54 protein-coding genes, 1 tRNA gene and 1 pseudogene (2 of these 56 only partly in view) are annotated in these 55,350 nt (G+C 73.3%); 29 read left to right on the top strand and 27 right to left on the bottom strand.

The genetic code is table 11. The features are described from left to right. The 3 genes from ACIQV3_RS18005 to ACIQV3_RS17995 all read left to right on the top strand — a co-directional run. On the top strand, positions 1-653 hold the 3' portion of the coding sequence (locus tag ACIQV3_RS18005) for a hypothetical protein (protein WP_403713432.1). Its footprint begins 163 nt before the window's first position; only the last 653 of its 816 coding nucleotides appear in the window; its start codon lies off the left edge, out of view; its stop codon occupies positions 651-653. A gap of 370 nt (positions 654-1,023) precedes the next feature. Further along, positions 1,024-2,469 (top strand): hypothetical protein, encoded by a 1,446-nt coding sequence (locus tag ACIQV3_RS18000; protein ID WP_403713431.1) that lies wholly within the window; start codon positions 1,024-1,026, stop codon positions 2,467-2,469. A 49-nt stretch (positions 2,470-2,518) separates the two neighbouring features. Beyond that, the gene (locus ACIQV3_RS17995) at positions 2,519-3,139 is read left to right on the top strand and encodes a TetR family transcriptional regulator (RefSeq protein ID WP_403713430.1); all 621 of its coding nucleotides are present in this window, start codon (positions 2,519-2,521) and stop codon (positions 3,137-3,139) included. A gap of 70 nt (positions 3,140-3,209) precedes the next feature. Here ACIQV3_RS17995 and ACIQV3_RS17990 read toward each other — a convergent pair whose 3' ends face one another. Next, complete coding sequence (locus tag ACIQV3_RS17990; protein WP_403713353.1) at positions 3,210-4,574, bottom strand: AMP-binding protein; 1,365 nt, start codon at positions 4,572-4,574, stop codon at positions 3,210-3,212. A 735-nt stretch (positions 4,575-5,309) separates the two neighbouring features. On the opposite strand from ACIQV3_RS17990, the gene ACIQV3_RS17985 reads away from it, so the two are divergent. After that, a complete protein-coding gene (locus ACIQV3_RS17985) occupies positions 5,310-7,589 on the top strand; it encodes a molybdopterin oxidoreductase family protein (protein WP_403713352.1) in 2,280 nt (759 codons plus the stop codon). 99 nt (positions 7,590-7,688) lie between these two features. Here ACIQV3_RS17985 and ACIQV3_RS17980 read toward each other — a convergent pair whose 3' ends face one another. After that, the gene (locus tag ACIQV3_RS17980) at positions 7,689-8,300 is read right to left on the bottom strand and encodes a MepB family protein (RefSeq protein WP_403713350.1); all 612 of its coding nucleotides are present in this window, start codon (positions 8,298-8,300) and stop codon (positions 7,689-7,691) included. A gap of 124 nt (positions 8,301-8,424) precedes the next feature. Here ACIQV3_RS17980 and ACIQV3_RS17975 point away from each other — a divergent pair, with 124 nt between their 5' ends. The 4 genes from ACIQV3_RS17975 to ACIQV3_RS17960 all read left to right on the top strand — a co-directional run bounded on the left by ACIQV3_RS17975 (position 8,425) and on the right by ACIQV3_RS17960 (position 13,473). Next, complete coding sequence (locus tag ACIQV3_RS17975; RefSeq protein WP_403713348.1) at positions 8,425-9,318, top strand: IS982 family transposase; 894 nt, start codon at positions 8,425-8,427, stop codon at positions 9,316-9,318. Between the two features lie 34 nt (positions 9,319-9,352). Next, positions 9,353-10,861: a CitMHS family transporter gene (locus ACIQV3_RS17970; RefSeq protein ID WP_403713346.1), complete on the top strand. Its 1,509-nt coding sequence runs from the start codon at positions 9,353-9,355 to the stop codon at positions 10,859-10,861. A gap of 90 nt (positions 10,862-10,951) precedes the next feature. Beyond that, positions 10,952-12,364 (top strand): aldehyde dehydrogenase family protein, encoded by a 1,413-nt coding sequence (locus ACIQV3_RS17965; protein ID WP_403713344.1) that lies wholly within the window; start codon positions 10,952-10,954, stop codon positions 12,362-12,364. Between the two features lie 29 nt (positions 12,365-12,393). Beyond that, complete coding sequence (locus tag ACIQV3_RS17960) at positions 12,394-13,473, top strand: zinc-binding dehydrogenase (protein WP_403713343.1); 1,080 nt, start codon at positions 12,394-12,396, stop codon at positions 13,471-13,473. Between the two features lie 85 nt (positions 13,474-13,558). Here the strand turns inward: ACIQV3_RS17960 and ACIQV3_RS17955 are convergent, their stop codons facing one another. After that, positions 13,559-14,209, bottom strand: a complete 651-nt coding sequence (locus ACIQV3_RS17955; RefSeq protein ID WP_403713342.1) for a TetR/AcrR family transcriptional regulator — start codon at positions 14,207-14,209, stop codon at positions 13,559-13,561. 232 nt (positions 14,210-14,441) lie between these two features. Between ACIQV3_RS17955 and ACIQV3_RS17950 the strand changes: the two genes are divergently transcribed. The 3 genes from ACIQV3_RS17950 to ACIQV3_RS17940 all read left to right on the top strand — a co-directional run bounded on the left by ACIQV3_RS17950 (position 14,442) and on the right by ACIQV3_RS17940 (position 16,691). Next, entirely contained in the window at positions 14,442-15,593 is a 1,152-nt protein-coding gene (locus ACIQV3_RS17950; protein ID WP_403713341.1) for an acyl-CoA dehydrogenase family protein, read from the top strand. An 81-nt stretch (positions 15,594-15,674) separates the two neighbouring features. Beyond that, positions 15,675-15,986 (top strand): YiaA/YiaB family inner membrane protein, encoded by a 312-nt coding sequence (locus ACIQV3_RS17945; protein ID WP_403713340.1) that lies wholly within the window; start codon positions 15,675-15,677, stop codon positions 15,984-15,986. Between the two features lie 63 nt (positions 15,987-16,049). Then, positions 16,050-16,691 (top strand): TetR/AcrR family transcriptional regulator, encoded by a 642-nt coding sequence (locus tag ACIQV3_RS17940; protein ID WP_403713339.1) that lies wholly within the window; start codon positions 16,050-16,052, stop codon positions 16,689-16,691. A gap of 71 nt (positions 16,692-16,762) precedes the next feature. On the opposite strand, the gene ACIQV3_RS17935 is transcribed toward ACIQV3_RS17940, so the two are convergent. Then, on the bottom strand, positions 16,763-17,224 hold the full coding sequence (locus ACIQV3_RS17935; RefSeq protein WP_327307527.1) for a MaoC family dehydratase: 462 nt from the start codon (positions 17,222-17,224) through the stop codon (positions 16,763-16,765). Between the two features lie 112 nt (positions 17,225-17,336). Between ACIQV3_RS17935 and soxR the strand changes: the two genes are divergently transcribed. Then, entirely contained in the window at positions 17,337-17,783 is a 447-nt protein-coding gene (soxR, locus tag ACIQV3_RS17930) for a redox-sensitive transcriptional activator SoxR (protein ID WP_389690891.1), read from the top strand. On the opposite strand, the gene ACIQV3_RS17925 is transcribed toward soxR, so the two are convergent. The 4 genes from ACIQV3_RS17925 to ACIQV3_RS17910 all read right to left on the bottom strand — a co-directional run bounded on the left by ACIQV3_RS17925 (position 17,761) and on the right by ACIQV3_RS17910 (position 22,327). Further along, entirely contained in the window at positions 17,761-18,630 is an 870-nt protein-coding gene (locus ACIQV3_RS17925) for a 3-keto-5-aminohexanoate cleavage protein (protein WP_403713338.1), read from the bottom strand. The two genes, soxR and ACIQV3_RS17925, sit on opposite strands and share 23 nt — an antisense overlap. Positions 18,631-18,677: 47 nt before the next feature. Further along, positions 18,678-19,367: a hypothetical protein gene (locus tag ACIQV3_RS17920; RefSeq protein WP_403713337.1), complete on the bottom strand. Its 690-nt coding sequence runs from the start codon at positions 19,365-19,367 to the stop codon at positions 18,678-18,680. 152 nt (positions 19,368-19,519) lie between these two features. Further along, the gene (locus tag ACIQV3_RS17915) at positions 19,520-20,983 is read right to left on the bottom strand and encodes a serine-threonine protein kinase (RefSeq protein WP_403713336.1); all 1,464 of its coding nucleotides are present in this window, start codon (positions 20,981-20,983) and stop codon (positions 19,520-19,522) included. Positions 20,984-21,064: 81 nt separating this feature from the next. Beyond that, positions 21,065-22,327, bottom strand: coding sequence for an exo-beta-N-acetylmuramidase NamZ domain-containing protein (locus ACIQV3_RS17910; protein WP_403713335.1), 1,263 nt, complete (start codon positions 22,325-22,327; stop codon positions 21,065-21,067). A gap of 131 nt (positions 22,328-22,458) precedes the next feature. On the opposite strand from ACIQV3_RS17910, the gene ACIQV3_RS17905 reads away from it, so the two are divergent. The 3 genes from ACIQV3_RS17905 to ACIQV3_RS17895 all read left to right on the top strand — a co-directional run bounded on the left by ACIQV3_RS17905 (position 22,459) and on the right by ACIQV3_RS17895 (position 25,729). Continuing rightward, the gene (locus tag ACIQV3_RS17905) at positions 22,459-23,259 is read left to right on the top strand and encodes an SDR family oxidoreductase (RefSeq protein WP_403713334.1); all 801 of its coding nucleotides are present in this window, start codon (positions 22,459-22,461) and stop codon (positions 23,257-23,259) included. Between the two features lie 170 nt (positions 23,260-23,429). Then, positions 23,430-25,058 carry a class I adenylate-forming enzyme family protein gene (locus ACIQV3_RS17900; protein ID WP_403713429.1) on the top strand — a complete coding sequence of 543 codons (1,629 nt, stop codon included), beginning with the start codon at positions 23,430-23,432 and terminating at the stop codon, positions 25,056-25,058. Between the two features lie 62 nt (positions 25,059-25,120). Then, positions 25,121-25,729, top strand: a complete 609-nt coding sequence (locus tag ACIQV3_RS17895; protein ID WP_266876698.1) for a TetR/AcrR family transcriptional regulator — start codon at positions 25,121-25,123, stop codon at positions 25,727-25,729. Here the strand turns inward: ACIQV3_RS17895 and ACIQV3_RS17890 are convergent. Then, positions 25,668-26,582 (bottom strand): alkene reductase, encoded by a 915-nt coding sequence (locus ACIQV3_RS17890; RefSeq protein ID WP_403713333.1) that lies wholly within the window; start codon positions 26,580-26,582, stop codon positions 25,668-25,670. The genes ACIQV3_RS17895 and ACIQV3_RS17890 overlap by 62 nt on opposite strands. 121 nt (positions 26,583-26,703) lie before the next feature. On the opposite strand from ACIQV3_RS17890, the pseudogene ACIQV3_RS17885 reads away from it, so the two are divergent. Then, positions 26,704-27,033, top strand: a pseudogene (locus ACIQV3_RS17885) (MerR family transcriptional regulator); the annotation flags it as partial. On the opposite strand, the gene ACIQV3_RS17880 reads toward ACIQV3_RS17885, so the two are convergent. From ACIQV3_RS17880 to ACIQV3_RS17845, 8 genes are all read right to left on the bottom strand, one after another. Then, complete coding sequence (locus ACIQV3_RS17880) at positions 27,030-27,653, bottom strand: acetate uptake transporter (protein ID WP_403713332.1); 624 nt, start codon at positions 27,651-27,653, stop codon at positions 27,030-27,032. The pseudogene ACIQV3_RS17885 and the gene ACIQV3_RS17880 sit on opposite strands and share 4 nt — an antisense overlap. Positions 27,654-27,800: 147 nt before the next feature. Beyond that, positions 27,801-29,039 carry an acyl-CoA dehydrogenase family protein gene (locus ACIQV3_RS17875; protein ID WP_403713331.1) on the bottom strand — a complete coding sequence of 413 codons (1,239 nt, stop codon included), beginning with the start codon at positions 29,037-29,039 and terminating at the stop codon, positions 27,801-27,803. Positions 29,040-29,048: 9 nt separating this feature from the next. Continuing rightward, a complete protein-coding gene (locus ACIQV3_RS17870; protein ID WP_403713330.1) occupies positions 29,049-30,122 on the bottom strand; it encodes a phosphotransferase family protein in 1,074 nt (357 codons plus the stop codon). A 137-nt stretch (positions 30,123-30,259) separates the two neighbouring features. Then, entirely contained in the window at positions 30,260-31,171 is a 912-nt protein-coding gene (locus ACIQV3_RS17865) for an MBL fold metallo-hydrolase (protein WP_403713329.1), read from the bottom strand. Positions 31,172-31,270: 99 nt separating this feature from the next. Then, positions 31,271-31,567 carry a hypothetical protein gene (locus ACIQV3_RS17860; RefSeq protein ID WP_403713328.1) on the bottom strand — a complete coding sequence of 99 codons (297 nt, stop codon included), beginning with the start codon at positions 31,565-31,567 and terminating at the stop codon, positions 31,271-31,273. Positions 31,568-31,712: 145 nt separating this feature from the next. Beyond that, on the bottom strand, positions 31,713-32,054 hold the full coding sequence (locus ACIQV3_RS17855) for a DUF202 domain-containing protein (protein ID WP_403713327.1): 342 nt from the start codon (positions 32,052-32,054) through the stop codon (positions 31,713-31,715). Between the two features lie 7 nt (positions 32,055-32,061). After that, on the bottom strand, positions 32,062-32,460 hold the full coding sequence (locus tag ACIQV3_RS17850) for a YidH family protein (RefSeq protein ID WP_266959025.1): 399 nt from the start codon (positions 32,458-32,460) through the stop codon (positions 32,062-32,064). A gap of 9 nt (positions 32,461-32,469) precedes the next feature. After that, complete coding sequence (locus ACIQV3_RS17845; RefSeq protein WP_403713326.1) at positions 32,470-33,033, bottom strand: NUDIX hydrolase; 564 nt, start codon at positions 33,031-33,033, stop codon at positions 32,470-32,472. An 81-nt stretch (positions 33,034-33,114) separates the two neighbouring features. On the opposite strand from ACIQV3_RS17845, the gene ACIQV3_RS17840 reads away from it, so the two are divergent. Together ACIQV3_RS17840 and ACIQV3_RS17835 are read left to right on the top strand one after the other, a co-directional pair. After that, the gene (locus ACIQV3_RS17840) at positions 33,115-34,770 is read left to right on the top strand and encodes an FAD-binding dehydrogenase (RefSeq protein WP_403713325.1); all 1,656 of its coding nucleotides are present in this window, start codon (positions 33,115-33,117) and stop codon (positions 34,768-34,770) included. Positions 34,771-34,925: 155 nt separating this feature from the next. Next, on the top strand, positions 34,926-35,153 hold the full coding sequence (locus ACIQV3_RS17835) for a DUF6243 family protein (protein ID WP_403713324.1): 228 nt from the start codon (positions 34,926-34,928) through the stop codon (positions 35,151-35,153). Between the two features lie 115 nt (positions 35,154-35,268). Here ACIQV3_RS17835 and ACIQV3_RS17830 read toward each other — a convergent pair whose 3' ends face one another. Continuing rightward, complete coding sequence (locus ACIQV3_RS17830; RefSeq protein WP_403713323.1) at positions 35,269-35,694, bottom strand: ASCH domain-containing protein; 426 nt, start codon at positions 35,692-35,694, stop codon at positions 35,269-35,271. A 228-nt stretch (positions 35,695-35,922) separates the two neighbouring features. Here ACIQV3_RS17830 and ACIQV3_RS17825 point away from each other — a divergent pair, with 228 nt between their 5' ends. Both ACIQV3_RS17825 and ACIQV3_RS17820 read left to right on the top strand, forming a co-directional pair. Further along, the gene (locus ACIQV3_RS17825; RefSeq protein ID WP_403713322.1) at positions 35,923-36,870 is read left to right on the top strand and encodes a hypothetical protein; all 948 of its coding nucleotides are present in this window, start codon (positions 35,923-35,925) and stop codon (positions 36,868-36,870) included. Between the two features lie 110 nt (positions 36,871-36,980). Next, positions 36,981-38,552 carry an APC family permease gene (locus ACIQV3_RS17820; protein ID WP_403713321.1) on the top strand — a complete coding sequence of 524 codons (1,572 nt, stop codon included), beginning with the start codon at positions 36,981-36,983 and terminating at the stop codon, positions 38,550-38,552. An 82-nt stretch (positions 38,553-38,634) separates the two neighbouring features. Here ACIQV3_RS17820 and ACIQV3_RS17815 read toward each other — a convergent pair whose 3' ends face one another. Continuing rightward, positions 38,635-38,994, bottom strand: a complete 360-nt coding sequence (locus ACIQV3_RS17815) for a zinc ribbon domain-containing protein YjdM (RefSeq protein WP_403713320.1) — start codon at positions 38,992-38,994, stop codon at positions 38,635-38,637. 92 nt (positions 38,995-39,086) lie between these two features. Continuing rightward, positions 39,087-39,174, bottom strand: a tRNA-Leu gene (locus ACIQV3_RS17810). A gap of 168 nt (positions 39,175-39,342) precedes the next feature. Between ACIQV3_RS17810 and ACIQV3_RS17805 the strand changes: the two genes are divergently transcribed. Beyond that, complete coding sequence (locus ACIQV3_RS17805; protein WP_403713319.1) at positions 39,343-40,668, top strand: M20/M25/M40 family metallo-hydrolase; 1,326 nt, start codon at positions 39,343-39,345, stop codon at positions 40,666-40,668. A gap of 169 nt (positions 40,669-40,837) precedes the next feature. Next, entirely contained in the window at positions 40,838-41,071 is a 234-nt protein-coding gene (gene chpH, locus ACIQV3_RS17800; RefSeq protein WP_243333973.1) for a chaplin ChpH, read from the top strand. 80 nt (positions 41,072-41,151) lie between these two features. Here the strand turns inward: chpH and ACIQV3_RS17795 are convergent, their stop codons facing one another. Continuing rightward, positions 41,152-41,340 (bottom strand): DUF5703 family protein, encoded by a 189-nt coding sequence (locus tag ACIQV3_RS17795; protein ID WP_243333977.1) that lies wholly within the window; start codon positions 41,338-41,340, stop codon positions 41,152-41,154. A 47-nt stretch (positions 41,341-41,387) separates the two neighbouring features. Here ACIQV3_RS17795 and ACIQV3_RS17790 point away from each other — a divergent pair, with 47 nt between their 5' ends. Next, a complete protein-coding gene (locus ACIQV3_RS17790) occupies positions 41,388-42,056 on the top strand; it encodes a hypothetical protein (protein WP_403713318.1) in 669 nt (222 codons plus the stop codon). A 130-nt stretch (positions 42,057-42,186) separates the two neighbouring features. On the opposite strand, the gene ACIQV3_RS17785 is transcribed toward ACIQV3_RS17790, so the two are convergent. Together ACIQV3_RS17785 and ACIQV3_RS17780 are read right to left on the bottom strand one after the other, a co-directional pair. After that, a complete protein-coding gene (locus ACIQV3_RS17785; protein ID WP_403713317.1) occupies positions 42,187-44,670 on the bottom strand; it encodes a helix-hairpin-helix domain-containing protein in 2,484 nt (827 codons plus the stop codon). Further along, positions 44,667-45,659: an aldo/keto reductase gene (locus tag ACIQV3_RS17780; RefSeq protein ID WP_403713316.1), complete on the bottom strand. Its 993-nt coding sequence runs from the start codon at positions 45,657-45,659 to the stop codon at positions 44,667-44,669. Before ACIQV3_RS17780 ends, ACIQV3_RS17785 begins: the two co-directional genes overlap by 4 nt. Positions 45,660-45,759: 100 nt before the next feature. Between ACIQV3_RS17780 and ACIQV3_RS17775 the strand changes: the two genes are divergently transcribed. Together ACIQV3_RS17775 and ACIQV3_RS17770 are read left to right on the top strand one after the other, a co-directional pair. Beyond that, on the top strand, positions 45,760-46,809 hold the full coding sequence (locus ACIQV3_RS17775) for an LLM class F420-dependent oxidoreductase (protein ID WP_403713315.1): 1,050 nt from the start codon (positions 45,760-45,762) through the stop codon (positions 46,807-46,809). A gap of 224 nt (positions 46,810-47,033) precedes the next feature. Continuing rightward, positions 47,034-47,822 carry a ferritin-like domain-containing protein gene (locus tag ACIQV3_RS17770; RefSeq protein WP_403713314.1) on the top strand — a complete coding sequence of 263 codons (789 nt, stop codon included), beginning with the start codon at positions 47,034-47,036 and terminating at the stop codon, positions 47,820-47,822. A gap of 71 nt (positions 47,823-47,893) precedes the next feature. Here ACIQV3_RS17770 and ACIQV3_RS17765 read toward each other — a convergent pair whose 3' ends face one another. Then, positions 47,894-48,778, bottom strand: coding sequence for a magnesium and cobalt transport protein CorA (locus tag ACIQV3_RS17765; RefSeq protein WP_403713313.1), 885 nt, complete (start codon positions 48,776-48,778; stop codon positions 47,894-47,896). A 62-nt stretch (positions 48,779-48,840) separates the two neighbouring features. Between ACIQV3_RS17765 and ACIQV3_RS17760 the strand changes: the two genes are divergently transcribed. The 4 genes from ACIQV3_RS17760 to mshC all read left to right on the top strand — a co-directional run bounded on the left by ACIQV3_RS17760 (position 48,841) and on the right by mshC (position 52,429). Then, entirely contained in the window at positions 48,841-49,563 is a 723-nt protein-coding gene (locus tag ACIQV3_RS17760; RefSeq protein ID WP_403713312.1) for a histidine phosphatase family protein, read from the top strand. Positions 49,564-49,667: 104 nt separating this feature from the next. Beyond that, positions 49,668-50,258 (top strand): DUF3090 domain-containing protein, encoded by a 591-nt coding sequence (locus tag ACIQV3_RS17755; RefSeq protein WP_243333987.1) that lies wholly within the window; start codon positions 49,668-49,670, stop codon positions 50,256-50,258. Next, entirely contained in the window at positions 50,222-51,058 is an 837-nt protein-coding gene (locus tag ACIQV3_RS17750) for an SCO1664 family protein (protein WP_403713428.1), read from the top strand. Before ACIQV3_RS17755 ends, ACIQV3_RS17750 begins: the two co-directional genes overlap by 37 nt. A 141-nt stretch (positions 51,059-51,199) precedes the next feature. Next, entirely contained in the window at positions 51,200-52,429 is a 1,230-nt protein-coding gene (gene mshC, locus ACIQV3_RS17745; protein WP_403713311.1) for a cysteine--1-D-myo-inosityl 2-amino-2-deoxy-alpha-D-glucopyranoside ligase, read from the top strand. Between the two features lie 99 nt (positions 52,430-52,528). Here mshC and ACIQV3_RS17740 read toward each other — a convergent pair whose 3' ends face one another. From ACIQV3_RS17740 to glpK, 3 genes are all read right to left on the bottom strand, one after another. Then, entirely contained in the window at positions 52,529-53,548 is a 1,020-nt protein-coding gene (locus ACIQV3_RS17740; protein ID WP_403713310.1) for a PAC2 family protein, read from the bottom strand. Positions 53,549-53,675: 127 nt separating this feature from the next. Continuing rightward, complete coding sequence (locus tag ACIQV3_RS17735) at positions 53,676-55,283, bottom strand: FAD-dependent oxidoreductase (protein ID WP_403713309.1); 1,608 nt, start codon at positions 55,281-55,283, stop codon at positions 53,676-53,678. A 49-nt stretch (positions 55,284-55,332) separates the two neighbouring features. Continuing rightward, positions 55,333-55,350, bottom strand: the end of a protein-coding gene (gene glpK / locus ACIQV3_RS17730) for a glycerol kinase GlpK (RefSeq protein ID WP_403713308.1). 1,524 nt of this gene lie beyond the right edge of the window; the window shows 18 of its 1,542 coding nt (coding positions 1,525-1,542); its start codon lies beyond the right edge, outside the window; the stop codon is at positions 55,333-55,335.

Below are 55,350 nucleotides of genomic sequence, written 5' to 3'. Positions count from 1 at the left end.
ACGGCGCGGGCCACCGGCTCCGGGAGGTCCCGGCCGAGGGCGCGCCGGAGGTCCGGCTCACCGCCCGGCCGGACTCCGAGGACGGCTGGAACCTCCAACTGGCGGTGAAGAACTTCCACTTCACCCCCGACAGCACCGGCGGCGCCGCCCTCCCGGGTGCCGGTCACGCGCACCTGGAGCTGGACGGCCGCAAACTGGCGCGCCTGTACGGCCCGTGGTTCCACCTGCCCGCCGCGCAGGTGCCGGAGGGCACGCACACCCTGACCGTCCGCCTCTACGCGGACGACCACACGGCCTGGGCGGTGGCGGGCAAGCCGATCGAAGCGGACCTCCAACTCGTCGCCGGATCAGCCCAGTCCACCCACGACCACACCCCGGAGGCGGAGCGGGCCGACCGCACGGTGACCCTCACCGTGCGGGACGGCAAGGTCAGCCCGGCCCCGGGCCGGGTGGAGGTGACCCGCGGCGAACGCGTGGCCCTGCGGGTCACCAGCGACCGCACGGACACCCTGCACGTCCACGGCTTCGACAAGGAACTCACCCTGCCGGCAGGCCAGGAGGCCACCCTGATCCTGACGGCCGACCGCACGGGCCTCTTCGAGGTCGAGACCCACGAGTCCGACCTCGTCCTGACCCAGCTCCTCGTCCGATGACCCCGCCACCTCCCCTCACCAACCCGACCCCCACCCCGTCCGAGCCCGCGGCTCCGACCGGGCCCGTGGCTCCGACCGAGACCCCGATTCCGGTCGGGACTCCGGCCCCGGCTGGGACCCCGACACCGGCCTCGGTCTCGGCTCCGGCCCCGGCTGGGACCCCGACACCGGCCTCGGTCTCGGCTCCGGCCCCGGCTGGGACCCCGACACCGGCCTCGGCCTCGGCTCCGGCCTCGGCTGGGACCTCGGCTCCGACCCCGGATCCGGCCCCGGATCGGCTCGCGATGTCCGCCCCGGGGGTCCGGCGGTGACCGGGTACGGGCCGCAGGCCCTCCCGTACGCGGTGTCCGGTGGCGGCTCCGGCCGGGGCGTGGTCTTTCACCCGGCCGACCCGCTCACCGTGCTCGCGCACGGCATCGGATCGCAGCACGATCTGCCGATCTCGCCGTTCTACGCCTTCGCCGGCGCCTTCACCGCGCTCTTCGTCTCCTTCCTCGCGCTGGGTCTCCTCTGGTCGGCCTCCCGCTTCCGCGGCGACCGCTCGGGCCTTGCCCTGCCCGCCGGGCTCCAGCGGGTGGCCGACGCGCCGGCCACCCGCACCGCCTTGCGCGGGCTCGGCCTCGCGGCCGCGCTCGCCGTCCTCCTGTACCTCCTCCTCGGCCCCGACGACCCCGCCCGCAACCCCGCACCGGGCGCCGTCTACGTCCTGCTCTGGGTCGGCTTGGTCCCCGCCTCCCTCCTGTTCGGTCCCGTCTGGCGCCTCCTCAACCCGCTCCGCACCCTGCACCGGCTGCTCGCCCGGCTGTCGGGGAGGCTGCGTGCGGGCCGTACGGGCCGTACGGCCACGGCCGCCGCCGCGCACTCCTCCCGGAGCCCGCGCCCCCCGTCACCGCACCTCGCCGTGGTGCCGGATCCCTCCGGCCCGGAGGCCCCGCGCCCGCCGTCCCCCGGCCCGGAGCCCCGACCGCACCGCCCGCTCCCCGCCCGGCTCGGGCAATGGCCGGCCGCCGCCGGCCTCTTCGCCTTCACCTGGCTCGAACTCGTCTCTCCCGATCCCGCGTCCACCACCACCCTCCTCATCGCCCTGACCGGCTACGCCGCCGTACAGCTCCTGCTCGCCGCCCGCTACGGCGAAGGCTGGTTCGCCGACGGAGACGCCTTCGAGGTGTACTCCGCCCTCCTCGCCCGGCTCTCCCCCCTCGGCCGTCGCAGCGACGGCCGCCTCGTTCTCCGTAACCCCTTCCACGGACTCGACGCGACGCCCGAGCGGCCCGGACTCGTCGCCACCGTCTGCGTCCTGCTCGGGTCCACCGCCTACGACGGCTTCTCCGACAACCCCTCGTGGATCAACGCGATCCAGACCTCCCCCCTCGGCCGCACCGCAGCGGCCACCCTCGGACTGCTCGGAGCCATCGCGCTCGTCGCTGCCCTCTACTGCCTCTGCGCGGCGGTCACCCGCCTCGTCTGCGGCCCGCACCCCGGCCCGCTGACCGCCTTCGCGCACTCACTCGTACCGATCGCCCTCGGCTATCTCGTCGCCCACTATTTCTCCCTCCTGGTCACCGAAGGACCACGCACAGTAATCATGGCAGTGGGCACTGACAACGCCCCAGAACCCTTGTCTCCCTTGGGTCCCGGCGGCCTCGCCGCCCTCCAGGTGATCGCCGTCGTGACCGGCCACGTACTCGGAGTGATCGCCGCGCACGACCGCTCCGTACGCCTCTTCCCGCCCGCGAAAGCCGTCGCCGGGCAACTGCCACTGCTCGCGCTGATGATCACGTACACGGTGGGCGGCCTCAGCCTGCTGCTGAACTGAGACGGCCGAACCGGTACCGCCGCCGACCCGTGCACCCAGGAGCGGCATGATGGACCCCGTGCCCCCAGCCCACCCCCTGCGCCGGACGCCGATCCAGCAGCGCAGCGCCGACCGCCTCGCCCGGATCCTCGACGCCTGCGCGGAACTCCTCGACGAGACCGGTTACGAGAACCTCAGCACCCGGGCCGTGGCCCTGCGGGCCGGCGTGCCGATCGGCTCGGTCTACCGGTTCTTCGGCAACAAGCGGGCCATGGCCATCGCCCTGGCCCACCGCAACCTCGACCGCTACGCCGACGGCATCGAGCAGCGGCTCGCGGACCTCCCGGACACCGACTGGCGCCCGGTCGTCGACGCGGTGCTGGACGAGTACCTGGTCATGAAGCGCAGCGTGCCCGGCTTCGCCCTCGTCGACTTCGGGGTGCCGGCGCCACCGTCCGAGGGGCCCGCGTCCGACCCCAACCACCTGGTCGCCGCCCGCCTCACCGAACTGCTCGGCGCCCATCTCGCCCTCACCCCGGACCCCACCCTGGAGCGGGCCGTCCTGGTCGCGGTCGAGGCCACCGACGCCCTGATCCAGCTCGCCTTCCGCAACGACCCGGCCGGCGACCCCGGCATCGTTGCCGAAACCCGCGCGATGATGCACGCCTACCTCGCACGCGTCCTGGACTGACCGGGCGGAGCGGGCGCTTCGGGCCGGGGCGGGCGGCGGCCTTCCGTGCCCGGGAGGCCGCCGTTTCAGCTCATCGTGCGGCGCTCCCGACGCGGCCGGTCACCACCAGGTTGCCGTCCGCCGTGCGCCGGGCGAGGACGCCGGTGCGCAGGTAGCCGTCGGAGGTGAAGGCGCGCGCGTTGAGGCCGGGCGAACGGTAGTAGCCGCGCGCGGTGTAGGGGCCGCGGGCCAGGAGTTCGCCCGGCTCCCCGTCCGGGACCTGCTCGCCGTCCGCGTCGACGACGCGGATCTGATCGTCGGGCGAGAGCGGGCGGCCCTGCGTCGTGAGCACGGTCTCGTCCGGATCGCCGGGCCGGGTGAGGGTGAGGAGCCCCTCATTCGTACCGAAGGTCTGCTGGAGGCGGCAGCCCCACTCGGCGACCACCCGTTCGGCGCTCGCGCGGTCCAGGGGCGGGGTGCTGCCGCCGATCTGTACGAGACGCAGGCTGCTCGTGTCCGCCTGGACCTCGGCACGTGCGCCGAGCCAGCTCCGGGCGGTGTCCGGGGTCAGCGCCGCGACGGTGACCCGCTCCCGCTCGACGGCCGCCAGGCGCGCGGCGGGCTCCGGGTCCTCGACCAGGACGACGGTGCCGCCGACGGTCAGCGTGCCGATGATGCCGGGGCCGCCGAAGGCGAGGTTCAGGTCGCCGGGCAGCGCGGCGAGGTACACGTCGTCCTGGGTGAGCGTCACCAGCTCGGCCGCGGCCCGCGCCTGGTAGGCGTAGTCGTTGTGGGTGCGCGGCACCAGCTCGGGCGCCTCACCGGCGCCGCCCGCGAGCAGGAAGAACGCCACCTGCCCGGCGCTGAGCGGGAGCGCCGGCTCGGGCGGCGAGTCGAGGGAGTGCAGCGGGAAGTAGTGGCAGCCCGCCGGGTCGGTCGTGAAACCGCCGTACGGGTCCGAGGCGCCCGGCGCCTCGAAGGTGAACACCCGGCGCAGGAAGGGTCCTCGGGCCGCGATGCCGGCGGCCATCGCCGTGTGGTCGAAGCCCCGGTACGTCGCGGGGCCGACGTAGCCGGTGGCCTCGGAGACCTGGACGACGCGGGACACCTCGGGCGCGCGGTGCGAGACCGGGCAGAGCACGGGGACCGCGCCGGCGCGCATCAGGGCGAACACGGTGACGACGAGCTCGGGGACATCGGGCAGCTGCACGACGACCCGCTGCCCGGGCCGCAGGCCGCGCAGCCGGAACCCGGCGGCCATCCGGCCCACCCGGCGGTTCAGGGCCGCGTACGTCATGCGGGTGCCGCCGTGGGCGAGTGCGGTCCGCGGTCCGAACTGTACGGCCCAGCCGCGCAGCAGGTTGTCCAGCGTGTTGCCCCGCCAGTGGCCGGACGCCCAGTAGTAGTCGGCGAATTCCTCGGGCCAGGGCGTACAGCCGTCGAGCATGGATGTCATTCGGCAATCCAATCCGGCCCCACCCCCCAGGGGCAATGTGCTGTCCCGACCAAGGCCGCTGGATTGCGTCAGCAGAAGGCCCAATGGGGGCGGCTGACCTGGGAGAACGGCCGGGATATGCGGTGGCGGGCGCGCATGCGCGAGGCGGCGGCGCGGGTATGGGCGGCCCGCTCGGCGGCTTGCGGAGTCGCCCAAGCGGAGGTGTTTCCTTGCCCATCGGCTCGAGCGGTTCTCCGGGCCGAATGGGCGTGGCCCCGAGGGGCTCCGGGCCGAATCGGCGTGACTCCGGGCGGCTCCGGGCCGAATCGACGTAGCTCCGGGCGGATACGGGCCCGACTGGCGGCTCCGGCTGACCCCGGCCGCTCCCGGCTGAGCCCGGCCGTTCCGGCTGACCCCTGCGGCCCCCCGGCTGACCCCGGCGAAGCCCGGCCGCTCCCGGCTGACCCCGGCCGCTCCCGGCCCTTCCGTCTGACCCCTGCGGCCCCCCGGCTGACCCGGCCCCCCCAGGCCGGCCAGGCCCCCCCCGGGTGGCCCCGCCCCCGGCCGGCCCCCGCGTCGCCCAACCCGGCCCCCGCGGCGCCCAACCCGGCCCTGCCCGCCCCGCCACCGCCCCGCTCCCGGATTCCGTCGGGCGCGGACCCTCCCCTCCGTGCCTACCGGTCGGTATGCTCGGTGCCGCTCGCGCGGGCACGGTGCCCGTGCCCCGTGCCGCAGCCCGCTGCCCCTGGAGGGCCCATGCCCCGCACCGCCCTGCGCATCTGCCCCCTCTGTGAAGCCACTTGCGGCCTCACGCTGACCATCGAAGGCACCACCGTCACCGGGGCCAGAGGGGACCGCGACGACGTGTTCAGCCGCGGTTTCATCTGCCCCAAGGGCGCCGCCTTCGGTGGCCTCGACGCTGACCCCGACCGGCTGCGGACCCCGCTCGTACGACGCGACGGCCGGCTCCGCGAAGCCACCTGGGAGGAGGCCTTCCAGGCCATCGCCGACGCGGTCCCCGCGCTCGTGAGGACGTACGGGCCCCAGTCCGTCGGCGTCGTCCTCGGCAACCCGAACGTCCACACCATGGCGGGCCAGCTCTACCCCCCGCTGCTCCTCAAAGCCCTCGGCACCCGCAACCTCTTCACCGCCAGCACCCTCGACCAGATGCCCAAACACGTCTCGAGCGGGCTGCTCTTCGGTGATCCCTTCGCCATCCCCGTCCCGGACCTCGACCGCACCGACTTCCTCCTGCTCCTCGGGGCGAACCCGGTCGAGTCCAACGGCTCCCTGTGCACCGCACCCGACTTCCCCGGGCGGCTCAAAGCGCTGCGCGCACGGGGCGGCACCCTCGTCGTCGTCGACCCGCGCCGCACCCGCACCGCCAAACTCGCCGACCGCCACCTCGCACCGCGCCCCGGCAGCGACGCGCTGCTGCTCGCGGCCCTGGCCCACACGCTGCTCGCCGAGGAGCTGGCCGATCCGGGCGTGCTCGCGGAACACACGCAGGGAATCGGGGAACTCGGCGAAGCGCTCGGTAGTTTCACTCCCGAGGCCGTCGCCCCCGCCTGCGACCTCACGGCCGAAGAGATCCGCGACCTCGCCCGCGACCTCGCGGCCGCGCCGACCGCCGCCGTCTACGGGCGGATCGGCAGCTGCACCGTGGAGTACGGCACGCTCTCCAGCTGGCTGGTCGACGTGCTGAACGTCCTGACCGGCAATCTCGACCGGCCGGGCGGGGCCCTGTTCCCGCTGTCCGCGACCGACCGCGCACCCCGGCCGGCCGGACCCGGCAAGGGGTTCGGCCTCGGCCGCTGGCACAGCCGGGTCAGCGGCCACCCCGAGGCCAAGGCCGAACTCCCGCTGTCCGCCCTGGCGGAGGAGATCGACACCCCCGGGGAGGGGCGGATCCGGGCCCTCGTCTCCATCGCGGCGAACCCCGTACTGTCCGCCCCCGACGGCCGGCGCCTCGACGCGGCCCTGGCCGGGCTCGACTTCATGGTCAGCGTCGACCCCTACCTCAACGAGACCTCGCGCCACGCCCACGTGGTGCTGCCCCCGCCGCCGCCCTCGCAGAGCGCCCACTTCGACTTCTCCTTCAACACCTTCGCCATCCGCAACCAGGTCCGCTATTCGCCGCCCGCCGTCCCGCTCGAAGACGGGCGCATGGACGAGTGCGAGATCCAGGCCCGTCTCGTGCTCGCCGTCTCCGGCATGCACGGAACCGATCCGGTCGCCGTGGACGACCTGGCCATCGGGGCCACCCTCGCCAGGGAGTGCGCCGACCCGGACTCTCCCCTGCGCGGCCAGGATCCGGCGCGCCTCGCCGGGCTGCTCGCGGGCGGCAGCGGCCCCGAGCGCCGCCTCGACCTGATGCTCCGGCTGGGCCCCTACGGAGACCGCTTCGCCGAGGCCGCGGACCTGCCCGGCGGCGTCGCTACGGGAACCCGCGCTGGCGCGCCCGCCGCCCCGGGCGGACTCGGGCTGGAGCGGCTGCGCGCGCACCCGCACGGAATCGACCTGGGCCCGCTGCGGCCCCGGCTCCCCGGCCTGCTCAGGACGCGCAGCGGCAGGATCGAGCTGCTGCCGGACCCGATCGCGGCCGAACTCCCCAGGCTGCGCGGGACGCTGGCCGAGCGCCCCGCCGCCCTGGTGCTCGTGGGCCGCCGCCACCTGCGGTCCAACAACAGCTGGATGCACAACGTCCCGGCCCTCGCCGGAGGTTCCAACCGCTGCACCCTCCAGGTCCACCCGGACGACGCCGCCCGGCTCGGCCTCACCGATGGGCGCCTGGCCCGGATCACCGCCGACGGGGGCAGCCTGGAGGTGCCGGTGGAGGTCACCGACACCCTCCGCACCGGGGTCGTGAGCCTCCCGCACGGCTGGGGCCACGACCGGCCCGGCACCCGCCTGTCCGTGGCCGCGGCCACGCCCGGAGTCAACGTCAACCAGCTCCTCGACGGCAGCCGACTCGACCCGCTCTCCGGCACCGCCGTGCTCAACGGCTTCCCCGTCGAACTGACACCCATCCCCTGAGCTGGGGTTTTGCTCGTATTGCTCACGTGCGGACGTCTTGTTGGCCCCCGGAGGAGGCACCTAGACGAGTCATTCCGAATGATCAGTGGTCGTAGGTGATCAGCGATCGCGTGCTGGGCTGGCCGGTCTTGTGGTTGTGCCAGCGCCATCCTGCAGGTGGTAGAGCTCTTGAGCGCGGGCCAGGTCGACAGGCCCGTCCTGGTGCAGGTGCAGGAAGAAGTCCAGCTGCCACGCCTGCGCACTGCTGGCCTGGCGGTTGGTGGTGGTCACCCAGGGCGGGTAGACGCGGAAGGCTCGTTTCCCACCGGAACCGCTTGCTGATACGACACCGTGTTGGCGGAGCGCGTCCATGGGAAGGACGAACTGGCCGAAGTGGTGATGGTCGCGGGTGCTGATGATAAAGAGGTCGACGGGGTCCGTGGCGTCGAAGGGCTGGATAGGCCCGGCCGGGGACCTCTTCCAGACGGTGACGAATTGGCCGACCTTGGTGGGGGTCGTCTTGGCTGCGCGGAACCGGATGGAGAGGCCGTTAAGGGTGAACTCGTGGGCGGCGTAAGCGGCGCCCTCGGCTTCGGGCACTGGCTGCGAGCAGGTGAACCCGCAGGGGTCGTAGACGAGCGCCTTCGCCGCAATGAGATCTCCGTGGGCCTGGTCGGTGTCCAACCACGGTTTGGGGTGGAGATCGGATGAGTACTCGCGGTTCGCCGTCATTCGTCCACTCTGTCACGGGTGCTTGGACGCAGTCGGCTCGACTTGGGGGACGTCGCTTTCGTCGAGGCAATCCGAATGCTGACGGTGTGTCCGGGAACGCAGACAGGGCGTCCAAGATCGTTGTGTGACGAACAACCTAGACGCCCTGCTGACAGCACTTTACGTGAAGATCGACGACGAGATCGGAGAGGCCCGATGGCTGGGCCGTCCACCACGGTTGACGGACTCCGAGCTGGTCACGCTTGCCGTTGCCCAGGCGATACTCGGTTTCACCTCGGAGTCGCGGTGGCTGCGGTTCGTGGACTCCCGCCTGGGTGCGATGTTCCCGTACGTGCCAAAGCAGCCGGGCTGGAACAAGCGGCTGAGGGCCGCGTTGCCGCTGGTCAAGAAGGCCATACGGCTGCTGGCCGTCGACACGGACTTCTGGTTCGACAACCACTGGATCGTCGACTCCACGCCGGTGGAATGCGGTCGCTCGCGCCCGACGGTGAAACGCTCGGACGTAGCCGGCTGGGCCGGATACGGATACTGCGCCAGCCACAGCCGGTTCTTCTGGGGCCTTCGCCTGTTCCTGGTATGCACCCCGACCGGAATGCCGATCCTGTGGGCCCTGGCAAACCCGAAGCTCGACGAGCGCGAAGTGCTGACCGCGATGCTCGACCGCGAACCGGAGACGGTCACCGACCGGCCGGGGCTGCTGGTGATCTCCGACAAAGGCTTCGCCTCCAAGGAGTTCGAGACCGATCTGACCCTGCGGGGCGCCGAGTTGCTGCGGCCGTCGTTTAAACGCGAGAAGAACCGCAAGGGCGAGAGCCTCCTGAAGTCGGTACGACAGCTGATCGAGTCGGTCAACGACACCCTCAAGGGCCAGCTCGACCTGGAACGACACGGAGGTCGGACCTTCGAAGGCGTCGCCGTCCGCGTCGCCCAGCGCATTCTCGCGATGGCCGCGGCGATCTGGCACAACCACAAGACCGGCCAGCCGGTCACACGATCCCTGATCGCCTACGACCACTAACGATCATTCGGAATGACTCGTCTAGGTTCCCCCCATGCTGACCTTCCTCGGCTTCGCCATGATCGCGACCTTCCTGGTCCTGATCATGCTGAAGAAAATGTCGCCCATCGCGGCGCTCGTCCTCATCCCCGCGCTGTTCTGCGTGTTCGCCGGTCAGGGCGCGCAGCTCGGCGACTACGTCATCGACGGGGTCGGCAAGCTCGCGCCGACCGCCGCCATGCTGATGTTCGCCATCGTCTACTTCGGCGTGATGATCGACGTCGGCCTCTTCGACCCGATCGTCCGCGGCATCCTGCGCTTCTGCAGGGCCGACCCGATGCGCGTCGTCGTCGGCACCGCCGTCCTCGCCGCCATCGTCTCGCTCGACGGAGACGGCTCGACCACCTTCATGATCACCGTCTCGGCGATGTACCCGCTGTACAAGCGCCTCGGGATGAGCCTGGTGGTCATGACCGGTGTCGCGGCCACCGCCAACGGCGTCATGAACACCCTGCCCTGGGGCGGCCCCACCGCCCGCGCCGCGACCGCGCTCAAGCTCGACGCCGGCGACATCTTCGTACCGATGATCCCCGCGCTCGCGGTGGGCCTGCTCTTCGTCTTCGTCCTGGCCTACGTCCTCGGCCTCAAGGAACGCCGCCGCCTCGGCCCGCTGACCCTCCCCGGCGACACCGAGCGGTCGGCCGAGCCGGCCGGGGAACTCCTGGTCGCGGCCGGTACGGGCCCGGCCGCCGCCGGGAGCACGGGTACCGCCTCCACCGGCTCCGGCTCCACCGGCTCCGCTTCCTCCGGCTCCGCCCCGCCCGGCCCCGCCGGGAGCGCCGCCCCCGCCGCCCCCGCCGCGGACCCCGCCCCCGCCGCGGACCCCGCCCCCGCCGCGGACCCCGCCCCCGCCGGCGACGGCTTCCAGGGCCTCGACCCGCACCGCCCGACCCTGCGTCCCCGCCTCTACTGGTTCAACGCGGGCCTCACCGTCGCCCTGCTCACCGCCATGATCATGGAACTGCTCCCGATCCCGGTGCTCTTCCTCCTCGGGGCCGCCCTCGCCCTCACCGTCAACTTCCCCCACATGCCGGACCAGAAGGCCCGGATCGCCGCCCACGCGGACAACGTCCTGAACGTCGCCGGAATGGTCTTCGCCGCCGCCGTATTCACCGGCGTCCTCACCGGCACCGGCATGGTCAAGCACATGGCCGACTGGCTCGTCGGCGCCATCCCCGAGGGCATGGGCCCGCACATGGCCCTGGTCACCGGCCTGCTCAGCCTCCCCCTCACCTACTTCATGTCCAATGACGGCTTCTACTTCGGCGTCCTGCCGGTCCTCGCCGAGGCCGGCGCCGCCCACGGGGTCTCCCCGCTCGAAATCGCCCGCGCCTCCCTGGTCGGGCAGGCCCTGCACATGTCGAGCCCGCTCGTTCCGGCCGTCTACGTCCTCGTGGGCATGGCCAAGGTCGAGTTCGGCGACCACACCCGGTTCACCGTGAAGTGGGCGGCCCTGACGTCCCTGGTGGTCCTGGCGGCAGGAATGCTTTTCGGCATCATCTGACCCCCGCCGCCCCTGGCGCACACAAAACTACCGACGCTAGTTTGTAGGGTGTTGGCGACGTCAGATTCGTGCGTGCTCGGGAGGATTGCCATGAAGGCCCATGACGGGATGTACATCGGCGGCGAGTGGCGGGCCGCCCTCGGCCAGGACCGCATCGAGGTCCTCAACCCGGCCGACGAGCGGCCGATCGCCTCGGTCCCGGCCGGTACGGCCGAGGACGTGGACGCGGCCGTACGAGCGGCCCGCGCGGCCTTCCCGGCCTGGGCGGCCACGGCTCCGGCCGAGCGGGCCGCCCTCATCGGGGCCCTGCGCGACGTACTGGTCGCCCGCAAGGGTGAGATAGCCGAGACGATCACCGCCGAGCTGGGCTCGCCGCTGGGGTTCTCGGAGATGGTCCACGTCGGGGCGCCGATCGCCGTGGCCTCCTCCTACGCCGAGCTCGGGGCCTCGTACGCCTTCGAGGAGCGGATCGGGAACTCGACCGTGCTGCTGGAGCCGGTCGGCGTCGTCGGGGCGATCACCCCCTGGAACTACCCGCTGCACCAGATCGTTGCCAAGGTGGCACCCGCTCTCGCCGCAGGCTGCACCCTCGTCCTCAAGCCCGCCGAGGACACCCCGCTGACCGCGCAGCTCTTCGCCGAAGCCGTGCACGAGGCGGGGATCCCCGCCGGGGTCTTCAACCTGGTGACCGGCACCGGCCCGGTCACCGGCCAGGCACTGGCCGCGCACGAGGGAGTCGACCTCGTCTCCTTCACCGGATCCACCGCCGTCGGCAAGCAGATCGGCGCCACGGCCGGCGCCGCCGTCAAGCGGGTCGCCCTGGAGCTGGGCGGCAAATCGGCCAATGTCATCCTGCCCGGCGCCGACCTCGCCAAGGCCGTCGCCTCCGGCGTGGGCCACGTCATGAACAATGCCGGCCAGAGCTGCAACGCGCTCACCCGCATGCTCGTCCACCGCGACGAGTACGAGGAGGCGGTCTCACTCGCGGCCGCCGCCGCGGCCAAGTACGCCTCCGGCGACCCCCTCGACCCGGGCACCCGCCTCGGGCCGGTCGTCAGCGCCAAGCAGCGCGACCGCGTCCGCGGGTTCATCACCCAGGGCGTGGAGGAGGGCGCGCGTCTCGTCGCGGGCGGGCCCGAGGCGCCGCACGAGCAGGGGTACTTCATCGCCCCGACCGTGTTCGCCGACGTCACGCCCGGGATGACCATCGCCCAGGAGGAGATCTTCGGCCCGGTCCTGTCGATCCTGTCCTACGAGGACCAGGACGAGGCCCTGGCCATCGCGAACGGCACCGACTACGGCCTGGGCGGGGCGGTCTGGGCGGCGGACGAGGAGACGGCCGTGGCCTTCGCGCGCCTGATGGACACCGGCCAGGTGGACATCAACGGGGGCCGCTTCAACCCGCTCGCGCCCTTCGGCGGGTACAAGAAGTCGGGCGTGGGACGCGAGCTGGGCCCGCACGGCCTCGCCGAGTACCTCCAGACCAAGTCCCTTCAGTTCTGACCGGCCTCGCATACACGGAGACGACGATCATGGTCCGCGCCGCCATCCTGCCCGCCGTCGGAGCCCCCCTGGAGATACGGGACATCGTGCTGCCCGAACCAGGCCCCGGCCAGGTCCGGGTGCGGCTCGCCGCCGCCGGGGTCTGCCACTCCGACCTCTCCCTCACCAACGGCACCATGCGGGTTCCCGTACCCGCCGTCCTCGGCCACGAGGGCGCGGGCACGGTCCTCGCCGTCGGCGAAGGGGTCACCCATGTCGCGCCCGGCGACGGGGTGGTGCTCAACTGGGCCCCGTCCTGCGGGCAGTGCCACCACTGCTCGATCGGCGAGGTCTGGCTCTGCGCCAAGGCGCTCACCGGGGTCGGGGCGGTGTACGCCCACGACGCCCTGGGCGCCGAGCTGCACCCCGGGCTGAACGTGGCCGCCTTCGCCGAGGAGACGGTCGTCGCGGCCAACTGCGTCCTGCCCGCCCCCGCCGGGATCCCGCTCGCCGAGGCCGCACTGCTCGGCTGCGCGGTCCTGACCGGCTACGGGGCCGTCCACCACAGCGCCCAGGTCCGCCCCGGGGAGTCGGTGGCCGTCTTCGGGGTCGGCGGCGTCGGTCTGGTCGCCCTCCAGGCGGCCCGGATCGCGATGGCGGGCCCGATCGTTGCCGTGGACGTCTCCCCGGACAAGGAGGAGCTGGCCCGGGCGGCCGGGGCCACGGAGTTCCTGCTCGCCTCCGAGACCACCGCCAAGGAGATCCGCGCACTCACCGGCGGCCACGGCGCGGACGTGGCCGTCGAGTGCGCCGGCCGGGCCGCGAGCATCAGGGCCGCCTGGGAGTCCACCCGGCGCGGCGGCCGCGCGACGGTGGTCGGCATCGGGGGCAAGGAGCAGCAGGTCACCTTCAACGCCCTGGAGATCTTCCACTTCGCCCGCACCCTCACCGGCTGCGTCTACGGCAACAGCGACCCCGCCCGCGACCTCCCGGTGATCGCCGCCCACGTCCGTGCGGGCCGCCTCGACCTCGGCGCGCTCGTCACCGACCGCATCACCCTCGACGGCATCCCGGCGGCCTTCGACGCGATGCTGGCGGGCAAGGGCGGCCGCTCGCTGGTGGTCTTCTAGCAGCCGGCCCGCCCGGGAGGCCCGCCCACCACGGGCCTCCCGCAGGGCGGTCTCCCAAGAGGCGCGCCAGCCGTCAGGCCGGCCGTCAGGCGGTGGTCTCCCGCAGCGCCGCGTACTGGAGGGCCAGGCCGTCCAGCAGCGCCGCCAAGCCCGTTTCGAAGGCGCCCTCGTCCACCTCCCGCTGGCGCTCCGCCAGCAGGTGGGCCTGGCCCAGGTGCGGATAGTCCGACGGGTCGTAGGCCGTCTCGTCGTCCACGAAACCCCGGGCGAAGGAACCCACCGCCGAGCCGAGGATGAAGTACCGCATCAGCGCCCCGATCCGGGTCGCCTGGGCCGGAGGCCAGCCGGCCGCGGTCATCGCCCCGAAGACGGCGTCCGCCACCCGCAGTCCGGCCGGCCTGCGACCCGGCCCGCGTGCCAGCACCGGGACGATGTTCGGATGGTCGGACAGGGCTGCCCGGTACGAGTGTGCCCAGTCGCGCAGCGCGACCTGCCATTCACGGCCGTCGCCGGCCTCGAACATCGACAGGTCGACCCGTGCGCTCACCGCGTCCGCGACCGCGTCCAGGATCTCGTCCTTCGTGCGGAAGTGGTTGTACAGCGAAGGCCCGCTGACGCCCAGCGCCGCCGCCAGCCGCCGCGTCGAGACGGCCTCCAGCCCCTCGCCGTCCACCAGTGCGCCCGCCGCCTCGACGATGCGGGATCTGCTGAGGAGGGGCTTGCGCGGTCTGGCCATGCGCCACATAGTAAGGCCTGCCGCATTTAAACTAGCGGTGGTAATTAACGGCCCGAGACCCACCGGTCCGGCACGTCCCCCTGCGGTCCGGCACGTCCCCCTGCGGTCCGGCACGTCCCCGTCCGGTCCGGCACGTCCCCGTGCGGTCCTGCCCGTTCCGGTCCGTCCCAGTCCGCCCCGCCCGTCCCCGCCCGTCCCCGCCCGATCCCGTCGTCCCACCCGGAGGTGCCCGGTGAACCTTGAGCTCAGCGAGGAGCAGTCCGCCGTCCGTGATCTCGCCCGCGCGTTCACCGAGCGCGAGATCGCCCCGTACGCGGCCGAGTGGGACCGCGCCGAGAGCGTGGACCGGGCCATCGTGAAGAAGCTCGGCTCCGTCGGCTTCCTCGGCCTGACCGTCCCCGAGGAGTACGGCGGCTCCGGCGGTGACCACCTCTCCTACGTCCTGGTCACCGAGGAACTCGGCCGCGGGGACTCCGCCGTCCGCGGCATCGTCTCCGTCTCCCTGGGGCTGGTCGCCAAGACCGTCGCCGCCTGGGGGAGCGAGGAGCAGAAGCGGGCCTGGCTGCCGCGCCTGTGCTCCGGCGAAGCCCTCGGCTGCTTCGGGCTCACCGAGCCCGGCACCGGCTCCGACGCCGCCGCCCTCACCACCCGCGCCCGGCGCGAGGGTGACGCGTACGTGATCAGCGGCAGCAAGATGTTCATCACCAACGGCACCTGGGCCGACGTGGTCCTGCTCTTCGCCCGTACGAACGAGGACCCCGGCCACCGCGGGATCTCCGCGTTCCTCGTGCCCGCCGACGCCCCCGGCCTGACCCGCCGCGAGATCCACGGCAAGCTGGGCCTGCGCGGCCAGGCCACCGCCGAACTCGTCCTCGACGGCGTGCGCGTGCCCGCCTCCGCGATGCTCGGCCCCGAGGGGAAGGGCTTCTCCGTCGCCATGTCGGCCCTCGCCAAGGGCCGGATGTCCGTCGCCGCGGGCTGTGTCGGCATCGCCCAGGCCGCACTGGACGCGGCCGTCTCCTACGCGGCCCAGCGCGAGCAGTTCGGCAAGCCGATCGCCCACCACCAGCTGGTCCAGGAGCTGATCGCCGACATCTCCGTCGACGTGGACGCGGCCCGGCTGCTGACCTGGCGGGTCGCCGATCTGATCGACCGGGGACTTCCCTTCGCCACCGAGTCCTCCACCGCCAAGCTCTTTGCCTCCGAGGCCGCCGTTCGCGCCGCGAGCAACGCCCTCCAGGTGCACGGCGGTTACGGCTACATCGACGAGTACCCGGCCGGCAAGCTGCTGCGCGACGCCCGCGTGATGACCCTCTACGAGGGCACCAGCCAGATCCAGAAGCTCCTCATCGGCCGTGCCCGCACGGGGGTTTCGGCCTTCTGAGGGCCTTCCGCCGGCTTTCTGAGTACGTACGTGAGTACGCGCGCGGATGTGCCGGTGCCCGGCCCGCCCGAAGCTGGACCCATGAACGAGACACAGGTCAAGCAGCAGAACACCGGGGCCTACTACGGCCAGGCCGTCGCCTCCTTCGGCATCGCCATCGGTGCGGTCTCCCTGGGGATCTACAACATGGAGGCCGACGGCTGGGTCCGCGCCTTCCTCGGCATCGCGGTCCTCTACCTGACCACCTCGGCCTTCACCCTCGCCAAGGTGATCCGCGACCGCCAGGAGGTCACCCAGATCGTCAGCCGGGTCGACCAGGCCCGGATGGAGAAGATCATGACGAGCTACGACCCCTTCGCCACCCCGAAGCAGCCCGCTCCGCAGGATCGCTAAGCGCTTGCTCACCCTCCGGTAAGGTGTTGTTCATTCCTACGGGCCGAAGAGGGTGGGCGAGCGATGGACAGCGTGGAGGAGATCGGCGGCTACCGGCCGTGGTCGGAGGTCACCCCCGACGCCGCCCGGCGCCTGCTCGTCGCCGCCGTGGAGGCCTTCGCGGAGCGCGGGTACCACGCCACCACCACGCGGGACATCGCGGGACGGGCCGGCATGAGCCCGGCCGCGCTCTACATCCACTACAAGACCAAGGAAGAGCTGCTCCACCGGATCAGCAGGATCGGCCACGACAAGGCCCTGGAGATCCTGGACACCGCGGCCTCCGGGCCCGGCAGCGCCGCCGAACGGCTCGACGCGGCCGTACGGTCCTTCGTGCGGTGGCACGCGGCCCATCACACCACCGCGCGCGTGGTCCAGTACGAGCTCGATGCTCTCGCTCCGGAGCACCGCTCCGAGATCGTGGCCCTGCGCCGCCGGAGCGACGCGGCGATCCGCCGCATCCTCGCCGACGGCGTCGAGGCCGGGGAGTTCTTCGTCCCCGACGTCCCCGGCACCACCCTCGCCGTGCTGTCGCTCTGCATCGACGTCGCCCGCTGGTTCAGCGCGGACGGCAGCCGCACGCCCGACGAGGTCGGCGCGCTCTACGCCGGTCTCGTGCTCCGCATGGTGGGCGCGGGCGGGCCGCGATCGGGTCGGAAGCGGTAAGCGGTCGGAAGCAGTAGGCGGTCGGAAGCGGTAGCCGGCCAGAAGCGGTGACCGGTCGGAGTGGTGACCGGTCAGAAGTAGTAGCGGGACACCGACTGCGCCACGCACACGGGCTTCTCGCCGCCCTCGCGCTCGACGGTCACGGTGGCCGACACCTGGACACCGCCGCCCGCCTCCACGACCTCGGTGATCAGCGCGGTCGCCCGCAGTCGCGAACCGACCGGCACCGGCGCGGGGAAACGCACCTTGTCGACCCCGTAGTTGATGCCCATCCGCATGCCCTCGACCCGCATGATCTGCGGCACCAGGCTCGGCAGCAGCGACAGCGTGAGGTATCCGTGCGCGATCGTGGAACCGAAGGGTCCGGACGCCGCCCGCTCCGGGTCCACGTGGATCCACTGGTGGTCCCCGGTGGCGTCCGCGAAGAGGTCGATCCGCTTCTGGTCCACCTCCAGCCAGTCGCTCGGGCCGAGCGGTGCGCCGATCCCGGCGGTGAGCTCCTCGGCGGACGTGAAGATCCTCGGCTCGGACATACCCGTACCTCTCCCTGGCGAATAAGCGCTTGCTCAGCATGCTGGGGCCGTCGTGGATCTGTCAACGAAGTGCCCGCCCCGAATCCCGGCCCGGCCGATTACCCTCGGCGGTGTGCCGCAGATTCCCGAGAAGGTCCATGAGCTCACCGTCGGCCAGCTGTCCGCCCGCAGCGGTGCGGCCGTCTCCGCCCTGCACTTCTACGAGGCCAAGGGCCTGATCAGCAGCCGCCGCACGTCCGGAAACCAGCGCCGCTACACCCGTGACGCGCTGCGCCGCGTGGCGTTCGTACGGGCCGCCCAGCGCGTCGGCATCCCGCTCGCCAGCATCCGCGACGCACTCGCCCAGCTCCCCGAAGGCCGCACCCCCAACCGCGAGGACTGGGCCCGGCTTTCCGAGAGCTGGCGCGCCGAACTCGATCAGCGGATAGCCCAACTCGGCCGCCTGCGCGATCATTTGACCGACTGCATCGGCTGCGGGTGCCTGTCCCTGGAGAACTGCGCGCTCTCCAACCCGGACGACGTCTTCGGCGAACGCCTCACCGGGTCGCGGCTGTTGTGACCTCCCGCGCGCGGGCCGCCGCCGCGACCAGCTCGGCGTTCGACCGCGCCACCCGCCCGTCCGGCAGGTGCAGCACGTCTCCTACGCCGATCCGCGCCCCGGTGCCGTACCGCGCGGCCAGCCGCAGCGCCGGCCAGGCCACCGCCTCCCGCCCGAACAGCAGCACCGGCACCGGCGGCAGCCGGCGCAGCAGCTCGGCGACGGGCCGAGGGTCGGCGGAGCCCAGCTCGGCGAGGAGCCGGACCCGCGCGGGATCCCGTAGGGGCCAGGCGAGGAACCGCGCGGCCGGGCCGGGATCCCCGCCCACCGGGACCTCCGCGTCCACCGCCACCCCGCGCTCCAGCAGCGCCTCGGCCAGCTCCCGGGCTCCCGGCTCCGCGAACCGCACCACCGCCCGGTCGGGCAGCCCCGTCCAGCTCCGCACCCGCGCCAGCCGCGCGGCGTGATCCGGCTCGGCCCCCACCCCCACGGCCACGCCGACGGGCACGCTCGCGCCGACGGGCACGGCCACGCCGACGGGCACGCCCACGGCCACGGGCACCCCCACGGCCACGCCCACCGTCGCGGAGGCCGCCACCCCGCCGCCGGGCCCGGGACCGCCCGGGGCTCGGGTCCCGCCGCCGAGGCCCGCGTCGCGCAGGGCCTCCAGCAGCGGTCCGACCACCCGGGGCGAGAGGCTCTCGCGGCCGCACGGGGTGCGTGCGTGGACCAGCACCTCCCGGGCCCCGGCGGCCACCGCCGCCAGCGCGGCCTCCACCAGGTCCTCGGGGCTCACGGGGACGGCCGTCCCGTCGGCGGCGCCCCGGGACCCGTTCAGCGACACCACCAGAGTCGGCTCGGCTCCCACCGCGGCTCCGCCTCCCGCTCCCGTCCCTGCCCCGCCTGCCGCCCAGCTCACGCCGCCCCCGCCAGATCGGCGCCCTGGAGCGCCGTGTCCGCGAGCGCCGGTCTCGGCACCACGATTCCGCAGCCCGCGCACACCGGCCCGTCCCACGCCCACCCAGCGGCCGAAGCTCCGATGGCCGAAGCTCCGATGGCCGAAGCCCCGATGGCCGAAGCCCCGGCGGCCGAAGCCCCGGCGGCCGAAGCCCCGATGGCCGGAGCCCCGGCGGCCGCCGACGGCGCCGGCCAGTGCAACTCCCGCGCCCCGCACACCGGACACGCCGTCCCCGGCTCCGACTCCAGCGCCTCCACCAGCCGTCTCAGCACCTCGCCCAGCGCCCCCTGCGGCCGCACGCCCGGATCGGCGCACCGCACCACCGCGTCCCCGCTGCCGCTCCAGGCCCACTCGGGCCGCCGCAGCCCGTCGTGCTTCTCGCGCCGCCGACGCTCCGCGAACTGCCGTTCGTACGCCAGCCAGACCGCCCGCGCCTCCTCCAGCTCCTCCAGCGCGGCCACCAGCCGCGAGGGGTCCGCGGCCCGGTCCTCGGGGCCGATCCCGTGCCGGTCGCACAGGTGCCACCACGTCGCGCGGTGCCCGTACGGGGCGAACCGCTCCAGGCAGCGGCGCAGCGAATGGCGTCGCAGGGCCCTGTCGTTGCGCGCGTCGCGCACCTGATGGGCCAGACTCCGGAATCCCGCCATCGCACCTTCACCTCCGCCGAGCGCCCAGCACCGGGCGCCGTGCCCGCCGCGCTGTGTTCCCCACAGGACCGGCGCCGTGTGCCCAACATGCCCGGCCTTGTGCGGGCGCATGCGGGGGCGGTCGAGGCGTACGGGTGGCACATGGCCGGAACTCAGCGCCCCATGCGCCCCGCGACCACCACCAGCCGGGCCAGCTCCTCGTGGCAGATGTCGCTGTGCGCCCCCGACGGAGCCCCGCCGCGCCGGACCACGGAGCCCGCGTCCACGCTGACGCAGCCCGCCGCGGGCAGGCCGCCCCGCAGCGCCGCGTCCAGGGTCAGCCGGGGGGTTCCCGGCACCCCCCGCACCCCGTCGTGCCCGATCGCGCCCCACCGCTCGTCGAAACCGAGCAGACCGGCCGAATCGCCGGCCATCCGGGAGGCCAGCGGATAGAACACCTTGAGGGAGGAGTCGTAGGAGGAATGGCAGGCCGTCAGCGGCCCGTCGATCCTGCCCTGCAGCCCGCGCAGGGCGCCCCCGCGCCCCCGGTCGTGCGGCAGGCTGTCGGCGAACGCGTAGTGGGAGAAGGCCCCTTGGAGGAGGGTCAGGGACTTCACGTTCCGCGCCCCGGACGGCAGCGCGCGCAGCGCGAAGGAGACCACCCGGCCGCCGAAGCTGTGCCCGATGAGGTGCACCCGCAGGGCCGGGCGGCGGCCGGCCAGCTCCGCCAGCAGCGGCCCGAGGCCGTGCTCGCCGACCACCCCGGCACGGGCCTTCATCTGGTAGTACGTGGCCTGCCGCAGCACCTCCTTGGCGCCGTTCCACAGCGTCCGCCCCCCGCCGCCGGCCGAGAAGCCGGGGGAGTCCCCGGAGTCCCCGGAGTCCCCGGAGTCCCCGGAGTCCCCGGAGTCCCCGGAGTCCCCGGAGTCCCCGGAGTCCCCGGAGTCCCCGGGGAGCGTGGCGCCCGCCTCGGTCAGGGCCTCGGTGAACTCCCGGCACACCCGCAGGACGTCCCCGCTGAGGAAGTCCGGCACCTCGCGCGGGGCGAAGGCCGCCGCCAGATCGTCGCCCGTGCCCACTCCGTCCACGCCGGCCAGCTCCCGTACCAGCGCGCCGAACTCCGTGAAGCCGCCGTCGTGCGTGGGCCGCTCCTCCAGCAGCTCGGCGATCCGGTCCAGCTCCGCCGCCCGGCCGGGCCAGAACGCGCCGAGGGCCCGCCGGGTCGCCGGGTCCAGGGCCGTACCGTGGCCAGGCTCACCGGCACTCCCCGAGCCCCCGGCTCCACCCCCGGCTCCGCCCACGGCGCCACGGACGTCGAAGTCGGGTATCGGCTCGTCCGAGAAGCGGATCGAGGGCCACACGACCCCCACGTACCCCAGCCGCACCCCGGTCCCCACCAGATCCGCGAAGGGGGCGTAGAACCGGTCGAAGAGCCGGATCGCGGTGGACCGGTCGGAGTTCCATCCGTGGGCGAAGACCAGCAGGTCCGTGGCCTCGATCCCGAAGACCGCCTCCCGCGCCCCCGGGCCCGCGTCGCCCTGCGCGTCGAAGGTCAGCTCCACGTACGGCCGGGCCCCGATCCCCGCCGCCGTCGTCCCCGTAGCTCCCGCGGGCACCGCCCCGCCGATGTGCACCATGACGCCCCCTCCACGCCGTGTTCCTGTTCCGCAGCATCCTGCGGAACAGGGCGCCCGGCCAGCCCCTGCGCACCAGCCGGTTCACGGATACAGCAGGTATTCCTCCCGCACCGCCGCGAACCGGGCCAGCCCGGTCGCCCAGTCGCCCGCGACCTCCTCCACGCCCGCCCCCGCGTCGACCATCCGCCGGACCCGGTCCGAGCCCGTCAGCCGGTCGATCCACTGGTCGGAACGCCAGGCGAAGCCGCTCCACACCCGCCGCGCGGTGACCAGCAGCCCGATCCCGGCCCGTACCGGATCGAAGGCCTCCCGGTCGTGGACGAGCAGCCGGACCCCGCCGCAGGTCTTCCCGGCGTGCTTGGAGAAGGAAGGCGTGAAATAGGCCTCCCGGAACCAGACCCCGGGCAGCTCCAGCGCGTTCGCCGCCTCGGCCCACCGCCGGTCCACGCCCTCCGCGCCGACCAGCTCGAAGGGGGTGGTGGTGCCGCGCGCCTCCGACAGGTTCGTCCCCTCGAACAGGCAGGTCCCGGCATACGCCAGGGCCGTGCCCGGCGTCGGCATGTTCGGGCTCGGCGGCACCCAGGGCAGCCCGGTCTCCTCGAAGAAGGACTCCCGCCGCCAGCCGGTCATCCGCACCACCTCCAGCCGCGGTGCGGCGCCGGCTCCCCGCAGGAACTCCCCCGCGAAGAGCCCGGCCAGCTCGCCCGCCGTCATCCCGTGCGCCAGCGCGATCGGCTCCCGGCCCACGAAGCTCGCGTACGGGCGCTGCAGGACGGGCCCGGCCGCCCGCCGGGCGCCGACCGGGTTGGGGCGGTCCAGCACCACCACCGCCTTGCCGGCGAGCGCCGCCGCGCGCATGCAGTCGTAGAGGGTCCAGATGTAGGTGTAGAAGCGGGCGCCGACGTCCTGGATGTCGAAGACGACGGTGTCGACCCCGGCCGCCGTGAAGACGTCCGCGAGGCGCTGCCCGCTCTTGTCGTACGTGTCGTACACGGGCAGCCCGGTCGCCGGGTCCCGCCCGGCCCCCTCCGAACCGCCCGCCTGGGCCGTGCCCCGGAAGCCGTGCTCGGGGCCGAACACCGCGACGAGGTCCACGCGTTCGTCCGCGTGCAGGACGTCGACCAGGTGGCGGGCGTCCGCGGTGATGCCGGTCGGGTTGGTGACCACCCCGACCCGCTGCCCTGCCAGTACGGCGTACCCGTCCGCGGCGAGCCCCTCGAACCCGGTCCGCACCCGGCCGCCGGGCGTGCCCGGCACCCGCGTTCCCGGGGCTCCCGCCCCCAGGGCGCCCGCGGCGCCCGCCGCCCCGGCCAGACCCAGCAACCCGCGTCGCGACAGCGTCATCGCGCCAAAGTAGGGCTCCGCACCCTTCCACCCGGACATACCGACTGGTTAGTCTGCCGGTGTTCCGGCAGGCGGCGCAGCCACTCGGGGCGCCGAGGCACTCAGGACACCCCATGCACCCAGGACACCCCATGCACCCAAGGCACGACCACACGAAGGGCGGACCCGTGAACGCGTTCCAGGACCAGCGAGTCGTCGTCACCGGCGCGGGCGGCGGCATCGGAGCCGCCCTCGCCCACCGCTTCGCCGCCGAGGGGGCGACCGTGGCGGTCAACGACCTCGACCCCGCCAAGGCCGCCTCCGTCGCCGAGGCGATCGGCGCCCGCGCCGTCGCGGTGCCCGGCGACGCCTCGGCCGTGGCCGCCGAGGCCCGCGAGGCGCTCGGCGGCACCGTGGACGTCTACTGCGCCAACGCGGGCCTGGCCTCCGGCGGCGACGCCTTCGCCGACGAGGCCGTCTGGGAGACGGCCTGGGACACCAACGTCATGGCCCACGTCCGCGCCGCCCGGCTGCTGCTGCCCGACTGGCTGGAGCGCGGGAGCGGCCGTTTCGTGTCCACCGTCTCGGCCGCCGGACTGCTGACCATGATCGGAGCGGCCCCGTACAGTGTCACCAAGCACGGCGCGCTCGCCTTCGCGGAATGGCTCTCGCTGACCTACCGCCACCGCGGGCTCCAGGTCCACGCCATCTGCCCGCAGGGGGTGCGGACCGACATGCTCACCGCGGCCGGATCGGCGGGCGAGCTGGTCCTGGCGCCGACCGCGATCACACCGGAAGCGGTCGCGGACGCCCTGTTCGACGGCATGGAGAAGGGCCGGTTCTTGATCCTCCCGCACCCCGAGGTCGCGGACTTCTACGCGTCCCGGGCCACCGACCCGGACCGCTGGCTGAGCGGCATGAACCACCTCCAGCGCAAGTGGGAGACCCGGTGACCGCAGACACCAAGCCCCCGGCCCCGCTGCCGGCCTCGCCCCCGGTCCCGCTCCCGGCCTCGCCCCCGGCCTCGCCCCCGGACCCGTCGGCCCAGGCGCCCGCCCCGGCCGGCCCGTCGTCGGCCCCGGACCCGTCCGCCCCCGCCTCCCGCTACGCCGCCAAACCCTGGCTGGGCCTGCTCAGCCCGGTCCAGCGGGCCCCGATCGCGCCCCCGCCCAGCGTGCTGCACGCGTTCCGCGCCGCCGCCGCCCGCGCCCCCGGCCACACCGCCCTCGCCTACTTCGACGGCCGCCTCACCTACGCCGAGGCCGACGCCCTCTCCGACTCCCTCGCCGGGCACCTCGCCGCCCGCGGCACCCGCCGCGGGGACCGGGTCGCGGTCATGCTCCAGAACACCCCGCACTTCGTGCTCGCCGTCCTGGCCGCCTGGAAGGCCGGGGCGGTCGTGGTCCCGCTCAACCCCATGTACAAGTCCGGCGAGGTCGGCCACATCCTGCGCGACTCCGGGGCCACCGCCCTGGTCTGCGAGGCCCGCGCCTGGTCCGCGTACCTGCGCGGGGCCGCGCACGAGACCGCCGTACGCACCGTCCTGACCGCCTGTGACCTGGACTTCCAGACCCGCGACGACGTACGGGTCCTCGTGCCGGGCCGCCCGGAACAGCCGGCCGACGCCGCCGACCTCGCCACAGTGGCCCGCCGGGGCCACCCCGCCCCGCCCGACCCGGACCTCACGGCCGCCGACACCGCCCTGATCAGCTACACCTCCGGCACCAGCGGCACCCCCAAGGGCGCCATGAACCCGCACGGTGCCCTCACCCACAACGCCGTCCGCCAGGTGACCGGCCACCCCCTCCCCGAGGGGGCCGGCTACTTCGCGCTCGCCCCGCTCTTCCACATCACCGGCATGGTGTGCGAGCTCGCCGCCTGCTTCACCAACGCCGGCACCCTGGTCCTCGCCCACCGCTTCGACGCCGGAGCCGTCCTCGACGCCTTCCTCGAACACCGCCCCGCCTACACCGTGGGCCCGGCCACCGCCTTCATGGCGCTCGCCGCCCACCCCCGGGCGACCCCGGACCACTTCGCCTCGTTCCGGGTGGTCTCCTCCGGGGGCGCCCCGCTGCCGCCCGCCCTGGTCGAACGCCTGCGCGCCGCCTACGGCTTCTACCTGCGCAACGGCTACGGCCTCACCGAGTGCACCGCCCCCTGCGCCTCCGTACCCGTCCACCGCGAAGCCCCCGTGGACACGGCCTCGGGCACCCTCTCGGTGGGCGTGCCCGGCGCCGACACCCTCGTACGGATCCTCGACGAGAGCGGCGCCGAGGTCCCCTTCGGCGAGACCGGGGAGATAGCCGTCCGCGGACCCCAGGTCGTCCCCGGTTACTGGGGTCTGCCCGCCGACACCGCCAAGGCCTTCCCGGACGGCGAACTGCGCACCGGAGACGTCGGGTTCATGGATCCCGAGGGCTGGCTCTACGTGGTCGACCGCAAGAAGGACATGATCAACGCCTCCGGTTTCAAGGTCTGGCCGCGCGAGGTGGAGGACGTGCTCTACACCCACCCCGCCGTGTGCGAAGCGGCCGTCGTCGGCATCCCGGACCCCTACCGCGGGGAGAGCGTGAAGGCCTACGTCAGTCTGCGCCCCGGGACGGAGGCGGACCCGGCCGAGCTCTCCGCGTACTGCGCCGAGCGCCTCGCCGCGTACAAATACCCGCGCCGGGTGGAGATCCTGCCTGTCCTTCCGAAGACGACCAGTGGCAAGATCCTGCGACGGGAACTACGGACGCGCGACCACGGCTGAAAACGGCCGGACCGCGTCCGCGCGCCCGCACACGCGAGCACCACGAAAGGGAGGCGACAGCCATGGCCGCCAAGACCACGACGGAGACCGTCGGGGCGCACGAGGCCCCGGTACCGCGCCGGCTCCTCGCCGTCGCGACCAGGCTGTTCGCCGAACGCGGCTACGACCGCACCTCGGTCCAGGAGATCGTCGAGGCGGCCGGGGTCACCAAGGGCGCGCTCTACCACTACTTCGGATCCAAGGACGACCTGCTGCACGAGGTGTACGCGCGCATGCTGCGGCTCCAGCAGCAGCGGCTCGACGCGGTGGCCGGTTCCGACGCCCCGGTGGAGGAGCGGCTGCGCGCCGCGGCCGCCGACGTGGTGGTCACCACGATCGAGAACCTGGACGACGCGGCGATCTTCTTCCGCTCCATGCACCAGCTGAGCCCGGAGAAGTTCAAGCAGGTCCGGTCGGAGCGCCGGCGCTACCACGAGCGCTTCCGCGCCCTGGTCGAGGAGGGCCAGGCCGCCGGGGTCTTCTCCGACGCCACCCCGGCCGACCTGGTGGTGGACTACCACTTCGGCTCCGTCCACCACCTGTCGACCTGGTACCGCGAGGACGGCCCGCTCACGCCGCAGCAGGTGGCCGATCACCTCGCGGACCTGCTGATGCGGGCGCTGCGCCCGTAGCGGGCGCGGGGTGGAGCGAGGGGTGGAGCACGGGGTAGTCGTTGTACCCCTCCGCCCCCTGTACGTGCATCAGGAACTCGGAGCGGATCTCCTTGAGCGGGGCGTCCGCCCGCAGCCGCTCCACGAAGTCGGGGTTGGCGAGGAAGCCCCGGCCCAGCGAGACCAGGTCGGCGCCCTCGGCCAGGAGCCGTTCGGCGACGCCCTTGCCGCCGTCGGCCGCGAACTGCTCCCGGGAGAGCTGCTGGTTGGCGATCAGGGTGCCCGGCCAGGCCTTCCGGTGCTCCTGGAACCGGGCCCGCTGCCCGCCGGCGTAGAGGACGTGGAGATAGGCCGGGCCGATCTCCGCCAGGGCCTCCAGCAGCGCCGGGTAGATCGCCTCGGTGTCGCCCTCCTCGATGCCGTTGACGCCCACCCCGGGCGAGACGCGTACGCCGACCCGCTCCCGGCCGATGGCTCCCGCGACGGCCCGCACCACCTCGACGGTGAACCGGGTCCGGTGCTCCACCGGACCGCCCCACTCGTCGGTCCGCAGGTTGGTGCCCCGCGCCAGGAACTGGTGGGGCAGGAAGCCGTTGGCGGCGTGCACCTCCACCCCCGCGAACCCGGCCGCCACGGCATTGCGGGCCGCGGTGGCGAAGTCGGCGACGGCGGACCGGATCTCCCCGGCCGTCATCGCGCGCGGAACGGGGGCGTCCCGCAGCCCGCCGGGGGTGTGCAGCCGCTCGGGGAGCCGCACGGCGGACGGCGCGAGCGGTACGTGACCGCTGGTGTCGGGGTGCCCGACCCGGCCGCCGTGTTCGAGCTGGAGGAACATCGCCGCACCGCCGCCCCGGCCGTCGGCTCCCGTCCGCACCGCTTCGGTGACCCGGCGCCAGCCGCGATCTGCTCCGCGGTGTGGATGCCGGGGACGTTCGGATAGGCCTGGCCCACGGCGCTCGGCGCGGTGCCCTCGGCGATGATCAGGCCGGCCGTGGCGGACGCCCGGCGGCCACCGCGACTACGCGGAGCGGGCGGTGGACCGGGTCATCCGGATCCAGGAGCTCTACGCGGCCGGGCTGCACAGCGCGAAGATCGGGCAGATCCTGCCCTGCATGCGCGACGCGGACGGCGGGCCGAACGTACGGGCCACGCCCGCGCTCGTCGCCGAGCTGGCAACGGAACGGGACCGGATCGACCGGCTGATCGCCGATCTGATCCGGTCCCGTGAGGTGCTGGACGAGGTCATCGGGGCCGCGGCGGGCAACACCGTGCCGGTCGCCGCGCCCGTCGCCGGGCCCGTGGCCGGGCCCGTGGAGAAGCCCTAGCCGAGCGGTGCGACCTCGCGGCCCCAGGTCTCCTTGGCGACCACGGCGAAGGAGATGTACCAGGCGACGCCCGCGGTGAAGAGGCCGAGGAAGCCGCCGGTGTGGCCCAGCGCCGTGCTCTGCGCCAGGTCGCCGAGGGCGAGGAACAGGAAGGTCAGCGCCAGCGAGACGAACAGCACGCGGTGCGCGACGTCCAGCTTCATGGCGGCGATCGACATGTACGCGGTGAAGATGAACCAGCCCACGAGGAACCAGCCGGTCGCCACGTGCGCCTGGTCGGCCGGCAGCGCGGGGACGACGAACTTCACGTAGCCGGCGAAGGACATCCAGAACGCGCCGTACGAGACGAACGCCGTGGTCCCGAAGGTGTTGCCGCGGCGGAACTCCAGGATGCCCGCCACGAACTGCGCGAGGCCGCCATAGAACAGCGCCAGCGGCAGTACGACCGCGCTGAGCGCGGCGTTCGAGATCAGCCCCGAGTTGAAGAGGCTGAGCACGAAGGTGGTGAGGGCGAACGCCGCCAGGCCGAGCGGGCCGGGATTCGCCATGACCTGCGGCGCGGTGACGGGGGAGGCCGTGGCGTGCGGCGCGGCGGCGGGGGCCAGGGTGGAGCTGGGCATGGCGAGGGGCACTTTCACTGGGGGAAATACCGAATATATCGGACTCCCCGAGTGGTCTGGACCATTAAAGGTCCGGTCCCGCGGGACCGAAGTCCCCCGCCACGCCCGTCCCGCGCCCGCCACGCCCGTCCCGCGCCCGCCGGAGGGCTACCGGTACCGCTTCAGCTCCCGGTGCGCCAGCGAGCGCTGGTGCACCTCGTCCGGCCCGTCCGCCAGCCGCAGCGTCCGCGCCGCCGCCCACAGCTCGGCCAGCGGGAAGTCCTGGCTCACCCCGCCGGCGCCGTGCAGCTGCACCGCGTCGTCCAGGATCCGCACCACCGCCCGCGGGGTCGCGATCTTGATGGCCTGGATCTCGGTGTGCGCGCCCCGGTTGCCGGCCGTGTCCATCAGCCAGGCGGTCTTCAGCACCAGCAGCCGCAGCTGCTCCACGGTGACCCGGGCGTCCGCGATCCAGTTCTGTACGACGCCCTGCGCGGCCAGCTCCTTGCCGAAGGCGGTACGGCCCACCGCGCGCCGGCACATCAGCTCGATGGCCCGCTCCGCCATGCCGATGAGCCGCATGCAGTGGTGGATCCGGCCCGGCCCGAGGCGGGCCTGGGCGATGGCGAAGCCGCCGCCCTCTTCACCGATCAGGTTCCCCGCCGGCACCCGGGCTCCGTCGAAGACGACCTCGGCGTGACCGCCGTGGTCGTGGTCCTCGTACCCGTACACCGTCATGGCGCGCCGGATCTCGACCCCCGGAGTGTCCCGGGGGACCAGGATCATGGACTGCTGGCGGCGCGGGTCGGCGCCCCCGGGGTCGGTCTTGCCCATGACGATGAAGATCTTGCAGTCCGGGTTCATGGCTCCGGAGATGAACCACTTGCGGCCCGTGATCACGTACTCGTCACCGTCGGCGGACCGCTCGATGCGGGTCTCGATGTTCGTGGCGTCCGAGGAGGCCACCTCCGGCTCGGTCATCGCGAACGCGGACCGGATCTCCCCGGCCAGCAGCGGCTCCAGCCACTGCTTCTTCTGCTCCTCGTTCCCGAACTGCGCGAGCAGCTCCATGTTCCCGGTGTCCGGAGCCGCGCAGTTCGTCGCCGTCGGCGCCAGGTGCGGGCTGCGGCCGGTGATCTCGGCGAGCGGGGCGTACTGGAGGTTGGTCAGCCCGGCGCCGTACTCCGCGCCGGGCAAGCTGTGCTGGCTGACGAGGAAGAGATTCCACAGCCCCTGACGGCGCGCCTCGGCCTTCAGTTCACCGAACACGGCCGGGGTGTCCCAGGGCGAGGCCAGCCGCGCGCGCTGCTCGGCGGCGACGGGTTCCGCCGGGTAGACGTACTCCTCCATGAACGTGAGGAGCCGTCCGCGGAGTTCCTCGGTGCGGGCGTCGAATGCGAAGTCCATCGGAATTCCTCAGCCTTCGTGCGGTTGCCGGAGTGTGGTCAGGCCGTGCTCGATGAAGACCGGAACCAGCTCGCCGATCCGGTCGAAGCCCGCGCCGACGGTCTGCCCGAGCGTGAAGCGGTAGTGGATGCCTTCGAGGATCACCGCGAGCTTGAACCAGGCGAAGGCCGTGTACCAGGCGACCTGGGAGGCGTCCCGGCCCGAGCGGGCCGCGTACCGCTCGATCAGCTCGGCGGGCGCCGGATGGCCGGGGGCCGCGCTGGTCGTGCTGACCGGGGAGTCGGTCAGCCCCAGGTCGGAGCTGTACATCACCAGCAGTCCGAGGTCCGTCAGCGGATCACCGAGCGTGGACATCTCCCAGTCCAGCACCGCCCGGATCTCGTCGGTGCCGGACGCGGATCCCGCGACCAGCACGTTGTCGAGCCGGAAGTCCCCGTGCACCACCGTCGGCGCGGGGGAGAGGGGCAGGGCGCGCCCGAGGGCGCCGTGCAGCTCGTCGATCCCGGCGAGCTCCCGCCCCCGGGAGGCCGCGAGCTGCTTGCCCCAGCGGCGCAGCTGCCGGTCCAGGAACCCCTCGGGCCGCCCGAAATCGGCCAGACCCACCGCCTCCGGGTCCACCGCGTGCAGGTCCACCAGGGTGTCCACCAGGTCCAGCACCACGTGCCGGGTCCGCTCGGGGCCCAGCGCGGCGAGCTGCCCGGCCGTGCGGAACGGCACCCCGTCCACGTACTCCATGACGTAGAACGGCGCCCCCAGCACGGCCTCGTCCTCGCACAGCAGCAGCGGCTCGGGGACCGGCACCGCGGTGCCGTGCAGGGCCGCGATGACCCGGTGCTCGCGCCGCATGTCGTGCGCGGTGGCCAGGACGTGCCCCAGCGGCGGCCTGCGCACCACCCACCGGGAGCTCCCGTCGCCCACCTCGTACGTGAGGTTCGAGCGGCCGCCCTCGATCAGCCGGCCGGTCAGCGGCCCGGCCGCCAGGCCCGGCAGCGCCCGGTCGAGATGACCGCGCAGCCGCTCCAGATCGAGCCCTCGCGGGCCGGAAGGGGCCCCGGAAGGGTCAGGGGAGGGAGCTGAGGTCATGGCGCGCGCCTCCGTGCGGAGTTGACGACGACGGAACGGACGCGCACCATCATGCCGACCAGTCGGTATGCCGTCCAGTGGGTGGAGGGAGCGGAGTGCACGGGCCGGGCCGTCCCGTCGGAGCCGGGCCCGCCCGGTCAGGCGTGGCAGAGGATCGGCGTCCCGCCGTTCATCACGGTCATGTCCCGCAGCACCGCCAGGATGTCCAGCGGTACCCCCTCGGGCTCCCCGGCCAGTTCCGCGTACGCCCGGTGCAGGTTGGCCACCAGCCGCTCGCTCTCCCGCCAGGCGGCGAACTCGCCGAGATCGGCCCGCCGGGCCGCCTCCAGCGGGGTCAGCCCCTCCGCGCGGCCCTCCCGGGCCAGCTCGGCCACGTACCGCAGATAGCGCTCGGTGGCCTCGTACGCGCCGGGATCCGTCAGCGGGCCGTGTCCCGGTACGACCGTCTCCGCGTCCAGCGAGCGCAGCAGATCCAGCGCCCGCAGCGAACCGGCCAGCGAGCCCATCGCCAGGAAGGGCGTGCCCTCCGCGAAGACCAGGTCGCCGGTGAAGACGATCCGCTGCCCGGGCAGCCACACGATGGAATCGCCCGTGGTGTGCGCCGCGCCCGGGTGGAGGACCCGTACCTCGGTGTCCCCGACGTGCAGGGTCATCCGGTCGGTGTACGTCAGATCGGGCGCGGTGATGTCCGGCGCGCCGAAGTCGGTCGCGGGCCAGATCAGCTCCAGCTGGCGCCCGGCGGCGAGCTGCTCGGAGCGCGCGTTCTCGTGCGCCAGGACCAGCGCCTCCGGGGCGAACACGCCGTTCCCGTAGGTGTGGTCCCCGTGGTGGTGGGTGTTGACCACCGTGCGGGGGAGCGGCGCGCCGGCGGCCAGTACCGCCGCGCGCAGGGCCAGCGCCCGCCGCTCGGTGGCCGCCGTGTCCACGAGCAGCGTCCGGCCGCCGCCGGTCACGAAGCCGGCGTTGTTCAGGCACCAGCCGCCGTCCGGCTGCACGTAGGCGTGGACCCCGGGCGCGGGCTGGACGAGGTACGGCTCTGCGGCGGGCATCCGCTCTCTCCCCGGGTCGCGGTGACGGGCTTTCGGCATCCTGCCAGTCACCGGGCCGCGGGGGGAGGGTTCGGGTGCGTCAGTGGTCGTTGGTGCTCGTCAGTGGTCGTCGACGTGGCCGTCGTGCTGGGCATGCCGGTGCCCGTCGTGCAGGTAGTCGACGTGGTTGCCGTGCTGGACGGACTGGTGCCCGCAGTCCGGGCCGTGCGCGTGCGCGTGGGCGGCGTGCTCGGTGTGACCGGCGGGCTCGCACTCGTCCCAGTGGCCGGAGTGCTCGCGGTGCAGGTGACCGTCGTGCGCGTAGTCGACGTGGTCCCCGTGCTGGACCGGGGTGTGGCCGCAGTCGGCGCCGTGGGAGTGCTCGTGCGTGGGGTGTTCCTGGTGCATGGTCGTCATGACGGCCGAGGATAGTGGAGATATGCCCTGAATCGACCGATCTGTCCGCCATTAGGGTCGCATGCCGGGAAAGGCCGGTCGCGGCCCGACGGCCGGAGGGCCGCGGAGCGCGGGCCCGCCGGCCCGACGGCCCGGGGCCGGCCGCTCACACGATGAGCGCCACCGCGAACACCGCCAGGCCCACCGTGCACGCCGTCGCGGCCAGCGCCGTACCCACCGCCAGCCCGGCCGGCCGCGCCGCCGCCAGCTCCCGCACCCGCCGGTGCGCCACCCCCATGAAGGCCAGCCAGAGCAGCGCGATCACCGCCACCCCGGCGACGGCCACCAGGGAACCGGACCCGTGCAGGGCCTGGCGCAGCGCCAGTACGGCCACCACCGCGCAGGACAGGGTCGTACGCCGCCACGCGAGCCGGGTCCGCTCGGGCTGCAGGCCCGCGTCGCGGCCGCCGGGGTCCTCGCGGTCGGCGGCGCCGGCGGAGGCGCTCACCGCCCCGTCACCGGCCCTTCGTCCAGCCCAGCAGGACGACCACCACCATCGCCACCGCGACCAGCCCCACCCCCAGGCTCAGCACCACCGGGAACCGGGACATCGGCAGGTCCTCGCCGCGCCGCATGGCCCGCTCGCACCGCACCCAGTGGTTCACCGCGCGCAGCGAGCAGGCCGCGCCCACCGCGAGCAGCGCGAAGGCCATCGCCACGCGCACCGCCCACCGCAGGTCGGGCAGGAACTGGTCCACGGCGAACCCGCCGCCGATCAGGGCCAGGGCGGTCCTGATCCAGGCCAGGAAGGTCCGCTCGTTGGCCAGCGAGAAGCGGTAGTCGGGGGTCTCGCCCTCGTCCCTCACCCGAGCCGGCGCGAACCACAGCCGCACGTCCTTGACGAAGTCGATCACCCGCCCAATCTACTGGCGCCCCGCCCGCCCGGCGCCCGGAGCGGATCCGCGGAACTCCAGCAGCCTGCGGTACGCCTCCAGCCCGTCCGGCACCCACGGCCACGAGCCGTCCGCGACCCGCCGTGCCACCTCCTCCTCGGGTAGCCACGCGTGCCAGGCCACCTCCGAGGCCTGCGGCCGGACCGGCAGCTCGCAGCGGACCTCGTGCACGTAGCTCCACCAGGCCCCGCCCGGCCCCTCGTACAAGGCCGGCCCCTCGTACAAAAACTTGAACAGCGGCTCGGGCCGCCCCAGCCCCGTCACCCCCAGCTCCTCCTCCGCCTCCCGCAGGGCGGCCCGCGCGTAGCTCTCGCCGGCGCCGACCACCCCGCCCACGAACATGTCGTAGTGCGCGGGGAAGACCAGCTTCGAATCCGTCCGCCGGTGCGTGAAGATCCGCCCCTGCCCGTCCCTGGCCAGCACGAACACGCAGCGGTGGATCAGCCCCGCCGCGTACACCTCGCCCCTCGGGGCGCGCCCCGTCACCCGGTCCTCCCGGTCCACCACGTCCAGTACCTCGTCGGCCGCGCTCATGCCGTGATCCTCCGCTCCCATTGACTGGTTACCGCTCCGTAGCAAAGGATCGCCCCACCACCGACGGAGGACGGGTTCCACATGACGTACGACGCAGACGTGATCGTGATCGGGGCCGGGCTCGCGGGCCTCGTGGCCACCGCCGAGCTCGTCGACGCCGGCCGCAAGGTCATCCTGCTCGACCAGGAGCCGGAGCAGTCCATGGGCGGCCAGGCCCACTGGTCCTTCGGCGGCCTGTTCTTCGTCGACTCGCCCGAACAGCGCCGCATGCGGATCAAGGACACCCGCGAGCTGGCCCTCCAGGACTGGTCCGGCACCGCCGGCTTCGACCGCGAGGAGGACGCCTGGCCGCGCCGCTGGGCCGAGGCCTACGTGGACTTCGCGGCCGGCGAGAAGCGCCCCTGGCTGCACGCCCAGGGCGTCCGGTTCTTCCCCGTCGTCGGCTGGGCGGAGCGCGGCGGCTACGACGCGAACGGCCACGGCAACTCCGTCCCCCGCTTCCACATCACCTGGGGCACCGGCCCGGGCCTCGTGGAGCCCTTCGAGCGCCGGGTACGGGCCGGGGTGGCCCGCGGGCTGGTCCAGCTGAAGTTCCGGCACCGGGTCACCGGGCTCTCCCGTACCGCGGGCACCCTCGACACCGTGACCGGCGAGGTCCTGGCCCCCTCCGACGCCGTCCGCGGCACCGCGAGCGGCCGCGAGGCCACCGGGGAGTTCTCCCTGCGCGCCCAGGCCGTGATCGTGACCAGCGGCGGCATCGGCGGCAACCACGACCTCGTACGGGCCCAGTGGCCGGCCCGCCTGGGCACCCCGCCCGCGCGGCTGCTCTCCGGTGTCCCGGCCCACGTGGACGGCCTGATGCTGGGCATCGCGGAAGGCGCCGGCGCCAGCCACATCAACAAGGACCGGATGTGGCACTACACCGAGGGCATCGAGAACTGGAACCCGATCTGGTCCAAGCACGGCATCCGCATCCTGCCCGGCCCGTCCTCGCTCTGGCTGGACGCCACCGGCAAGCGGCTGCCCGTACCGCTCTTCCCGGGCTTCGACACCCTCGGCACGCTCGACCACATCATGAAGACCGGCCATGACCACACCTGGTTCGTCCTCAACCAGCGCGTCATCGGCAAGGAGTTCGGGCTCTCCGGCTCCGAGCAGAACCCGGACCTGACGGGCAAGTCGGTCCGCGGGGTCATCGACCGGGCGCGCCAGGCCGTCCCCGGACCGGTGCAGGCCTTCATGGACAACGGCGCCGATTTCGTCGTCGAGAAGGACCTCTCCGCGCTGGTGCGCGGCATGAACGCGATCACGAAGGACGGACTCCTCGACGAGGAGACGGTCCGCCGCGAGATCGTCTCCCGCGACCGGGAGATCGCCAACCCCTTCACCAAGGACCTCCAGGTCACGGCGATCCACGGCGCCCGCAAGTACCTCGGCGACAAACTGATCCGCACCGCCGCCCCGCACCGGATCCTGGACCCCGCGGCGGGCCCGCTGATCGCCGTCCGCCTCTCCATCCTGACCCGCAAGTCCCTGGGCGGCCTGGAGACCGACCTCTCCTCCCGCGTCCTGACCGCCACGGGAGAACCCCTCCCCGGCCTCTACGCGGCGGGCGAGGCGGCGGGCTTCGGCGGCGGCGGCGTCCACGGGTACCGGGCCCTGGAGGGCACCTTCCTCGGCGGCTGCATCTTCTCGGGCCGCGCGGCCGGCCGCGCGGCGGCCGCGGCCGTCTCCTGACCGGGCCGTCTCCTGACCGGGCCGTCTCCTGACCGGGCCGTCTCCTGACCCGGGCCGTCTCCTGACCCGGGCCGGGGCCGCCCCCGGGGCGGCCGCTGCCGGGGCGGCACAAGGGGTGGTCCGCGGGGCCGACGGGACGGGGTACCGTCTTTGTCATGACCGTCAGCAAGAACATCAACAACCCCGTGGGCCAGGGCGGCGGCCAGCGCAAGCGGCAGTCCCGCGCCGAACGCCAGAACAACGGCCCCCACCGCAACCTCGACCGCCGCGGCGCGGCCGACCAGAAGGCCGAGCTGCTGCGCAAGATGCGCGAGAAGGCGGGCACGGCCGATGGCGCGGCCGCAGACGCCGCGCAGGCGGGCGACGCCACCGCACAGAACTGAGGCACCGCCGCCGCAGGGCGGCGCCGCACGAAGCAGGGCCCGGACCGCGACGCGCGGTCCGGGCCCTGCCGTCGTCGTACCCGGCCCACGCCCAGGGCGCCGGGCCGGGCCGGGCTCAGGGCAGGCGGGTCACCAGGCGGAACCGCTCCGCCACGACAGGGGTGTCGTCGTCGACCGTGAAGTGCGGGTCGCCGACGGCCTCCCGCATCTGCGGACCGTGCCAGAAATCCTCGTGGCCGGAGCGCCATTCGGCCACGGACGTGAACCCCTCGCCCTCGTCCAGCGCGTGCCGCAGGTCCACGTCCGCCAGCCGCAGGACCCGTACGTCCGTCATCTCCAGGACACCCACCGGACGTCCGGCGGAGTCCACGACGACCATCCGCTCGCCCGCCACGGGCAGCGGGTCCCCCGCCGCCTCGTAATCGGCCAGGACGGCCGTGGTCGTGGTCTTGGCGCCGCTCAGCACGGCCGCCACCAGCGTGTCCCGCAGCGGACCCGGGAAGGCGAACTCGATGGGCGGGAGATCTTCGTGGGCCGTCATGGCGGCCAGCCTACGGCCCTGCGCGCGATCCGGCCCGAGGCCGCGCGCCTCCTGCCGACAACCTGCCGCGAACCGGAACAACCCCAGCAACTCACCCGTGCGAAAGACCAGTTGAAACGAGCCACGCAGTGGACTGGACCTTGACGCGGAGCTGTGCGTACCGCTTTGCTGTGCGTGATCTTCCGGCCACACCGTCCAACCGCCCGCGTCCTGGAGGGAAACCCGCGGATGTCGCCCCCTCCGCCGCCCCTCGGCCGCGCCCGCAAGCGGGACGCCCAGCTCTTCGACCCCGCCCTCTGTGACGTGGAACTCGTCGACGTCCGGGCCCAGTTCACCCAGGGCCGCTGGGCCAAGGCCCGCTCCCTCCTCGTCGCCACGGGGGACGACTGGGACCGCCGCGGGCACCGCCTCGTGGTCCTCGCCGAAACCCCGGCCGCGACCGCGTGGGCGCGCGAGTGGCTCCTCGCCGAGCCCGAGAGCGCCGACGCCGTCACCCTCCTCGCCTGTGCGTCCGTCTTCGGCGCCCTGCGCCGCAAGGGCACTCCCGAGGCCGCCGAGGAGGCCTGCCGCCGCGCCGCCGCCCTGCTCCCGGCCGACCCCACCCCCTGGCTCGGCCTGCTGCTCCTCACCCGCGCCTTCGGCACCGAGGAGGAGTTCAGCCGCCACTTCGACCAGGTCCGGGCCCGCCACCGCGAACACCACCACGCCCACCACCTGATGGTCTCCCGACTGGCCGAGCGGGCCCCGGCGGCCGGTCGGGACCCGCTCCACGAGGTCTACGACTTCGCCGCCTGGGCCGCCGAGGAGTCCCCGGCCGACTCCCCGCTCGCCGTCCTGCCCGTCATCGCCCACGCCGAGCGCTACCGCGTCCTCGCCGCCGGGCAGGGCCACGGCCCGGACGCCGGAGCCGAGCACTGGTCCGGGCGCCGCGCCCGCCAGGTGCTGCGCTCCGCCTTCGACTGGTGGCTGGAGTGGGAGCGCGAGGACCACCCCCGCAACCGGGTGGACCTCAACTTCCTCGCCCACGCCAAGCTCTGCGAGGGCCGCCCCGCCGAGGCCGCCGCCCTCTTCCAGCGCATCGGCAGCCACGCCACCCAGGCCCCGTGGTCCTACCCGGACCGCGACCCGCACAAGGCCTTCCTCGCCGCACGCAGCGCCGCGCTCGGCACCGCCTGACCCACCCCGGCCCGGCCGGTACCGCGCCCGCCCCGCTCAGCACGACCCGCTCCGTCCGTACCGCTCAGCAAGTGCCGCTCAGTCCCCGCCCCGAAAGGACACACCCCGCCATGCCGACGGGCAGATCCACCACGCTCACCGACCCGGCCGGCCAGGCCGAGATCCGTACGTACAAGGGCCAGGACCGCGCCCTGCGCGCCGACCGCCTCGGCACCGCGGGCCTGCTGCTCTCCGTCCTCGCCGCCAGCGCGCCCCTGATGGTCGTGGCGGGCGTCATGCCCACCACCTTCGGCGTCATGGGCATCGTCGGACAGCCCCTGCTGTTCGTGATCCTCGGCGCCGTCCTCGCCCTCTTCAGCGTCGGCTACGCCGAGATGAGCCGGCACGTCCACAACGCCGGCGCCTTCTACGCCTACATCGCGCGCGGACTGGGCCCCACCGCGGGCGCCGGCGCCTCGTTCGTCGCCCTGATCGCCTACAGCGCCATGCAGGTCGGCGTCTACGGCATTCTCGGCTTCGAGATCTCCGGCCTCTTCGCCACCTACCTCGACACCGAACTCGCCTGGTGGATACCGGCCCTGGCCGCCGTCGTCCTCACCGGCGCCCTCGGCTGGCTCAAGATCGACCTCAACGCCAAGGTCCTCGGCGTCCTCCTGCTCATCGAGGTCCTCCTCGTCGTGGTCTTCGACGTCGCCGCCCTCGCCAAGCCCGGCCCCGAAGGCCTCTCCCTGCACGCCTTCAACCCCGAGACCCTCACCGGCGCGGGCCTCGGCACCGCCCTGTGCTTCTGCATCGCCGCCTTCGTCGGCTTCGAGCAGTCCCCGGTGTACGCGGAGGAGACCAGCAAGCCGCACATCGTCGTCTCCCGGGTGATGTTCCTCGCCGTCGGCTTCGTCGCGCTCTTCTTCGCCCTCAGCGCCTGGGCCCTGTCCGTCGCCACCGGCCCCGGCGAGGTGGTCAAGGCCTCCGCCGAGGCCGGCCCCGGCCTGCTCTTCCAGCTCACCGAGAGCCGCCTGGGCGCCACCTTCACGGACGTCCTGCACATCCTCTTCGTGACCGGCATGTTCGCGGCGATGCTCAGCTTCCACAACGTCGTCTCCCGCTACGCCTTCGCCATGGGCCGCGAGGGCCTGCTCCCGGCCGCCTTCGGCCGCACCAACGCGGGCACCGGCGCCCCCGCCACCGGCTCGCTCCTGCAGACCGTGATCTCCGTCGTGGTCGTCCTGGCCTTCGCGTTCACCGACGACACCCCGGCCGGCGACCCCACCGTGCCCGTTCTGCACCTGTTCACCTGGATGGGCAGCGTCGGCGCCCTCGGCGTGACCGTCCTCATGGCCACCGCCTCCTTCGCGGTCATCGCCTTCTTCGTCCGCCGCGGCACCGCCGGAGCCCAGGTCTGGCGGCTCGGCGCGGCGGGCCTCGCCGGCCTCGCCCTGCTCGCCATCGCCGTCTACACGGTCAAGGACTTCGGAGTCCTGGTCGGCGCCGCGGAGGGCTCCGCGCTGAGCTGGGCCCTGCCCGGCATCATCGCCGCCGCCGCCCTCGTGGGCCTGGCGTACGGCCTGTTCCTGCGCTCCCGCCGCCCCGCGGCGCACGCCCGCATCGGCCTGGGCAACGAGGCCTTCCGCCTCGACCAGGCGGCGGAGTCAGCCGGGGCCGCGATCCCGGCCCCGCGCGGCTGACCCGTACCGGCCGTACGAAACGGAAGAGGGGCCCCGCCACGGCGGGGCCCCTCTTCGCGCGGTCTTCGTGCGTCGGTACGGCTCAGGCCTTCTTGACCACGCTGGACTTCAGCTGCATGGCTCCGAAGCCGTCGATCTTGCAGTCGATGTCGTGCCCGTCGACCCCGTCGATGAGCCGGATGTTGCGCACCTTGGTGCCGGCCTTGATCCCCGAGGGGCTGCCCTTGACCTTGAGCGCCTTGACGACGGTCACGGTGTCGCCGTCGCTCAGCACGTTCCCCACGGCGTCCTTCACGGCCTGCTCACCGCTGTCCCCGCGGCCCTCGGCGTCACTCACGGCGGGCACCCACTCGTGCCCGCACTCGGGGCACACCACGAGCGCGTTCATCTCGTAGGTGTACTCACAGGAACATTTCGGACAAGGGGGAAGATTCTCATTCACCCGGACAGAATATCCCGAACCGCCCGCCGGGATGCTCGGCGCCGAAGTTGCCGCCAAACGCAGAAAACCCCACGTGAAGTGGGGTTTTCGCTTGGTGTCCGAGGGGGGACTTGAACCCCCACGCCCGATAAAGGGCACTAGCACCTCAAGCTAGCGCGTCTGCCATTCCGCCACCCGGACAAGGTGTCTGTCTCGCGTCCCTCGCGGGCCGTTCCGACGTGGAAAACATTACCAAACATTCCGGGGTCCTCGATCACGCCCCCCGGCGGGCGGGGATCGCCCTTGGGGGAACCGGCCCGGGGCGCGAGGATGGAGTCAGTTCGGTACTGATCAGTGGGAGGAAGCAGCGTGAGCGAATCGGGCGCGGGCAGGACCGTCACCGGCGAGGACGAGGTCGTCGACCTCTGCCGGGACCTCATCCGGATCGACACCAGCAACTACGGGGACCACTCGGGGCCCGGCGAGCGCAAGGCGGCCGAGTGGGTCGCCGAGCAGCTCGCCGAGGTCGGGCTGGAGCCGCAGATCTTCGAATCGCACAAGGGGCGCGCCTCGACCGTGGCGCGGATCGAGGGCGAGGACCCCTCGCGGCCGGCGCTGCTGATCCACGGGCACACCGACGTGGTCCCCGCCAACGCCGCGGACTGGACCTACGACCCCTTCGCGGGCGAGATCGCCGACGGCTGCGTGTGGGGCCGCGGCGCGGTCGACATGAAGGACATGGACGCGATGACGCTGGCCGTCGTACGCGACCGCATGCGCAGCGGCCGCAAGCCCCCGCGCGACATCGTGCTGGCCTTCCTCGCAGACGAGGAGGCGGGCGGCACCTACGGCGCCCGGTACCTCGTCGACAAGCACCCCGGCCTCTTCGAGGGCGTGACGGAGGCGATCGGCGAGGTCGGCGGCTTCTCCTTCACCGTGAACGAGAACCTGCGGCTGTACCTGGTGGAGACCGCCCAGAAGGGCATGCACTGGATGCGCCTGACGGTGGAGGGCACCGCCGGCCACGGGTCGATGACCAACAACGACAACGCCATCACCGAGCTCTGCGAGGCCGTCGGGCGCCTGGGCCGCCACACCTGGCCGGTACGGGTCACCAAGACCGTCCGGCACTTCCTGGACGAGCTCTCGGACGCGCTCGGCACCCCGCTCGACCCGGACGACATGGACGCCACGCTCGTCAAGCTCGGCGGCATCGCCAAGATGGTCGGCGCGACCCTGCGCAACTCCGCCGCCCCGACCATGCTCGGCGCCGGCTACAAGGTCAACGTCATCCCCGGCCAGGCCACCGCCCACGTGGACGGGCGGTTCCTGCCGGGCTACGAGGAGGAGTTCTTCGCCGACCTCGACCGGATCCTCGGGCCGCGCGTGAAGCGCGAGGACGTGCACGCGGACAAGGCCCTGGAGACCGGCTTCGACGGCAAGCTCGTGGACGCCATGCAGACCGCCCTGAAGGCGCACGACCCGATCGCCCGCGCGGTCCCGTACATGCTCTCCGGCGGCACGGACGCCAAGTCCTTCGACGACCTCGGCATCCGCTGCTTCGGCTTCGCCCCGCTCCAGCTTCCGCCGGAGCTGGACTTCGCCGGGATGTTCCACGGCGTGGACGAGCGGGTGCCGGTGGAGGGTCTGAAGTTCGGCGTCCGGGTGCTCGACCGGTTCATCGACGAGTCCTGAGACGGGTGGCGGACGCGGCTGGGCGTAGCTAACGCCCGGGAATCGGGAAGGTGTGCGGAATCCACTGAGAAGAGTGAATGCACTCATACGCTCGTAGCCCCGGTGATCCCTCCTCGTTACAGGTGGTGCGGTCCGCGGCTGGGACCGCGCTTGCCTACTAGGAGGAACAATGTTCAAGAAGGTTGCCGCCGCTGCGGCTGTCACCGGTGGTCTGGTTCTCGCGGGTGCGGGTCTGGCTGTCGCCGACGCTGGTGCCCAGGGTGCGGCCATCGGTTCGCCCGGTGTCCTGTCCGGCAACGTCGTCCAGGTTCCGGTCCACGTTCCCGTGAACGTCTGCGGTAACACGATCTCCGTGATCGGTCTGCTGAACCCGGCTTTCGGCAACACCTGCGTCAACGCCTGACGTACCTGAAGTACGCGGCCCCGGAGTGCGTTCCAGCGCTCCGGGGCCGTCGGGTTTTCCGGGGCCGGTGACGATCCCCGTCACCAGGTAGCGCGGACCTGACGGATGATCCGGCGGCGCAGTCGCACGCGGCGACTGCCGTCCCGAAGCAGGGTCAGCCGGTCGAGCTCCCAGTGCCCGTACTCGGCGTGTTCGGTCAGCAGGCGGGTCGTTTCCTGACGTGGAACCCCGCGGGGCACGTACAAGTCGACAAATTCGTATTCCGGCATCGCATCTATTGTGCCGTGAGAGCCCCTCTACGGATAGCGTCTGCACTATGTCTGATGCCGCTCTGCCCACTGTTGCCGAGGTACGCGCCGCCGCCGAGGCGGTCAAGGCCGCGCTCGACCGTCACCTCGCCGCGGTCGAGAGCAGGATCGGGGACGATGATCCGGACGTCTACGCCGCGTTCAACGAACTCGCCGCCGCCGCCGAGGAGTACGACGAACTCCTCTACGACCGCTACGACGAGGTCACCCCGTTCGAGATCCCCACCCCGGAGGACGGGCTCCCGTACACCGGCCCCGCCGAACCCGCCGCCTTCAGCGTGCTCATCCGCCGCGACTACGCCGTCGTCGAACCGGCGCGCCTGATCGCCCAGGCCGAACGCGTCGTCGCGCACGACCGCGAGGCCGAACTCGACCACGACGGCGGCACCGCCGACGCGCTCGGCGTGCTCTTCGGCGAGTACGAGCCCGACGAAATCGCCTCCCGCGCCAAGGACTTCGGACTGGAGGAGGGCGATTCCACCCTGTGGATCGCCGCTTCGGAAGAGGTCGCGGAACCGGGGGAGTGGCTCGGCTCGCCCTTCGGGCACATCGATCCGCAGGACGTCATGCACCGGTTCGACGTCAGCTCGGTCTTCGACGAGGAGGACGAGGTCGACGGCGACGAGGAGGAGGCCGGGGACGGCTCGCCGGCAGAGCGGGGTCTGACCCCGGCCTGACCCCGCTCTGATGCCGGCCTGAGCCCGGTCCGGTGCCGGTCTGATCCCGCTCCGGCCCCTCCCCGCGCGAAGCGCCGTGGGCGACGCACCGCGGCCCCGTCCCGGGTGGGACGGGGCCGCGGTGCGTCCGTCACTCGGACCGGGCCGACTCCGGCGCCGCTGCCACTGCCGATGGGACGAGGCCCCGCAGCAGACCCGTCAGCCGGGTCGTACGGGGCTTCGCCGGGACCTCGGCGACCGCGCGCGGCAGGGCCTGGTCCACCCCGTGCACCACCGAGAGGTGCCGCTCGGCCCGGCCGAAGGCCGTGTACACCCAGTCCCGGGACAGGGCCTGAGCCGCGTCCCCGGGCAGGACCACGACCGCCGCCGGCCAGCGCGAGCCGACGGCCTGATGCGCCGTCACGGCCCAGCCGTGCCGCACCTGCGCCTCCACCCGCTCCTTCGGTACGACGATCCGCGCGCCCGCGGCTCCGGCCAGGTGCAGCCCCTGCGCGTCGGCCGACACCACCAGGGCCGGCAAAGCCCGCCCGGCGGAGGGCACGTGGACCACCCGGTCACCGGGGTCGAAGCCGCCGAACCGGCCGGGGCCCGGGTTCAGCCGCTCCTTGAGGGCCGCGTTGAGCGCGCGGGTGCCCGCCGGGCCGCCGTGGCCCGGGGTGATCACCTGCACGGCGTCCGCCGGGATGCCGAAGGCGCGGGGCACCGACTCGGCCACCAGCTGCACGGTGCGGTGCACCGCCTCCCCGGCGTCACGGACGGGGACGATGACGACCTCCTTGCCGGGGGCGTCGACCTGGTACAGCTCCCCGACGCCGACTCCCGAGACCAGCTCGCCGATCGGGCCCGGGTCCGGGATCCGGGAGACGAGCTGCGGGCAGGCACGGGCCGCGAGCACATCGGCGAAGACCCGGCCGGGACCGGCGGAGCCGAGCACCGCGGGGTCACCGGACAGCACCAGGCGGGCCCCGTCGGGGACGGACTCCACCAGCGCGGCGGCCGTCTCCACGTCCAGCTGCGGGGCGTCCAGCACGATCAGCAGGTCCAGCGCGAACCGCCCGTCCGCGTCCCGCCCCGGGCCCTCCGCGCCGGCCAGCAAGCCCGCCACGGTGACGGCCCCCTCGGCGGGGGCGTGCGCGGCCAGGCAGACCCGCAGGCCGAACTCCCGGGCGGCCGCGAACAGGGCGCGGGGCTCGGCGCGCGCGGCCTCGCCGCCGGTGTGGGTGACCAGGCCGTGCCCGGCGGCGGCGCGGATCAGTTCGGCGCCGGGGCCGGTGCCGGCCTTGTCCCAGTCGGCGGGATCCGTGAAGGCGCTGGCGATCCGGGCCAGGCCCTCGGCGAGGCTCTCCTCGGCCATGGCGCAGCCCTCCAGGCCCACCAGGATCCGGACGGGCTGCTCCGCATCCTCGGTGGACTCCGCTACGGGCGGACCGACCGGCTCCTCGAAGGCCAGCGCGGCGCCTTCGCCGACGGCCGCCTCCAGGGCCTCCGCGGGGTCGGGCACGCCGTACTGGGCGAGCGCCGCCTCCAGGGTCGGCGCCTCCAGCACGGTGTGGCCCTTCACGGCGGCCTGCGCCAGCAGCCAGCCCACCAGGGCGGCGGCGCGCCGCTCGTCACCGGGGCCGGTCGTCTCGGCGCCGAGCAGGGCGCGGGCGAACCCGTCGGCCTGCGTCGGCCGGACCCCGGCGACGGCCAGCAGCCGCCAGGGCGACTCGGTGAGCTGCTCGGCGGCGTCCTCGCCGAGGGCGGCGGCCGTCTGCGGGGCGAGGTTCTCGGGGGCTCCGCCCCTGACGAGGACCTCGCGGACGGCCCGGACGGCGTCGGGGGAGGCGGGGGCGGCCGTGGCCGCCGTGGGCGTGGGCGTGGGCGCGGAAGCCGGCACCGGGGCGGTGGCCGGGGCGCGCTCCGGCGCGGGCGCCGGGACGGTCCTGTGCGGCGCCGGCGCGTCGAACCGGGCGGGGGGCTTGGCGCCGCTCTCCACGGCCCGTACGGCGGCCAGCAGGTCGGCGGCCGTACCGCTGAGCTTGGCGCCGGCCTCCACGGGAGCCTCGCGCTCCGCCTTGCGGCGGGCGATGCGCTCCCGCTCGATCTTCTGCGCGGCCAGTTCCGCGGCCGCTTCGCTGAGCTGGGGCTTGGCCTCGGCGGTCCCGTCCGCGGGGGCGTTCCCGCCGGTCCCGTCGGCCGCTTCCGCGCCTGAACCCGCTTCCGCTTCCGCTTCCGCTTCCGCGTCTGCTTCCGCTTCCGCGTCCGTGTCGCCAGTGGGGGGCCCTGCGGGGCTTTCCCCCACCCCGCCCCTTCCCGAAACCGGGGTCTCCGCCCCCGGCCCCCCGTCCTCGGCTCCGTCGGACGGAGGGGCCTCCGCTCGCGCGTCGCCGTCCTCGGCTTCGCCGGACGGCGGGGTCTCCGCCCCCGGCCCCCCGTCCTCGGCTTCGCCCGACAGCGGGGTCTCCGCCCGCGCGTCGCCGTCCTCGGCTTCGCCGGCGGGGGCGGCCTTCGGCTGGGGGGCGTCCGTGGTCGCGGGTTCGCCGGGCTCCGGGGCCGGGTCGGCTTCCGCGGCGGCGGGGGTGTGCTCCCGGGCCGGGTCGGCCGGTTCTGCCGCGGCGGCGGTGTCGCTCACAAAGTGCTCCAGTCCTGATCGGGGTAGCGGTGGACGGGCGCCGAGACGTCGTCCAGTGCTTGGCGGATCTCCTCCGGAAGACTAAGGGCCTCCACCGACAGGGCCGCCCCGAGCTGCGCCGACGTGCGCGCCCCGACGATCGGCGCGGCCACCCCGGGGCGGTCCCGGACCCAGGCCAGGGACACCTGGAGCGGGGTCACCGCGAGGCCGTGCGCGGCCGTCGCCACCGCGTCCACGATCCGGCTCGCCGCCTCGTCCAGGTAGGGGTCCACGAACGCGGCCAGGGTCTCCGAGGCGCCCCGGGAGTCCGCCGGGGTGCCCGCCCGGTACTTGCCCGTCAGGACGCCCCGGCCGAGGGGGGAGGCGGGCAGGAGGGACAGGCCCAGGTCCAGCGCGGCCGGGACCACCTCCCGTTCCACGCCGCGCTGGAGCAGGGAGTACTCCATCTGCGTCGATGCCAGCCGGGTCCGTACCCCCGGCGCCGCGAGCTGCCAGGTCGCCGCCTTCGCGAGCTGCCAGCCGCTGAAGTTCGACACGCCCGCGTACCGGGCCCGGCCGCTGCTCACCGCGATGTCCAGCGCCTGGAGGGTCTCCTCCAGCGGGGTCCAGGGGTCGAAGGCGTGGACCTGCCAGAGATCGACGTAGTCCGTGTCCAGACGGGCCAGGGAATCGTCCAGCGCGGCGAGCAGATGGCCGCGCGAGGCGTCGAAGCGGCGGTCCGGATCCGCCACCCCGCCGGCCTTCGTCGCGATCACCAGATCCCGCCGCGGGACGACGGAACCGATCAACTGCCCGAGGAGGTACTCCGCCTCCCCGCCCCCGTACACGTCCGCGGTGTCCACGAGCGTGCCGCCCGCGTTCCAGAACGTCTTCAACTGCGCGGCCGCTTCCGCCTCGTCCGGTCCGTCCGCCGACCGGCCCCAGGTCAGTGTGCCGAGACCGATCCGGGAGACGCGCAGTCCGGTGCGGCCGAGATGCCTCTGCTCCATGAGGGCTGAGACTACTGCCGCACTGACGCGGGACGGCCGGGCGCGCTACAGTCCCCGCAGACCTACGTTACTGATCGGTAAACCGGTAAGGGGACGACTTATGCGGCTCGGCATCAATCTCGGCTACTGGGGCGCTGGCATGGACGCCGACAACCTGGCCGTCGCGCAGGAGGCCGACCGCCTCGGCTACGACGTCTGCTGGGCCGCTGAGGCCTACGGCTCCGACGCGCCGACCGTGCTCGCCTGGGTCGCCGCCCAGACCGAGCGCATCGACGTGGGCTCCGCGATCCTGCAGATCCCGGCCCGCCAGCCCGCCATGACGGCCATGACCGCCGCCACCCTCGACTCGCTCACCAAGGGCCGCTTCCGGCTCGGCCTCGGCGTGTCCGGACCGCAGGTGTCCGAGGGCTGGTACGGCGTGAAGTTCGACAAGCCGCTCGCGCGGACCCGCGAGTACGTGGAGATCGTCCGCAAGGCGATGACCCGCGAGAGGCTGTCGTACGAGGGCGAGCACTGGACCCTGCCGCTGCCCGGCGGGCCGGGCAAGCCGCTCAAGCTGACCGTGCACCCCGAGCGCGAGCACATCCCGCTCTACATCGCCGCGATCGGGCCGAAGAACCTGGAGCAGACCGGCGAGATCGCCGACGGCGCCCTGCTGATCTTCCCGGCCGCCGAGCACCTGGAGGCCACCGCCCTCACCCACATCCGGGCGGGCCGCGAGAAGGCCGGGCTGACCATGGAGGGCTTCGACGTCTGCCCGACCGTGCCGCTGGCCCTCGGCGAGGACGTGGCTGGGCTCGCCGATATGTTCCGCCCGTACACCGCCCTGTACGTGGGCGGCATGGGCAGCCGCAAGCAGAACTTCTACAACCAGCTGGCCCAGCGCATGGGCTACGAGAAGGAAGCCGCCGAGATCCAGGACAAGTACCTGGCCGGGGACAAGCAGGGCGCGGCCGCCGCGGTCCCGCACTCGCTGATCGACTCCACCACCCTGCTGGGCCCGGTGGAGCGCATCGCCGACGGGATGCGGGCCTACGCCGAGGCCGGGGTCACCACCCTGACGCTCGCCCCGGCCGGCTTCACCCTGGAGGAGCGCACCGCCGCCCTGCGGGCCGGCGTCGAGGCCATGGAGCTCGCCGGCCTGGCCTGAGCGGCAGCACGCCGAAGCCGTGCGGGGGCGGCGTGAAAAGGGAACGAGGTCTGCGGCCGTGGTGGGGGCTCGGGGGGTCTTCCCCGCCACGGCCGACACAGCCAACAACGCGCGGGGCGGCCGTGGGGTTACGCCCCCGGAGCCGCCGGTCGCAGTCGTTCATTCGGCCGAGCCGTACGCCGCACCCGGTTGCCCGGCCCGCGAATCGGCCCTTCACTCGATACATGCTCTCTGCGCACAGCCTGTTCCGGGAGATCGTCGACCACGACGCCTCCTTCCAGCTGTTCTGCTCGATCGCGGCCGGCGGTGAGTCCCAGGGCGGCTGGGAGAACGCCCGGATCGCTGCCCTGGTGCCCGACTCCATGCGCGACCTCGCGCCCAAGATCACCCGGCACGGCGCCGACGAGGACAAACACGGCCGGATCTTCAACGCGCTGCTCCGCAAGCGCGGCCTGCCGCCCGTGCCCGTCCCGCCGGAGACCGACTACACGATGCTGCTGGAGCGGCGCGGCATCGGCCTGAGCCACGAGAAGCTGCGCGGCGAGCGGGCCCTCAGCGAAGAGGACATCGTCGTCTACCTCGCGCACAGCCGGGTCACCGAACAGCGCGCCGCCGACCAGATGATCATGCTCGTCCGGCACTTCGGGGACGACCCCGAACTCGGCAAGGCCATCCGCATGATCGGCGCGGACGAGGAAAACCACCTGGCCTACTGCCACGAGGAACTGCTCCGCCTCGCCCGCGCCGGCCACGGCCGGACCATCCACCGGGTGCTGCGCGAGTGCGCGCTCGCCGAGATCACCGTCTACCGCGACGTGAGCCTCGCGGTCATGGGCCACATGGGGCGGCTGCTGGCCTGGCCCGCGCCGAAGGCGGCCGCGCTGGCCGCCGGGATCCGCGGGATGTACGCGTACGAGCGCTTCAGCGGCTGGCACCGGATGGTCGACCTGAGCCCGCCGGAGCGGACCAACCCCCTGGGCGGGAAGCCGACCTCGGCGCCCGAGTTCGCCTAGGTCCGCGCCGGCCCGGGACACGCACCGGCCCCGGGCCCAGCCGGCCCGGGGTCCGCCGGCCGGGCCCCCGCCTACAGCCAACCGCGGCGCTTGAACATCCGGTGGAGGCCCAGGCACATGGCCACCATCACCAGCACCACCAGCGGATAGCCCCAGCGCTGCTTGAGCTCCGGCATGTGCTCGAAGTTCATCCCGTAGATCCCCGCCACCATCGTCGGGACCGCCGCCATGGCCGCCCAGGCCGAGATCTTGCGCATGACGTCGTTCTGCCGGACGCCCATCTGCGCCAGGTGCGCGGCCAGCGCGTCCGAGAGCAGCCGGTCCAGGCCCTCGACGTACTCGTTCGCCTTCGTCAGGTGGTCCGCGACGTCGCGGACCTGCCGCTTGAAGCCGTAGATCCGGGCGGCGGTGTTCTTGCTGTCCGCGGGATTCGGGGAGAAGACCTCCGCCTCCAGCTCCTCCAGGTCCACCTGGAGCTCGGCCGCCACCTCGATGTAGTGGTCGACCACCGAGTCCGAGACCGCGTACAGCACCGCGGTCGGCCCCTGCGCCAACACCTCGGGATCCTGCTCCAGCCGGTGCCGTACGGCGGCCAGCGCGGCCCCCTCGCCGTGCCGGACCGTGACGACGAAGGAGTCGCCGATGAACACCATCAGCTCGCCCGTGCTCACCGTGTCCGAGGTGTCGTCGTACATCACCGGCTTGAGGACCACGAACAGCGAATCGTCGTAGACCTCCATCTTCGGCCGCTGGTGCGCGGTCAGCGCGTCCTCCACGGCCAGCGGGTGCAGCCCGAACTCCTGGCTGACGTGCTCGAATTCCTTCTCCGTCGGCTCGTACATGCCCACCCAGAGAAAGGCGTCACCGGTGGCCCGCGCCTCGTCGAGGGCATCGGAGAAATCGTCGGGCGCCTCTGAGCGGCGGCCCTCGCGGTACATGGCGCAGTCCACAATCACTCGCGCATTGTTCCCCGCCCGGGCCCCGGCCGCACGCCGGCGTCACCGCTTACCCTTCTGCCATGGCCACGCTGATCCTCGTACGACACGGGCGGTCCACCGCCAACACCGCAGGGCTGCTCGCCGGATGGACCCCGGGGGTGACCCTCGACGAGCACGGCGCCGCACAGGCCGCCGCGCTGCCCGGGCGGCTCGCCGCCGTGCCGCTCGCCGCCGCCGTCTCCAGCCCGCTGGAGCGGTGCGCCGAAACCCTGGCCCCGCTGCTGGCGGCCCGGCCCGACCTCCCGCTGCACACCGACGAGCGGATCGGCGAGTGCCACTACGGCGACTGGTCGGGCCGCAAACTCTCCGAACTGTCCGAAGAACCGCTGATGCGCATCGTCCAGCAGCACCCCTCGGCCGCCGCCTTCCCCGGCGGCGAGTCGATGCGCGCCATGCAGGCCCGCGCCGTGGACGCCGTCCGCGACTGGAACGCGCGGATCGAGGAGGAACACGGCGCCGACGCCGTGTTCCTTATGTGCTCGCACGGCGACATCATCAAGTCCCTTGTCGCGGACGCCCTCGGCATGCACCTGGACCTCTTCCAGCGGATCCACGTCGACCCCTGCTCGGTCACCGCGATCCGCTACACGCCGACCCGGCCCTTCCTGCTCCGGCTCGGCGACACCGGCGACTTCGCCTCGTTCGCCCCCCGCGAGAGCCCCGCGCAGGACGCCGCGGCGGCCGAGGGCGACGCGGAAGCGGCCGGGGAGGCGGTCGTAGGGGGTGGTGCGGGCGCGGTGTGATCGAACGGCGCAGTAGGGTGGACGGGCCAACCCATGGGCGCAGCCCTGCCCCTGCCTCCCCCAGACTCCGTCTGGGGGCACCCCCGGACGCTTGGAGACTGGACGTGCCCCGTCAGGTGTTCCTCTACGACCCACCGGACCGTTTCGTGGCCGGCACGGTCGGCCTGCCTGGACGCCGTACGTTCTTCCTGCAGGCTTCCACCGGCCCCCGCGTCACCTCCGTCTCCCTGGAGAAGACCCAGGTGGCGGCGCTCGCGGAGCGGATGGAAGAACTGCTGGACGAGGTCGTACGGCGCACCGGGGGCAATGCCCCCGTCCCCGCCGTGGCCCCCGCCGAGGCGACCGACACCGCCCCCCTGGACGTCCCCGTCGAGGAGGAGTTCCGCGTCGGAACCATGGCCCTGGCCTGGGACGGCGAGGACCAGCGCATGATCGTCGAGGCGCAGGCCCTGGTGGAACTCGACGCCGACTCGGAGGAGGACCTCGCCGAGGCGGAGGAGCGCCTCCTGCAGGACGAGGAGAACGGGCCGCCGATGCTGCGCGTGCGCCTCACCGGCGCCCAGGCCCGGGCCTTCACCAAGCGGGCCCTGGACGTGGTCAACGCGGGCCGGCCGCCGTGCCCGCTGTGCAGCCTCCCGCTGGACCCCGAAGGGCACGTCTGCCCGCGCCAGAACGGCTACCGGCGCCAGGCGTGAACGCCACGGGGGAGTTGGAGGAGCTGCTGGCCCACGGGGAACTCACCGTCGTCGGCCAGATCCGGGAGGCGTCCAACGCCGTCCTGCTGTGCACCGTCACCCACGGGGGCGCGAGCACCGACTGCGTGTACAAACCGGTCAAGGGAGAGCGCCCGCTGTGGGACTTCCCCGACGGCAACCTCGCCCAGCGCGAGGTCGCCGCCTACCTGGTCTCCGAGGCCACCGGCTGGGGGCTGGTGCCCCCGACCGTGCTGCGCGACGGACCGTACGGCGAGGGCATGGTCCAGCAGTGGATCGAGACGGGGGAGTCCCCGGAGGCCGAGCTGCTCGCGCTCGTGGACGGCGAGGAGGCGGGGGAGGGCTGGAGGCCCGTCGCCTTCGCCGAGGTCGGCGAGGGCCGCACCGCTCTCCTCGTGCACGCCGACGACGAACGGCTGCGCCGGATGTCCGTCCTCGACGCCGTGATCAACAACGGCGACCGCAAGGGCGGCCACCTGCTGCCCGCCCCCGACGGACGGCTCTACGGCATCGACCACGGAGTGACCTTCCACACCGAGGACAAACTGCGCACCCTGCTCTGGGGCTGGGCGGGGGAGCCGCTGACGGAGGAAGCGGGTTCCGTCCTGACCGCCCTGGCGACCGCACTGGCCGCCGGAGAGCCCCTCGCCACCCGACTGGCCGAACTGCTCACCACCGGCGAGCTGGCCGCCGTACGGGCCCGCGTGGCCCTGCTGCTGCGCACCGGGAAGCATCCGCAGCCCTCCGGGCAGTGGCCCGCGATCCCCTGGCCGCCCGTCTGAGCGGCCCGCTGCCCGCTCTGAGCGGGCAGCGGCCCGTACGGGCCCGCACGCATAGAACCGGCCATGGCGCAAGAGCACCGATCAAGACAACAGTGCAGGTCCGGTTAGTTTTCGGAACACCCGTCCGGTTAGTCTCGAGACATGCATGCCTGGCCCGCTTCTGAGGTCCCCGCCCTTCCTGGCAAGGGCCGCGACCTCCAGATCCACGACACCGCGACCCAAGGGACGATCACCCTCGCCCCCGGTCCCGTCGCCCGTATCTACGTCTGCGGGATCACCCCGTACGACGCGACGCACATCGGTCACGCGGCGACCTACAACGCGTTCGACCTCGTGCAGCGCGTGTGGCTCGACACCAAGCGGCAGGTCATCTACGTCCAGAACGTCACGGACGTCGACGATCCACTGCTGGAGCGGGCCCTGCGCGACAACCAGGACTGGACGGAGCTCGCCGAACGCGAGACCGCTCTCTTCCGTGAGGACATGACCGCCCTGCGGATGCTGCCCCCGCAGCACTACATCGGCGCGGTCGAGGCCATACCCGGCATCGTGCCGCTGGTCGAGCGGCTGCGGGACGCGGGCGCCGCCTACGAGCTGGACGGCGACGTCTACTTCTCGGTGGAGTCCGACCCGAACTTCGGCAAGGTGTCCCACCTGGACGCCGAGGCGATGCGGCTGCTCTCGGCCGAGCGCGGCGGCGACCCGGACCGGGCGGGCAAGAAGAACCCGCTCGACCCGATGCTGTGGATGGCGGCCCGCCCGGGCGAGCCGAGCTGGGACGGCGGCTCGCTGGGCCGCGGCCGGCCCGGCTGGCACATCGAGTGCGTGGCCATCGCCCTGGACCACCTGGGCATGACCTTCGACATCCAGGGCGGCGGCTCCGACCTCGCCTTCCCGCACCACGAGATGGGCGCCTCGCACGCCCAGGTGCTGACGGGCGAGTTCCCGATGGCCAAGGCGTACGTACACGCCGGGATGGTCGCGCTGCACGGCGAGAAGATGTCGAAGTCCAAGGGCAACCTGGTCTTCGTATCGGCCCTGCGCCGGGCCGGAGTGGACCCGGCGGCGATCCGCCTGGCCCTGCTCTCGCACCACTACCGCGCGGACTGGGAGTGGACCGACGAGGTCCTCGCGGAGGCGGTGGCCCGCCTGGAGCGCTGGCGCGCGGCCGTCTCCCGCCCCGACGGCATCCCGGCCGACGACCTGGTCGAGGAGGTCCGCGAGGCCCTGTCCAACGACCTGAACGCCCCTGCCGCCCTCGCGGCGGTGGACCGCTGGGTCGAGCGCCAGCTCGTCTCCGACGGAGACGACGAATCGGCCCCGGGCCTGGTCTCCCGCACGGTCGACGCGCTGCTGGGCGTGGCTCTCTAAACACCCACGCGGAGGGGCGGGGTCCGGGGCGGAGCCCCGGGATACGGCGAAAGGGCGGGGCGGGGAGAAAGATCCCCCGCCCCGCCCCCCCCGCACGGGCTACGCCTCCGGAGTCGTCTCGTCCTCGTCCGGCGAGGCCGCCGGGGGAGCCGGGGGAGCCGGGGGAGCCGGGGGCTCGTCCCCGGAACCGGACGGCTCCGGCTTCCGCTTCGGCGGGCGCGGCATGCCGCCCGAGGTGTCCCTCAGGTACGACCCGTCACCCGGCTCCGCACCCGCGGAAGGATCCCGCCGCCGCAGGTACCGCTCGAACTCCCGGGCAATCGCATCCCCGGACGCCTCCGGCAGATCCGCCGTGTCCCGCGCCTCCTCCAGCGTCTGGACGTACTCCGCCACCTCGCTGTCCTCGGCCGCCAGTTGGTCCACGCCCAGCTGCCACGCCCGCGCGTCCTCGGGGAGTTCGCCCAGCGGGATCCGGATGTCGATCAGATCCTCCAGCCGGTTGAGCAGCGCGAGGGTCGCCTTCGGGTTCGGCGGCTGCGACACGTAGTGCGGCACCGCCGCCCACAGGGACACCGCCGGCACCCCGGCATGGGTGCAGGCCTCCTGGAGGATGCCCACGATCCCGGTCGGGCCCTCGTACTTGGTCTCCTCCAGGTCCATCGTCCGCGCCAGATCCGCGTCCGAGGTCACCCCGCTGACCGGCACCGGGCGGGTGTGCGGGGTGTCGCCCAGCAGCGCCCCGAGGATGACGACCATCTCCACGCCCAGCTCGTGGGCGAAGCCCAGGATCTCGTTGCAGAACGAACGCCACCGCATGGACGGTTCGATGCCCCGCACCAGCACGAGGTCGCGCGGTTTGGTCCCGCCGATGCGGACCACCGACAGCCGGGTCGTCGGCCAGGTGATCTTCCGCACCCCGTTGTCCAGCCACACCGTCGGCCGGTTGACCTGGAAGTCGTAGTAGTCCTCGGCGTCCAGAGCCGCGAAGACCTCGCCCTTCCACTCCCGGTCCAGGTGTGCGACCGCCCCGGAGGCGGCGTCACCCGCGTCGTTCCAGCCCTCGAACGCGGCCACCATGACCGGGTCGATCAGCTCGGGCACGCCCTCAAGCTCGATCACCCAGGTCTCCTTCCGAAGTTCCCTTGTGTACGTGGGTCAGCCTAAGCCTTGATGAGGCACCGGCCACAGCCCACGACAGAGGGGCGGTTCCCCCTGGAACCGCCCCTCTGCCCGTTCACGCCACCGCTTATGCCTTGTCGGCCAACATCTCCTCGACCCGGCCGCGCACTTCGGCGCTGTCCAGACCGCGGACCGTCACCGTCGTACGGCGGCGCAGCACGTCGTCCGCCGTCTCGGCCCACTCGTTGTCCCGGGCGTAGGCGACCTGCGCCCAGATCTCCGGCCCGTCCGGGTGGATCCGCTCGGCCAGAGCCGGGTCCTCGTTCGCGATCCGCGCGATGTCGAAGGCGAGCGAGCCGTAGTGCGAGGCCAGGTGGCGCGCGGTCAGCGGGTCCATCCGGGAGCCCGGCTCGCGGTCCACGAGCAGCCGGTGCGCCACCGCGTTCGGGTTGGCGACACCGGGCAGCGCGATCCGTCGTACGAGGGACTTCACCGGCTCCATGTCCTCGGTCAGCGGGCTGCCGGGGAGCTTGGCCAGCTTGTCCATGACCACGCGGCCGATGTGCCGGTACGTGGTCCACTTGCCGCCGGCCACCGACAGCATGCCGCCCGCGCCCTCGGAGACGACCGTCTCGCGCTTGGCCTTCTCCACCCCGCCCGGTCCGCCAGGCAGCACGCGCAGGCCCGCGAAGGCGTACGTCATCAGCGAGCGGTCCAGATCGGCGTCCTTCACCGAGAAGGCCGCCTCGTCCAGGATCTGCTGGATGTCGCCCTCGGTGGCGCGCACGTCCGCCGGGTCGCCCTCGTACACCTCGTCCGTGGTGCCCAGCAGCAGCTGGTCCTCCCACGGCAGGGCGAAGGTGATGCGGTACTTGTCGATCGGGGTGGCCATGGCGGCCTTCCACGGCGACTTGCGCTTCATCACGATGTGCGCGCCCTTGGAGAGGCGGATGGACGGCATCGAGTGCTTGTCCTCCATGCGCCGCAGGTGGTCCACCCACGGGCCGGTGGCGTTCAGCACGACGCGGGCGTCCACACCGAACTCGGTGCCGTCCAGGCGGTCCTTGAGCTCGGCGCCCGAGACCCGGCCGCGCGTCATGCGCAGCCCGGTGACCTCGGCGTGGTTCAGGACGACCGCGCCCGACTCGACGGCCGCGCGGACCGTCATGACGGCGACGCGCGAGTCGTTCATCTGGTGGTCGTAGTAGACCGCGACGGCCTTCAGGTTGTCCGTCTTCAGACCCGGATTGTCGGCGGCGGCACGCGCCGGAGAAATGATCTTGCCCATGCCGTCGCCGAAGGCGGAGAGCGCCGAGTACGCGAACACGCCCGCGCCCAGCTTCGCCGCGCCCACCGGACCGCCCTTGTACACCGGGAGGTAGAAGGTGAGCGGGTTGACCAGGTGCGGGGCCACGTCCTTGGCCAGCACCCGGCGCTCGTGGTGGTTCTCCGCGACCAGCTTGACCGAGCCGGTCTGCAGGTAGCGCAGGCCGCCGTGGACGAGCTTGGAAGAGGCCGAGGAGGTGGCGCCGGCGAAGTCGCCGGCGTCCACCATCGCGACCCGCAGACCCGACTGCGCGGCGTGCCAGGCCACCGAGGTGCCCAGGATCCCACCGCCGATGACCAGCAGGTCGTACGTGGCCTTCGCCAGCTGCTCACGGGTCTCGGCGCGGCTCGCGTTCGAACCGGCGGTCGGGTGCGTACCCAGGGTGGGAACGCTCTGCAGGCTGCTCATATCCCTTGACTCCTACTTGCTCGTCGAATTGCGCCGGAGCTGTCTGCGGTCAGCTGGCGTCTTCGTC

The organism is Streptomyces sp. NPDC099050, assembly GCF_044759865.1.
Classification (GTDB): Bacteria; Actinomycetota; Actinomycetes; order Streptomycetales; family Streptomycetaceae; genus Streptomyces.
This window is presented reverse-complemented; position numbering and strand designations above follow the sequence as displayed.

Coding starts and splice junctions, on each gene's coding strand:
- ACIQV3_RS17995 (WP_403713430.1), top strand. CDS start 2,519: ATGGACCCCGTGCCCCCAGCCCACCCCCTGCGCCGGACGCCGATCCAG.
- ACIQV3_RS17990 (WP_403713353.1), bottom strand. CDS start 4,574: ATGACATCCATGCTCGACGGCTGTACGCCCTGGCCCGAGGAATTCGCC.
- ACIQV3_RS17985 (WP_403713352.1), top strand. CDS start 5,310: ATGCCCCGCACCGCCCTGCGCATCTGCCCCCTCTGTGAAGCCACTTGC.
- ACIQV3_RS17980 (WP_403713350.1), bottom strand. CDS start 8,300: ATGACGGCGAACCGCGAGTACTCATCCGATCTCCACCCCAAACCGTGG.
- ACIQV3_RS17970 (WP_403713346.1), top strand. CDS start 9,353: ATGCTGACCTTCCTCGGCTTCGCCATGATCGCGACCTTCCTGGTCCTG.
- ACIQV3_RS17965 (WP_403713344.1), top strand. CDS start 10,952: ATGAAGGCCCATGACGGGATGTACATCGGCGGCGAGTGGCGGGCCGCC.
- ACIQV3_RS17960 (WP_403713343.1), top strand. CDS start 12,394: ATGGTCCGCGCCGCCATCCTGCCCGCCGTCGGAGCCCCCCTGGAGATA.
- ACIQV3_RS17955 (WP_403713342.1), bottom strand. CDS start 14,209: ATGGCCAGACCGCGCAAGCCCCTCCTCAGCAGATCCCGCATCGTCGAG.
- ACIQV3_RS17945 (WP_403713340.1), top strand. CDS start 15,675: ATGAACGAGACACAGGTCAAGCAGCAGAACACCGGGGCCTACTACGGC.
- ACIQV3_RS17940 (WP_403713339.1), top strand. CDS start 16,050: ATGGACAGCGTGGAGGAGATCGGCGGCTACCGGCCGTGGTCGGAGGTC.
- ACIQV3_RS17935 (WP_327307527.1), bottom strand. CDS start 17,224: ATGTCCGAGCCGAGGATCTTCACGTCCGCCGAGGAGCTCACCGCCGGG.
- ACIQV3_RS17920 (WP_403713337.1), bottom strand. CDS start 19,367: ATGGCGGGATTCCGGAGTCTGGCCCATCAGGTGCGCGACGCGCGCAAC.
- ACIQV3_RS17915 (WP_403713336.1), bottom strand. CDS start 20,983: ATGGTGCACATCGGCGGGGCGGTGCCCGCGGGAGCTACGGGGACGACG.
- ACIQV3_RS17910 (WP_403713335.1), bottom strand. CDS start 22,327: ATGACGCTGTCGCGACGCGGGTTGCTGGGTCTGGCCGGGGCGGCGGGC.
- ACIQV3_RS17905 (WP_403713334.1), top strand. CDS start 22,459: ATGCACCCAAGGCACGACCACACGAAGGGCGGACCCGTGAACGCGTTC.
- ACIQV3_RS17895 (WP_266876698.1), top strand. CDS start 25,121: ATGGCCGCCAAGACCACGACGGAGACCGTCGGGGCGCACGAGGCCCCG.
- ACIQV3_RS17880 (WP_403713332.1), bottom strand. CDS start 27,653: ATGCCCAGCTCCACCCTGGCCCCCGCCGCCGCGCCGCACGCCACGGCC.
- ACIQV3_RS17875 (WP_403713331.1), bottom strand. CDS start 29,039: ATGGACTTCGCATTCGACGCCCGCACCGAGGAACTCCGCGGACGGCTC.
- ACIQV3_RS17870 (WP_403713330.1), bottom strand. CDS start 30,122: ATGACCTCAGCTCCCTCCCCTGACCCTTCCGGGGCCCCTTCCGGCCCG.
- ACIQV3_RS17865 (WP_403713329.1), bottom strand. CDS start 31,171: ATGCCCGCCGCAGAGCCGTACCTCGTCCAGCCCGCGCCCGGGGTCCAC.
- ACIQV3_RS17860 (WP_403713328.1), bottom strand. CDS start 31,567: ATGACGACCATGCACCAGGAACACCCCACGCACGAGCACTCCCACGGC.
- ACIQV3_RS17845 (WP_403713326.1), bottom strand. CDS start 33,033: ATGAGCGCGGCCGACGAGGTACTGGACGTGGTGGACCGGGAGGACCGG.
- ACIQV3_RS17840 (WP_403713325.1), top strand. CDS start 33,115: ATGACGTACGACGCAGACGTGATCGTGATCGGGGCCGGGCTCGCGGGC.
- ACIQV3_RS17835 (WP_403713324.1), top strand. CDS start 34,926: ATGACCGTCAGCAAGAACATCAACAACCCCGTGGGCCAGGGCGGCGGC.
- ACIQV3_RS17830 (WP_403713323.1), bottom strand. CDS start 35,694: ATGACGGCCCACGAAGATCTCCCGCCCATCGAGTTCGCCTTCCCGGGT.
- ACIQV3_RS17825 (WP_403713322.1), top strand. CDS start 35,923: ATGTCGCCCCCTCCGCCGCCCCTCGGCCGCGCCCGCAAGCGGGACGCC.
- ACIQV3_RS17820 (WP_403713321.1), top strand. CDS start 36,981: ATGCCGACGGGCAGATCCACCACGCTCACCGACCCGGCCGGCCAGGCC.
- chpH (WP_243333973.1), top strand. CDS start 40,838: ATGTTCAAGAAGGTTGCCGCCGCTGCGGCTGTCACCGGTGGTCTGGTT.
- ACIQV3_RS17795 (WP_243333977.1), bottom strand. CDS start 41,340: ATGCCGGAATACGAATTTGTCGACTTGTACGTGCCCCGCGGGGTTCCA.
- ACIQV3_RS17790 (WP_403713318.1), top strand. CDS start 41,388: ATGTCTGATGCCGCTCTGCCCACTGTTGCCGAGGTACGCGCCGCCGCC.
- ACIQV3_RS17780 (WP_403713316.1), bottom strand. CDS start 45,659: ATGGAGCAGAGGCATCTCGGCCGCACCGGACTGCGCGTCTCCCGGATC.
- ACIQV3_RS17775 (WP_403713315.1), top strand. CDS start 45,760: ATGCGGCTCGGCATCAATCTCGGCTACTGGGGCGCTGGCATGGACGCC.
- ACIQV3_RS17770 (WP_403713314.1), top strand. CDS start 47,034: ATGCTCTCTGCGCACAGCCTGTTCCGGGAGATCGTCGACCACGACGCC.
- ACIQV3_RS17760 (WP_403713312.1), top strand. CDS start 48,841: ATGGCCACGCTGATCCTCGTACGACACGGGCGGTCCACCGCCAACACC.
- mshC (WP_403713311.1), top strand. CDS start 51,200: ATGCATGCCTGGCCCGCTTCTGAGGTCCCCGCCCTTCCTGGCAAGGGC.
- ACIQV3_RS17735 (WP_403713309.1), bottom strand. CDS start 55,283: ATGAGCAGCCTGCAGAGCGTTCCCACCCTGGGTACGCACCCGACCGCC.